Annotated in this window: 53 protein-coding genes, 2 tRNA genes, 1 pseudogene and 1 riboswitch (1 of these 57 running past the window's edge); of the genes and pseudogenes, 31 read left to right on the top strand and 25 right to left on the bottom strand. The window is 64.9% G+C overall.

Going from position 1 to position 57,671, the window contains the following annotated elements; translation table 11 throughout:
• The 7 genes from ABIA65_RS27000 to ABIA65_RS26970 all read left to right on the top strand — a co-directional run.
• On the top strand, nt 1-298 hold the 3' end of the coding sequence (locus ABIA65_RS27000; protein ID WP_241405625.1) for an ABC transporter substrate-binding protein. The gene continues 587 nt to the left of window position 1, outside the view; the window shows 298 of its 885 coding nt (coding positions 588-885); its start codon lies off the left edge, out of view; its stop codon occupies nt 296-298.
• Nucleotides 299-305: 7 nt separating this feature from the next.
• Entirely contained in the window at nt 306-1,226 is a 921-nt protein-coding gene (locus tag ABIA65_RS26995) for an amino acid ABC transporter permease (protein WP_241404941.1), read from the top strand.
• A 14-nt stretch (nt 1,227-1,240) separates the two neighbouring features.
• A complete protein-coding gene (locus ABIA65_RS26990; RefSeq protein ID WP_241405626.1) occupies nt 1,241-1,993 on the top strand; it encodes an amino acid ABC transporter ATP-binding protein in 753 nt (250 codons plus the stop codon).
• 11 nt (nt 1,994-2,004) lie between these two features.
• Nucleotides 2,005-3,171, top strand: coding sequence for a MacS family sensor histidine kinase (macS, locus tag ABIA65_RS26985; RefSeq protein ID WP_354525474.1), 1,167 nt, complete (start codon nt 2,005-2,007; stop codon nt 3,169-3,171).
• Nucleotides 3,158-3,814 (top strand): response regulator, encoded by a 657-nt coding sequence (locus tag ABIA65_RS26980; protein ID WP_241404943.1) that lies wholly within the window; start codon nt 3,158-3,160, stop codon nt 3,812-3,814. Before macS ends, ABIA65_RS26980 begins: the two co-directional genes overlap by 14 nt.
• A gap of 57 nt (nt 3,815-3,871) precedes the next feature.
• A complete protein-coding gene (locus ABIA65_RS26975; RefSeq protein WP_354525473.1) occupies nt 3,872-5,755 on the top strand; it encodes a DUF2339 domain-containing protein in 1,884 nt (627 codons plus the stop codon).
• Between the two features lie 95 nt (nt 5,756-5,850).
• The gene (locus tag ABIA65_RS26970; RefSeq protein WP_354525472.1) at nt 5,851-6,342 is read left to right on the top strand and encodes a Dps family protein; all 492 of its coding nucleotides are present in this window, start codon (nt 5,851-5,853) and stop codon (nt 6,340-6,342) included.
• Here the strand turns inward: ABIA65_RS26970 and ABIA65_RS26965 are convergent.
• On the bottom strand, nt 6,339-7,628 hold the full coding sequence (locus tag ABIA65_RS26965; protein WP_371747038.1) for an adenylate/guanylate cyclase domain-containing protein: 1,290 nt from the start codon (nt 7,626-7,628) through the stop codon (nt 6,339-6,341). The genes ABIA65_RS26970 and ABIA65_RS26965 overlap by 4 nt on opposite strands.
• 1,017 nt (nt 7,629-8,645) lie before the next feature.
• On the opposite strand from ABIA65_RS26965, the gene ABIA65_RS26960 reads away from it, so the two are divergent.
• On the top strand, nt 8,646-10,730 hold the full coding sequence (locus ABIA65_RS26960) for a cellulase family glycosylhydrolase (RefSeq protein ID WP_354525471.1): 2,085 nt from the start codon (nt 8,646-8,648) through the stop codon (nt 10,728-10,730).
• Between the two features lie 417 nt (nt 10,731-11,147).
• Here the strand turns inward: ABIA65_RS26960 and ABIA65_RS26955 are convergent, their stop codons facing one another.
• Entirely contained in the window at nt 11,148-11,639 is a 492-nt protein-coding gene (locus ABIA65_RS26955; protein WP_354525470.1) for a hypothetical protein, read from the bottom strand.
• Nucleotides 11,640-11,676: 37 nt separating this feature from the next.
• Between ABIA65_RS26955 and ABIA65_RS26950 the strand changes: the two genes are divergently transcribed.
• Nucleotides 11,677-11,814 carry a hypothetical protein gene (locus tag ABIA65_RS26950; RefSeq protein WP_354525469.1) on the top strand — a complete coding sequence of 46 codons (138 nt, stop codon included), beginning with the start codon at nt 11,677-11,679 and terminating at the stop codon, nt 11,812-11,814.
• 64 nt (nt 11,815-11,878) lie between these two features.
• Here the strand turns inward: ABIA65_RS26950 and ABIA65_RS26945 are convergent, their stop codons facing one another.
• Nucleotides 11,879-12,070 (bottom strand): DUF732 domain-containing protein, encoded by a 192-nt coding sequence (locus ABIA65_RS26945; RefSeq protein ID WP_354525467.1) that lies wholly within the window; start codon nt 12,068-12,070, stop codon nt 11,879-11,881.
• Nucleotides 12,071-12,961: 891 nt separating this feature from the next.
• Nucleotides 12,962-13,072, top strand: a riboswitch (SAM riboswitch).
• Between the two features lie 122 nt (nt 13,073-13,194).
• Between ABIA65_RS26945 and ABIA65_RS26940 the strand changes: the two genes are divergently transcribed.
• On the top strand, nt 13,195-13,449 hold the full coding sequence (locus tag ABIA65_RS26940; protein ID WP_354525466.1) for a hypothetical protein: 255 nt from the start codon (nt 13,195-13,197) through the stop codon (nt 13,447-13,449).
• Nucleotides 13,450-13,681: 232 nt separating this feature from the next.
• A complete protein-coding gene (locus ABIA65_RS26935) occupies nt 13,682-13,957 on the top strand; it encodes a hypothetical protein (RefSeq protein ID WP_354525465.1) in 276 nt (91 codons plus the stop codon).
• A gap of 30 nt (nt 13,958-13,987) precedes the next feature.
• Here ABIA65_RS26935 and ABIA65_RS26930 read toward each other — a convergent pair whose 3' ends face one another.
• Complete coding sequence (locus tag ABIA65_RS26930) at nt 13,988-14,515, bottom strand: hypothetical protein (RefSeq protein WP_354525464.1); 528 nt, start codon at nt 14,513-14,515, stop codon at nt 13,988-13,990.
• 71 nt (nt 14,516-14,586) lie between these two features.
• Complete coding sequence (locus tag ABIA65_RS26925; protein ID WP_354525462.1) at nt 14,587-14,844, bottom strand: hypothetical protein; 258 nt, start codon at nt 14,842-14,844, stop codon at nt 14,587-14,589.
• 127 nt (nt 14,845-14,971) lie between these two features.
• Here ABIA65_RS26925 and ABIA65_RS26920 point away from each other — a divergent pair, with 127 nt between their 5' ends.
• The 4 genes from ABIA65_RS26920 (at nt 14,972) to ABIA65_RS26905 (ending at nt 20,576) form a co-directional block, all read left to right on the top strand.
• Nucleotides 14,972-15,580 carry a hypothetical protein gene (locus tag ABIA65_RS26920; RefSeq protein WP_354525461.1) on the top strand — a complete coding sequence of 203 codons (609 nt, stop codon included), beginning with the start codon at nt 14,972-14,974 and terminating at the stop codon, nt 15,578-15,580.
• A gap of 125 nt (nt 15,581-15,705) precedes the next feature.
• The gene (locus ABIA65_RS26915) at nt 15,706-16,605 is read left to right on the top strand and encodes a hypothetical protein (protein ID WP_354525459.1); all 900 of its coding nucleotides are present in this window, start codon (nt 15,706-15,708) and stop codon (nt 16,603-16,605) included.
• 421 nt (nt 16,606-17,026) lie between these two features.
• Nucleotides 17,027-19,861: a DUF4365 domain-containing protein gene (locus ABIA65_RS26910; RefSeq protein WP_354525457.1), complete on the top strand. Its 2,835-nt coding sequence runs from the start codon at nt 17,027-17,029 to the stop codon at nt 19,859-19,861.
• A gap of 118 nt (nt 19,862-19,979) precedes the next feature.
• Nucleotides 19,980-20,576, top strand: coding sequence for a recombinase family protein (locus ABIA65_RS26905; RefSeq protein WP_354525456.1), 597 nt, complete (start codon nt 19,980-19,982; stop codon nt 20,574-20,576).
• 97 nt (nt 20,577-20,673) lie between these two features.
• Here ABIA65_RS26905 and ABIA65_RS26900 read toward each other — a convergent pair whose 3' ends face one another.
• Together ABIA65_RS26900 and ABIA65_RS26895 are read right to left on the bottom strand one after the other, a co-directional pair.
• On the bottom strand, nt 20,674-22,026 hold the full coding sequence (locus ABIA65_RS26900) for a hypothetical protein (RefSeq protein WP_354525455.1): 1,353 nt from the start codon (nt 22,024-22,026) through the stop codon (nt 20,674-20,676).
• 270 nt (nt 22,027-22,296) lie between these two features.
• On the bottom strand, nt 22,297-25,710 hold the full coding sequence (locus tag ABIA65_RS26895) for a DEAD/DEAH box helicase (RefSeq protein ID WP_354525453.1): 3,414 nt from the start codon (nt 25,708-25,710) through the stop codon (nt 22,297-22,299).
• 372 nt (nt 25,711-26,082) lie between these two features.
• Here ABIA65_RS26895 and ABIA65_RS26890 point away from each other — a divergent pair, with 372 nt between their 5' ends.
• A complete protein-coding gene (locus ABIA65_RS26890) occupies nt 26,083-26,721 on the top strand; it encodes a GIY-YIG nuclease family protein (protein WP_354525452.1) in 639 nt (212 codons plus the stop codon).
• A 70-nt stretch (nt 26,722-26,791) separates the two neighbouring features.
• On the opposite strand, the gene ABIA65_RS26885 is transcribed toward ABIA65_RS26890, so the two are convergent.
• The 9 genes from ABIA65_RS26885 to ABIA65_RS26850 form a co-directional block, all read right to left on the bottom strand.
• The gene (locus ABIA65_RS26885) at nt 26,792-27,226 is read right to left on the bottom strand and encodes a hypothetical protein (RefSeq protein ID WP_354525451.1); all 435 of its coding nucleotides are present in this window, start codon (nt 27,224-27,226) and stop codon (nt 26,792-26,794) included.
• 127 nt (nt 27,227-27,353) lie between these two features.
• Nucleotides 27,354-27,740, bottom strand: coding sequence for a hypothetical protein (locus ABIA65_RS26880; protein WP_354525450.1), 387 nt, complete (start codon nt 27,738-27,740; stop codon nt 27,354-27,356).
• Between the two features lie 223 nt (nt 27,741-27,963).
• Nucleotides 27,964-28,776: an AAA family ATPase gene (locus tag ABIA65_RS33540; RefSeq protein WP_502919623.1), complete on the bottom strand. Its 813-nt coding sequence runs from the start codon at nt 28,774-28,776 to the stop codon at nt 27,964-27,966.
• Nucleotides 28,777-28,812: 36 nt separating this feature from the next.
• Nucleotides 28,813-29,559, bottom strand: a complete 747-nt coding sequence (locus ABIA65_RS33535; RefSeq protein WP_502919622.1) for an AAA family ATPase — start codon at nt 29,557-29,559, stop codon at nt 28,813-28,815.
• Nucleotides 29,556-29,966 carry a hypothetical protein gene (locus ABIA65_RS26870; protein WP_354525449.1) on the bottom strand — a complete coding sequence of 137 codons (411 nt, stop codon included), beginning with the start codon at nt 29,964-29,966 and terminating at the stop codon, nt 29,556-29,558. Before ABIA65_RS26870 ends, ABIA65_RS33535 begins: the two co-directional genes overlap by 4 nt.
• Nucleotides 29,966-30,094 (bottom strand): hypothetical protein, encoded by a 129-nt coding sequence (locus ABIA65_RS26865; RefSeq protein ID WP_354525447.1) that lies wholly within the window; start codon nt 30,092-30,094, stop codon nt 29,966-29,968. The genes ABIA65_RS26870 and ABIA65_RS26865 overlap by 1 nt, the downstream gene beginning before the upstream one ends.
• Nucleotides 30,091-30,360, bottom strand: coding sequence for a helix-turn-helix domain-containing protein (locus ABIA65_RS26860; protein ID WP_354525446.1), 270 nt, complete (start codon nt 30,358-30,360; stop codon nt 30,091-30,093). The genes ABIA65_RS26865 and ABIA65_RS26860 overlap by 4 nt, the downstream gene beginning before the upstream one ends.
• 100 nt (nt 30,361-30,460) lie before the next feature.
• The gene (locus ABIA65_RS26855) at nt 30,461-31,591 is read right to left on the bottom strand and encodes a tyrosine-type recombinase/integrase (RefSeq protein ID WP_354525445.1); all 1,131 of its coding nucleotides are present in this window, start codon (nt 31,589-31,591) and stop codon (nt 30,461-30,463) included.
• A gap of 262 nt (nt 31,592-31,853) precedes the next feature.
• A tRNA-Leu gene (locus ABIA65_RS26850) sits at nt 31,854-31,930 on the bottom strand.
• Nucleotides 31,931-32,025: 95 nt separating this feature from the next.
• Here ABIA65_RS26850 and ABIA65_RS26845 point away from each other — a divergent pair.
• From ABIA65_RS26845 to ABIA65_RS26820, 6 genes are all read left to right on the top strand, one after another.
• Nucleotides 32,026-32,637: a two-component system response regulator PdtaR gene (locus ABIA65_RS26845; protein WP_241404947.1), complete on the top strand. Its 612-nt coding sequence runs from the start codon at nt 32,026-32,028 to the stop codon at nt 32,635-32,637.
• Between the two features lie 177 nt (nt 32,638-32,814).
• Nucleotides 32,815-34,026, top strand: a complete 1,212-nt coding sequence (locus tag ABIA65_RS26840) for a branched-chain amino acid ABC transporter substrate-binding protein (RefSeq protein ID WP_241404948.1) — start codon at nt 32,815-32,817, stop codon at nt 34,024-34,026.
• A 92-nt stretch (nt 34,027-34,118) separates the two neighbouring features.
• A complete protein-coding gene (locus ABIA65_RS26835) occupies nt 34,119-35,156 on the top strand; it encodes a branched-chain amino acid ABC transporter permease (RefSeq protein ID WP_241404949.1) in 1,038 nt (345 codons plus the stop codon).
• Nucleotides 35,153-36,361 carry a branched-chain amino acid ABC transporter permease gene (locus ABIA65_RS26830; protein ID WP_354525444.1) on the top strand — a complete coding sequence of 403 codons (1,209 nt, stop codon included), beginning with the start codon at nt 35,153-35,155 and terminating at the stop codon, nt 36,359-36,361. The genes ABIA65_RS26835 and ABIA65_RS26830 overlap by 4 nt, the downstream gene beginning before the upstream one ends.
• The gene (locus tag ABIA65_RS26825) at nt 36,358-37,212 is read left to right on the top strand and encodes an ABC transporter ATP-binding protein (protein ID WP_241404951.1); all 855 of its coding nucleotides are present in this window, start codon (nt 36,358-36,360) and stop codon (nt 37,210-37,212) included. The genes ABIA65_RS26830 and ABIA65_RS26825 overlap by 4 nt, the downstream gene beginning before the upstream one ends.
• The gene (locus ABIA65_RS26820; RefSeq protein WP_354525443.1) at nt 37,196-37,963 is read left to right on the top strand and encodes an ABC transporter ATP-binding protein; all 768 of its coding nucleotides are present in this window, start codon (nt 37,196-37,198) and stop codon (nt 37,961-37,963) included. The genes ABIA65_RS26825 and ABIA65_RS26820 overlap by 17 nt, the downstream gene beginning before the upstream one ends.
• 81 nt (nt 37,964-38,044) lie before the next feature.
• On the opposite strand, the gene ABIA65_RS26815 is transcribed toward ABIA65_RS26820, so the two are convergent.
• The 5 genes from ABIA65_RS26815 to ABIA65_RS26795 are packed head-to-tail and all read right to left on the bottom strand — an operon-like array spanning nt 38,045 to nt 41,796.
• Complete coding sequence (locus ABIA65_RS26815) at nt 38,045-38,263, bottom strand: DUF167 domain-containing protein (protein WP_241404953.1); 219 nt, start codon at nt 38,261-38,263, stop codon at nt 38,045-38,047.
• A gap of 18 nt (nt 38,264-38,281) precedes the next feature.
• On the bottom strand, nt 38,282-39,484 hold the full coding sequence (locus tag ABIA65_RS26810; RefSeq protein WP_371747039.1) for a lipid-transfer protein: 1,203 nt from the start codon (nt 39,482-39,484) through the stop codon (nt 38,282-38,284).
• Entirely contained in the window at nt 39,481-39,930 is a 450-nt protein-coding gene (locus ABIA65_RS26805; protein ID WP_241404955.1) for a Zn-ribbon domain-containing OB-fold protein, read from the bottom strand. Before ABIA65_RS26805 ends, ABIA65_RS26810 begins: the two co-directional genes overlap by 4 nt.
• A gap of 49 nt (nt 39,931-39,979) precedes the next feature.
• Nucleotides 39,980-40,657, bottom strand: a complete 678-nt coding sequence (locus ABIA65_RS26800; RefSeq protein WP_241404956.1) for an alpha/beta fold hydrolase — start codon at nt 40,655-40,657, stop codon at nt 39,980-39,982.
• Nucleotides 40,654-41,796 (bottom strand): FAD-dependent monooxygenase, encoded by a 1,143-nt coding sequence (locus tag ABIA65_RS26795; RefSeq protein WP_354525442.1) that lies wholly within the window; start codon nt 41,794-41,796, stop codon nt 40,654-40,656. The genes ABIA65_RS26800 and ABIA65_RS26795 overlap by 4 nt, the downstream gene beginning before the upstream one ends.
• Nucleotides 41,797-41,866: 70 nt before the next feature.
• On the opposite strand from ABIA65_RS26795, the gene ABIA65_RS26790 reads away from it, so the two are divergent.
• From ABIA65_RS26790 to ABIA65_RS26780, 3 genes are all read left to right on the top strand, one after another.
• Complete coding sequence (locus ABIA65_RS26790; protein ID WP_354525441.1) at nt 41,867-42,742, top strand: LysR family transcriptional regulator; 876 nt, start codon at nt 41,867-41,869, stop codon at nt 42,740-42,742.
• 66 nt (nt 42,743-42,808) lie between these two features.
• A complete protein-coding gene (gene polA, locus ABIA65_RS26785) occupies nt 42,809-45,535 on the top strand; it encodes a DNA polymerase I (protein ID WP_354525440.1) in 2,727 nt (908 codons plus the stop codon).
• A gap of 69 nt (nt 45,536-45,604) precedes the next feature.
• A complete protein-coding gene (locus ABIA65_RS26780) occupies nt 45,605-46,411 on the top strand; it encodes an acyl-CoA thioesterase (protein WP_354525439.1) in 807 nt (268 codons plus the stop codon).
• On the opposite strand, the gene ABIA65_RS26775 is transcribed toward ABIA65_RS26780, so the two are convergent.
• On the bottom strand, nt 46,412-47,566 hold the full coding sequence (locus tag ABIA65_RS26775) for a PrsW family intramembrane metalloprotease (RefSeq protein ID WP_354525438.1): 1,155 nt from the start codon (nt 47,564-47,566) through the stop codon (nt 46,412-46,414). It abuts the gene before it with no gap.
• Nucleotides 47,567-47,759: 193 nt separating this feature from the next.
• Here ABIA65_RS26775 and rpsA point away from each other — a divergent pair, with 193 nt between their 5' ends.
• From rpsA to coaE, 3 genes are all read left to right on the top strand, one after another.
• Nucleotides 47,760-49,220, top strand: a complete 1,461-nt coding sequence (gene rpsA, locus ABIA65_RS26770) for a 30S ribosomal protein S1 (RefSeq protein WP_241404962.1) — start codon at nt 47,760-47,762, stop codon at nt 49,218-49,220.
• Between the two features lie 186 nt (nt 49,221-49,406).
• A complete protein-coding gene (aztD, locus tag ABIA65_RS26765) occupies nt 49,407-50,651 on the top strand; it encodes a zinc metallochaperone AztD (RefSeq protein ID WP_354525437.1) in 1,245 nt (414 codons plus the stop codon).
• A 30-nt stretch (nt 50,652-50,681) separates the two neighbouring features.
• Nucleotides 50,682-51,899 (top strand): dephospho-CoA kinase, encoded by a 1,218-nt coding sequence (gene coaE / locus ABIA65_RS26760; RefSeq protein WP_354525436.1) that lies wholly within the window; start codon nt 50,682-50,684, stop codon nt 51,897-51,899.
• A 4-nt stretch (nt 51,900-51,903) separates the two neighbouring features.
• On the opposite strand, the gene ABIA65_RS26755 is transcribed toward coaE, so the two are convergent.
• Entirely contained in the window at nt 51,904-52,506 is a 603-nt protein-coding gene (locus tag ABIA65_RS26755; RefSeq protein WP_241404965.1) for a hypothetical protein, read from the bottom strand.
• Between the two features lie 10 nt (nt 52,507-52,516).
• Entirely contained in the window at nt 52,517-53,023 is a 507-nt protein-coding gene (locus ABIA65_RS26750) for a ribonuclease FAU-1 family protein (RefSeq protein ID WP_354525642.1), read from the bottom strand.
• 105 nt (nt 53,024-53,128) lie between these two features.
• On the opposite strand from ABIA65_RS26750, the gene uvrB reads away from it, so the two are divergent.
• Together uvrB and ABIA65_RS26740 are read left to right on the top strand one after the other, a co-directional pair.
• On the top strand, nt 53,129-55,303 hold the full coding sequence (uvrB, locus tag ABIA65_RS26745; RefSeq protein WP_241404966.1) for an excinuclease ABC subunit UvrB: 2,175 nt from the start codon (nt 53,129-53,131) through the stop codon (nt 55,301-55,303).
• Between the two features lie 40 nt (nt 55,304-55,343).
• Nucleotides 55,344-56,753 (top strand): MFS transporter, encoded by a 1,410-nt coding sequence (locus tag ABIA65_RS26740; RefSeq protein ID WP_354525435.1) that lies wholly within the window; start codon nt 55,344-55,346, stop codon nt 56,751-56,753.
• Here ABIA65_RS26740 and ABIA65_RS26735 read toward each other — a convergent pair.
• Nucleotides 56,750-57,340, bottom strand: a pseudogene (locus tag ABIA65_RS26735) (MgtC/SapB family protein). The gene ABIA65_RS26740 and the pseudogene ABIA65_RS26735 overlap by 4 nt on opposite strands.
• Nucleotides 57,341-57,457: 117 nt before the next feature.
• Here ABIA65_RS26735 and ABIA65_RS26730 point away from each other — a divergent pair.
• Nucleotides 57,458-57,528 (top strand) — tRNA-Cys (locus ABIA65_RS26730).
• The last annotated feature ends 143 nt before the right edge of the window (nt 57,529-57,671 follow it).

The raw sequence follows: 57,671 nt of genomic DNA, 5'->3' as shown, positions 1-57,671 counted from the left end.
CGGCCAGGACGCCGCGGCCAATGCGGTGGTGCTCGGCCAGGCCGACGCGATGTCGGCCGACTCGCCGGTGACGGCCTACGCCATCAAGCAGAGCGACGGCAAGCTCGAGGCCGCGGGCGAGATCTTCGATTCCGCACCGTACGGCTGGCCGGTGAAGAAGGGTTCACCGTTGGCGCAGTCGCTGCAGCAGGCGCTGGAGCACCTGATCGAAACGGGTGATTACAAGACCATCGCCGCGAACTGGGGCCTCGAGAGCGGCATGATCGACAAGCCCGTCATCAACGGCGCGACCAGCTGATCGACGGATGAGAGTCGACGCCGCGTCGCCGCCCGAGAGTCCCACCCGGATCGACGCCGTGCCATTACGGCATCCGTGGCGGTGGGTGGCGGCCGGTGTCGTCCTTATTCTGGTCGCGCTCTTCCTGTGGGGCGCGGCCACCAACGGCGCCTATGGCTGGGCGGTGTACCGCAAGTACCTGTTCGACCAGCGGGTGTCCGAGGCGGCCTGGAACACCCTGCAGCTGACCGTCTTCGCGATGGTTTTGGCGATCGTCCTCGGCGTGATCCTGGCCGTGATGCGGCTGTCGCCCAATCCGGTGTTCCGGGCCGTGGCGTGGGTGTACCTGTGGATCTTCCGTGGCACGCCGGTGTACGTCCAGCTGGTGTTCTGGGGTCTGTTTCCGACGATCTACCAGAACATCCAGCTCGGTGTTCCGTTTGGGCCCACCTTCTTTCACATCAACCTGCAGGGCCTGTCGATCGCGTTCGTTCTCGCGGTGGTCGGTCTGGGGCTGAACGAGGCGGCCTACATGGCCGAGATCATCCGGGCGGGAATCAGTTCGGTGCCCGAGGGGCAGACGGAGGCCTCCACCGCGTTGGGCATGTCGTGGTGGATGACGATGCGGCGCACCGTGCTTCCGCAGGCGATGCGTGTCATCATCCCGCCCACCGGAAACGAGGTCATCAGCATGCTGAAGACCACGTCACTGGTCACCGCGGTGCCCTACACCCTCGAGCTCTACACGCGGACCCGTGACATCTCCGCCGTGATATTTCAACCGATCCCGCTGCTGATGGTGGCCGCAACCTGGTACCTGGCGATCACCAGCGTCCTGATGGTCGGTCAGTTCTATCTGGAGCGCTACTTCTCGCGCGGCGCCTCCCGCAAGCTCACCGCCAAGCAACTCGAGGCGCTGGCCAAGGCGCAGTTGGGAGAGAAGCTGTGACGGCCACGGCGCCCATGGTGCGTGCGCAGGAGGTCTGCAAGAACTTCGGCGCGCTGCAGGTTCTGAAGGGTGTGACGCTGGAGGTCGAGCGGGGCCAGGTGTTGGTTCTGGTCGGGCCCTCCGGATCGGGCAAGTCGACATTCCTGCGCTGCATCAACCACCTCGAACAGGTGAACGCCGGCCGGCTGTACGTCGACGGTGATCTGATCGGGTACCGCGAGCGTGGCGACAAGCTGCATGAGATGCCCACCCGCGATGCGGCCAGGCAGCGCCGCGACATCGGGATGGTCTTCCAGCACTTCAACCTCTTCCCGCACCGCACCGCACTGCAGAACATCATCGAGGCGCCACTGCACGTGAAGGGTGTGAAGAAGTCGGAGGCCATCGCGCGCGGTAAGGATCTGCTCGAACAGGTGGGGATGGCGGAGAAGGCAACCGCCTATCCGGCGCAACTGTCGGGCGGACAGCAGCAACGCGTCGCGATCGCGCGGGCGCTGGCGATGGATCCCAAGCTGATGCTGTTCGACGAGCCGACCTCGGCACTTGATCCCGAACTCGTGGGAGAGGTGCTGGGTGTGATGAAGAAGCTCGCGGGCGAGGGCATGACGATGATCGTGGTCACTCACGAGATGGGGTTCGCCCGAGAGGTCGCCGACCAGTTGGTGTTCATGGACGCCGGGGTGATCGTGGAACGTGGCAAGCCACGGGACGTGTTGAGCAATCCCCAACACGACCGGACGAAGGCCTTCCTGTCCAAGGTGATGTAGGAGCTGAGCGCGTGGGCGGTGAATACTCTCAGCGCACGCCGGCGTCTCCCGATCCCGTCACGCCACTGTGGCGTGCGGCGCAGATCTTCCGACTGCTGAGCTGTATCTACGCGCTCGTGTTCCAGATCGCGATCACCGATGATCTCGACCGTCCTGCGATCGCGTGGGGACTCTTCGGGGTGCTGATCGCGTGGAGTGCGGTGTGCGGATTGGCCTATCTGCAGGGTTTCGGACGGCGCCCGTCGTGGGTCGTCGCCGAACTCGTTGTGGTCGTCGCGTTGATGCTGTCGACGGAACTCGTGGCCTCCGATCGCTGGATCCAGGACAACCAGTCGTGGCCGACGACGTTGTGGGCCACCAACGCAACGATCTCGGCGGCCATCCTGCTCGGCCCGGTGGTGGGCATGGGAACGGGGCTGGTGGTGACCGCGGCGAGCGCGGTGCTCAAGGGATACCTGAGCCTGAACGTGGGTCGCAATGCCACCGTGGTCATCGAGCTGGCGGTCGGCCTCGCGATCGGGATGGCAGCGCTCACCGCACGCCGCGCGCACGCCGACCTCGAGCAGGCGGCACGGCTGGCGGCCTCGCTGGAGGAGCGTGAGCGGCTGTCTCGGGAGGTTCACGACGGTGCGATCCAGGTGCTCGCACTGGTGGCTCGGCGTGGCCGTGAGATCGGTGGTGCCACTGCGGAGTTGGCGGAACTGGCCGGTGAGCAGGAGCGGTCGTTACGGCGGTGGGTGAGTGCGAGTGGACCCCGCGTCAGGCCAGGGGTGGAGACGGATCTGGTGCCGATGCTTCGTAGCCGGGAATCGGATCGTGTCTCGACCAGCCTGCCCGGCACACCTGTCATGCTGGACTCGGCGGTCGCCGCCGAGGTGGAGGCCGCGGTGGACAATGCGTTGGACAACGTGGCCGCGCACGCCGGTCCGGGTGCGCACGCGTTCGTGCTTCTGGAGGACCTGGGCGACGAGGTGGTGATCAGCATTCGCGATGACGGCGTGGGGATTGCGCCGGGACGGCTCGAAGAGGCTGTGGAGGAGGGCCGCGCCGGCGTGTCGAAATCGATTGTGGGGCGGATTGAGTGGCTGGGTGGCGATACGCGCTTGGTGACTGGCCCCAGTGCCGGCACCGAGTGGGAACTGACCGTGCCGCGGGGGAGTGCTGATGGCCGACGGTGACGGTGCATTCACGGTAATGGTGGTCGACGACCACCCAATCTGGCGTGATGCGGTGGCCCGCGACCTCGAGGACGAGGGTTTCGACGTCGTCGCCACCGCCGATGGTGTCGGCGCGGCGCGACGACGGGCGGCGGCGGTCAAACCAGACGTGGTCGTGATGGACATGCGCCTGTCGGACGGGACTGGCGCGCAGGCGACCGCCGAGGTGTTGGCCGTGTCGGCGTCCACGCGTGTGCTGGTGCTTTCGGCGTCCGATGAGCGCGATGACGTCCTCGAGGCTGTGAAGGCCGGTGCCACCGGATATTTGGTCAAGAGTGCGTCCAAGGACGAACTCGCCGCGGCGGTCCGGGCCACGGGTGAGGGCCGCGCGGTTTTCACGCCGGGCCTGGCAGGACTGGTGCTGGGCGAGTACCGGCGGATGGCACGAAGCCCGGGCGAGGAGCCCGCGCCGACGCTTACCGAGCGCGAGACCGAGATCCTGCGCCATGTGGCAAAGGGGTTGACGGCCAAGCAGATCGGTGAGCGACTCTCCTTGAGTCATCGCACGGTGGAGAATCACGTGCAGGCGACGCTGCGCAAATTGCAACTGGCCAACCGCGTCGAGCTGGCGAGATACGCGATCGAGCATGGGCTCGATGAATGACCACATTCGGGTAGTAATACTCATCCGCCGGTGACCACCTGCTGACACGATGACGGCATGACCGAACCGGATCAGGCCATCATCGGCCGGCTTTCTGCGGACTTCGCCGTGATGGCGAGTTATATGGCGCGCGCCTCCGCCGACCTCCGCGAGCTGTCGCGCATCGTCGCCGAGCGGCCGAATGCCGTCGTGGCGCCCGTTGCTCCGGTCCCGCAGGCTCCCGCCGCGCAGACTCCAGTCCCGCAGGCTCCGGTCGCGCAGGCTCCCGCCGCGCAGGTCCCCGGGTACGGCCCGCAGTACCAGTGGCCGAACCCGGCCTGGGGGCCTGCGCCCGTCCCCGCCGCGCCTATGCCCGCACCCGCATCTGCGCCCGCCGCCGGACCCGCAAGGAAGCCGGGGTCGGAAGGCTGGATCAGCAAGGCCCTCGCCGTCGCGGGTGTCGCGGTGACGTTGGTCGGCGTGGTCCTGCTTGTCGTGCTCGCCGCGCAGGCCGGCATCCTCGCCCCCGGCATCCGAGTCGGGGCAGGCGCGGCGCTCTCCGTGGCCCTGGTGGGTATCGGCTGGCGTCTGAATCGACGACCCGGCGGACGGGTGGGCGCGATCGCGTTGGCGGCCACCGGTATTGCCGCGGCCTACATCGACGTCATCGCGGTGACCACCATCTACGGCTGGGTGCCCGCGGCGGCGGGCTTGGCACTCGCCGCGGTCGTCGCCGCAGCAGGACTCACCCTCGCCCGCCGATGGGACTCCGAGCATCTCGGGTTACTGGTCCTGGTGCCGCTCATCGGTCTCGCTCCGGCGGTGGCAGGCGGAATCACGTTGCTCGTGGTCGGTTTCATGCTGGCCCTGTCCGCCGCATCACTTCCCGTGCAACTGGGCCGGGATTGGATCGGACTGCATGCGGCTCGCATCGCGGCAGCCACCCTCCCGCTCCTGATCGCGCTGGTGTCGGTGAGTTCCGATGCCACTGAGGTGGCGTGGCTGGCCGGCGCCTGCGGTATCGCGACCATCCTGGCCCTCGTCGGTGCGCTTCTCCTGCTGCCGCACAGCCGCCATCCCATCGGTATGGCGCTATTGACCGCGGCGGGAACGCTTCCGGTACTGGCTCTTTCGCTCGCTGCCGATCGCGTGACCTCCGCCGTGATGGCGGCGGCACTGTCCGCCGCGATGCTCGGCATCGTCGTCGTCGGTGATCGACTGCCGGCCGTGACAGGCGCGGTCCGCCAGGTCTGGGGCGCGCTGGCTGCGGTCGCGGCGCTCATCGCCGTGACGGTGGCCTTCGACGGGCCGGTCGCCGCGCCCGTGCTGTTGGCCATGGCGGTCGTCGTAGCTGTGGTGGGCCGCCGCAGCGCCGCGGCACGGTGGTCGGCCATGGGGTTCGCCGCGATCGGCACTCTCTACTACCTCGACAACGCGTCGATCGCCACGCTGTTCACCGCGACCGCGCTGGACGCGCCGATCGCGGTGTCGACGCTCGTCTCCAGCATCCTGTTGGCAGCGTGTGCCGCGGTGGTCACGTGGTCATGGACGGCCCGTGGTGGCCTCGACGACGACGTCGTCCGCATCCTATGGGCCGGGGCCGCCGTCGCGGCGCTGTATGCCGTCACGATGTTCACCGTCACCGCCGGGGTGTTGCTCGGCGGCGAGGAGTACGGCTTCTTCGCCGGCCACGTCGCGGCGACGATCTGCTGGATCGGCGTCGCGGCGGCGGTCCTGTGGTACGCGATCAGGCTGCCGCGGGCCGAGCGCTCGTTGCCTGTCGGTGGCGGCATGGCCCTGGTCGCGGCGGCCGTGGCCAAGCTCTTCCTGTTCGACCTCGGCACGCTCGACGGAATCTTCCGCGTCATAGTGTTCATCGTCGTCGGTCTAGTGCTGCTCGGCATGGGAGCGGGCTACGCCCGCCTGCTGGCCCAGCAGGATCAGCAGGACCAAGCGGTGTGAGGGCGCTCACCGTGTGAACGTGAATGATCTTGTGTCCCTCCGTCGTTGAACCGGTTGAAGCCGTTGAACCCAGTGGACAACGGACGGAGAACGACATGACTGACAACCTGCGCCGCGCCGATGCCGATATCGCGGGCTTCCAGGCCTCGCCGACGTTGAGCTCCAACCTCCAGCGGGTGCTGGTGGACTTGATCGAACTGCACTTGCAGGGCAAGCAGGCGCACTGGAACGTGGTCGGAAGCAACTTCCGCGACCTTCACCTGCAACTTGACGAGCTGGTGGACTTCGCGCGCACCGGCAGTGACACCATCGCCGAGCGGCTGCGTGCACTCGACGCGATTCCGGACGGTCGTTCGGACACCGTTGCGGCCACGACGTCGCTACCCGGATTCCCGGAGTATGAGGTGAGCACCACCGAGGCGGTGGATCTGGTGACGTCGCGGGTGAACGCCGCGGTGGACACGCTGCGTGCCGTGCACGACGAGGTCGACGCCGAGGATCCGAGCACTGCGGACATCCTTCACCAGCTGATCGACGGTCTGGAGAAGCTCGCGTGGCTGCTTAAGTCGGAGAACCGCAAGATCTAGCCCTGACGTCGACCGGTCAGGTACCAGGTGTGCATCACGCCCTTGCCCTTGACGTCGACGTCGCCGCGCTCATCGAACGTGAAGTGTTCGCGTAGTCGCTCGTAGACGTCCTGAGGCACCTGTATCCGGCCCTCGACGTCGGTGGACTCCATGCGGGACGCCACGTTGACCGCGTCACCCCACACGTCGTAGAAGAACTTGCGCGCGCCGACGACACCGGCCACGACCGGCCCGGCGGCGAGACCGATGCGCAGCGGGACGGCGCGGCCCTGCGCGTCGGTCAGGCCGGACACCGTATCCGCCATGTCCAGCGCGAGCCGGGCCAGCGCAGCGAGGTGGTCGGGACGCTCCACGGGCACGCCACTGACCACCATGTAGGAGTCGCCGCTGGTCTTGACCTTCTCCAACCCGTGGCGGTCGACCAGTGCGTCGAACTCGGTGTAGAGATCGTCGAGGAAGCGGACGAGTTCGGTGGGACTGATATCGCTGGCCAGCTTTGTGTAGCCCGCGATATCGGCGAAGAGGATCGCCGCGTCCTGGTATTTGTCGGCGATGACGTCGCGGCCTGGCTGCTTCAGGCGCTCGGCGATGGTGACCGGCAGGATGTTGGCCAGCAGCGACTCGGAGCGCTGATACTCGATTTCCATCGCGCGCTGGGCGCGACTGATCTCTCGCAGCGCGTACCAGACCGTGGCTATGACGAGCACCCATGCCGCCACGGTGTTGAGCACGAAGCCAGTGCGGAACGCCCAGTCGGGCTGGGTTCCGGTGTTGCGCGGCACCTGTAGCTCCAGGATCACCACGGTGACCGCACCGAGGATTGCGAACCCGAGAGCCAGCGCGATGTGGTCCACCCCGAGGATCAGGATGACGATGGCCGCCGCGCCCACGTAATAGAAGTTCAGGCCGATCCCGGTGCCGATGTAGATCGACGACAGGGTGATCGATGTGTAGGCGACAACGATGAACACGACCGGCGGGACAAGCCGACCGAACCGGTACAGCTTGGGTATCAGCAGGAAGACCACCGTGGTGGCGAGGTTGGAGTAGGCGAGCCACAACCCCTCGCGTGAGACGAAGAACTGCTGGATGCCGAACACCAGGGTGATGACCGCCGCGATCCGCGTCGTCACGGCCAACACGCGCACCTCGCGGGCGGCGCTCTCGGCCTGGTGTCCGGTGCGTCCCCCCTCGGACCATCCGAACTCCGGGGAGGACACGCACGCCGGACGCCGCCGCGTCGGCGGCGTCCCATGTGGAGGCTCGCCAGCGTCCGTGATCGCCACTTCATGAGCGTAGCTCTCGGGGTAAACAGCGATTGCTAAATCTATTGGCAGTCCGATAAATGTCTGCTGCCTCCTGGAGCCCCGATCGCGGGTACCTAACGTGACTTATTGGCTGTAGCCATTCGGAGCTGATGTGTCGTAATGCGGGACGTCCGCATGCGGGGACGCATTGTGCCGGCACAACCCTATTGAAGTGCATGTTTGCCATACGTCACGGTCGGCTGACCGGCGCGGGCGCTATGCGTCTGGCCGAAGGTGCGATTTTGCCAATTCTGCACGACCGGGTCTGTTTTCCGCCGTGGAGGCACGTGGTCGACGGGCGGTCAGCAAATGCGGAACGGGAGTTCCGATCAATAGCTGTGCACGTTTGCTGTCCATTGAGTAAATTCAGGCGACCGCTTGGCGGCGATGATCGAATCTCACAGCACTGCATTGAGGAGCAACCGAGGTGACCGACCCGCGAAGGCCAGGCAGTCCTCTTCCGCAGAGACCGTTGGCCCCGTACCGCATCAGCCGGGAATTGGATTCGGGTTCGGACGAGTAGATCACCGCACGACACACCGGACCGCGGCGGGGGCCGCGGCTCCTCAAGAGGTCCGCAGTTGCGATGCAATGCGTTTGCTGCTGACCGATTGGTCGATTTCGAGGGGCGCTGTCGGGAGGAACTGGAACGCGTGCCAGCCCCAACCATTTCGGTGTCCTCAATTGCTGAAGCGACACGTTCCTGATCGGTTTTCCGGGGATGATCGCGGCCGGTGCGGCATTATGGGGTTTGAACTGTTGTTATGGCGATGGCATCGGATGTCTCGCCGGTCGCGGCGTGGTAGCTGAGTACCGTTGAAACTTCGCCACCATCGACCATTCACGGTGCGTTGAGCGGCGTGCTGAACATGGTCAAATCAAACCTTTTCCCTGTTTTGTTATTGATTAGACATATTTGCTGACAGAGCGGTAAATTCTGCGTACCGATCGACGACGGTGACGGTATTCAACAGTGCGAAACAGGGAGAAGTCTCAATGGCCAAGATGAGGGGGCGACTGCTCCGTCAGATCGCGACTCGCGGAGTGATCGCCGTATTGCCCGTGGCGATGGTGACCGCGTACGCCAGCGGTCTGTTCATCGAGCCGCCCAGACTCGTCGAGGCCGAGTATCAGACTGTCGCGGAGATCACGACGACACCGAACACGATCGGCGTTGCCACCTCGCCGCTCTATGGGCAGACCAAGGCGGAGATCGAGAAGCAACTCGACGACCTGCTCTCGATCGGCGTCACGACCATCCGCGTGTTCGTGCCGTGGGGTTTGGTCGAACCACTTGACAATGTCTACAACTGGTCGCATATCGACGACATCATGAGCGCCGCCGCGGCACGCAACATGGGCGTGATGGCCCAGGTGAATGCGACGCCAATCTGGGGCGGGGCCAATGGGCCCGGTTTCCCGATCGGTTCGGGAGCGCCCAACGTGGCTGCCTTCACCGACTTCATGGGAGTGCTCGCCACCAGGTACGGACCCACCGTCTCCGCGTACGAGATCTGGAACGAGCCGAACTACTACCAGTTCTTCAACCCGATCAGTCCCGAGGCCTACACCGAGCTGCTCAAGTCGGTGTACCCGGTCCTCAAGGCGTTGGACCCCACGGCAACCGTCGTTGCCGGCGCTGTTGGCGCCACCCAGACGTTCCCCGGACTCACGATGAGCCCGGTCGAGTTCGTGCAGCGGATGCTCGCCGCGGGGGCCTCGGACTTCTTCGACGCGCTGTCGGTCCATCCCTACGGTGACCAGATCCCGTTCTCGGGCTCGTGCCCCAGTTGCCCGCCGGGCATCCTGACGCCGCGTCAGCAGGTCGAGGCGATCATGGGAATGCTCGCGGGCAAGAAGGTGTGGATCACCGAGTACGGGCTCCCGACCGCGCCTGGCGGATTCACCGAAGCCCAGCAGGCCGCCTGGATCAAGGATCTCCTCGATACCTGGCAGACCTACGATCCCGCCCTGGTTGGGCCGATCTTCCTCTACACGATCCGTGACGCGCTCAACCCGCAGGACCCGGCCAGCTTGGAGAACTTCTACGGGCTCTGGAATGCGCTCGGCGTGGAGAAGGCCTCGGTCGACATGCTGCGGGACTGGATCATCGCGCATCCCCAGATTCCGGGACCGGGAAATCCCGGGACGGGGACGCCACCGAACCCGGTGGCTCAGATCATCGCCGCGATTCAGCAGGCCGTTCAAGCCGTCGTTCAAACGGTCGTGTCGGTGGTGCGAACCGTCGTCGAGACGGCCGTGAACTTGGTCCGGACGGTCATCCAGGCCGTGGTCAACACCGTCACCAGCCTGGTCGGAATCCTGCAGCCACCTGCGGCGGCAGCCACCACGTTGGTGAGCGATGTCGAGGCTCCGGACGCGGCCATGCGAACGGCGTCGCTCGTAGCCGAGTTCGAGGCCGCGGCGTCCAAGGTCGCGGTCGACGGCGAAGTAGTTGAGGGTGCTGTCACCGAGGGTGCGGAGGTCGTCCCCACCGATGAACTCACGCCCGCAGTCGAACTGGTAACCGAGGCGGTCGAGCCAGTGGTGGTCGAGCCAGTGGTGGTTGAGCCGGTCATCGTGGAGCCCGTTCTGGTCGAGCCGGTCGTGGTCGAGCCCGTGGTCGTCGATCCGGTTGTGGAGGCACCGGCGGAGACGCCGACTGAGGTCGAGGCATCGCCGGAGCCGGCAGCCGAGGCGTCGCCGGCCCCGTCGGAGTCGACACCGGCTGAATCGGATGACGACAGCGCGGCCAAGCCGTCGCCCGACTCGTCCAGCGACCCGGCTACGAAGCCGGCTGACTCGACCAAGCCGGACGCTGCCAAGCCGGACGCTGCCAAGCCGGACGCTGCCAAGCCGGACGCCACCAAGCCGTCGAAGAAGTCCGAGGACTCGACACCGGCGTCGACGAAGTCCGGGTCGGCCAGCGGGGCGAAGGCCGATGACAAGCCGGCCAGGTCAACCGACAAGGGCAGCGCCAAGCGGGAGACCGTGTCCGTGACTGTCGGGGCAGGCAAGTCCTCGGGCACCGCATCTGCGGGCTCGTCCGGGGACGCGTCCTCCGGTGGCTCGGACGACTGACTGAGGGGTAGGTACCGCCGCGATTCCCGACACGATTGGGGGTCGCGGCGGTACTGCGTGATGGGTGTCCGCTCATCGTCCGAATGGGGAAAGGCCTAGGCGGCAGCGTCATTCAGAGAATGCGTGGTGTCGTCGATGGGGTTTTGAACTGCCCCAGCCAGGCGGAAATGTCGGCCTGATCTGTCGATGCGTGGTGCCCTCGGTGAGATTCGAACTCACACTGTACGGGTTTTGAAATGGTCCATAGAGCGCTGTCCTGGCGTTTTGGGTCTTGATGGGTCTTGATGGCTTTTGATCATTCGGCGTGTTGACCTGGCCGATGCGTTGCACAGTTTGATGGCTTTTGATGCCCTTGTCTAGCTTCTGCGGGCTGTGTGCGGGCTGGCGGTGCGGTCGACGTGCCCACCCGTGTGCAGTTCAGCCCTGGTTTTGACTGGGCACATGTGGCGCGATCGGTGGCACCTCGGTCCAGGTCATCGGCACGGCGTCGGGCAGATCCGGGGTCCAGGTGATCTGTATCTCCCCGCCTCGGTCGCCGTGTGCCTGCATGACGGAAAACAGGCGTGCCTGGCCCGCCGCGATGTTCACCGGGCCGTCGCCATCGTCCTCGGAACGGCGAAACCGAACCTTGAAGTACGAACCAGTCAGCTTCACGTCTTGGGCGTCGATCGTGCCGACGTTGCGCAGCGTGTAATTGCGCATGGATGCGTTGGTCCGGGCCTCAATGCGCCAGCCGTGGTGTCGTCCCTTCTCAACAACCTCGGCGAGATCGGCGGTACGTGTCGCTGCGTCAGCTGACTGGACCGACGCGTTGGCAGATCGACGCGCGCAGACCACCGACCACACCGCGACGCCTGCCGACGCGATCGCAACGAGAAGCGCACACACGGACACACCCCAGTCACCCATGAGCGCACCATAGCCGTGCGGCCCGACGGTGGGACTTGTGTTCTGGTCGCCGAGCTTCTCGAACACTGAGGCACACCAGACCGGCCTCGGCGAGGAGACAGACGTGTCCCTGTTGGCGTGGTTCGTGGCCGGTGCTCTGGTGTGGGGTGCGCTGACGTATGTCGTGCCGCCATAACCGGCGCAGAGGTCCAGTCCAGGGCTTTGGTCAGAGGAGCCGGGGCCCCAACTTGGTGCTACTGCTACAGATTCGGGCAAAGCCACATCTTTGCGGTGCTCACCACGTAGCTGGCATCGTCGACTTTGAGGTTGTGCTGCTTGGCGAGTGTGGCCGCTAGGACGTCGTTGGAGTAGCCCGTGTTGCCTGCCACCTTGCAGATGCCATGGCCGAGTTGAAGCATGATGTCCTTGTTCGTGGCAGCCTTTGGAAACACCAGGAGGACATCCTGCAGGTAGCCCTGCTCGCCGGTCGGCCCCCCCCGTACGTGTCGCCGTTGCCGTTCTTACCCGCATCGAAGGGACCACCGCCCATGCATGCCTGCGTGCCTGCATCGGTATTCCAGTCGCAGCCTGGCGGCAGGGCGGCTGCCGACGGGGCCAGGACCACAAGGGAAGTCGCGAGAGCGCCAGCAACGGCTAGCAGGGTGCAGCGAAGGCTGACTGTCATGGGTAGTAACTCCGGTACGACTGGTAGATGCCGTTGTATTGGGGGCAGTAGTTGGCGATGGCGTAGCCGATGCCCTGTTGCAGTTGCCCGTAGTTCAGATTGGCTTTCGTCATCCACACCGACACCATGGCAGTGTCGCCACGGATGGCGCGTCTGGTTGGGCAGTATGCTCGTCGACATATGAATTGACGCGCTTTTCGACTTCACGCCAGCGGTTGCACTCGCGGGTGGGGCGACAGGCAACATGTTGGTTCGGCACGCGGCAGTCACGCACCGAATCGGCCATTGAAACGATCGGCCTGCCAAGGCATTCGGCGGTCACGAAGTCTGGCAAGACCGAAACGGTCGCCGCGTAGCGCGCACGCGGTGCCGGAGATCCTTCGTGCTCAGGAGGATGTTCCACTTCGGCCTATAGAGGAAGCCAAATTGTTGATGCGTCGGTACGTCGCCAGCCCTTCGGACCCAGCACTTCCGTCACCGTCGAGCCCGCTGACTAGGGATAATGCGGGATCGGTTTCGCGTCAGAAGTACCGCGTCAATTGTCATTAACCGACGTACCCCTGCATCCCAGTACGGTGCCTTTGGCGGGATCTACCACGAAAGCACTGCGGGCCGATGCCGGAATGCCTGGCACTCGGTCTCTGTTGTCGTAACCGAGCTTCACGAGATGCCGCATTCAGCTCCGGCTTACGGCACGCCAACCCGACGCTCGCGGTGGCCCGGATGACGAAGCGGCCCGGCTTCAACCGATTTCGAGTAAGTGCGCCGCTCTCACCGGGGAAGGCCGACTTCAAGGAGTAACCAGGGATGGACTACCTCACCGAGTCGGTGCACACCGGCACGATCGAGGTCGTCGATCACGATGAGGACGCCGAGGATGAGTGAGCCAATATGCCGTTCAGTGAGCAGGAACGCCGATTACGTGCCGAGTTGGCAGGTGAGTTGGGCTTCTACCCGGCGACTCTCGACCCCGCCGACATCGAGCGTCACCGCCGATTGAACGCCGCGTTGGATGCCGCACCGACGATGGAGCGGATCGCGGCCAAGTACGCGCATCTGCGCGAGGAGCGTCGGCGGGCCGAGATCGAACAGCGTGGACAGCGGCAGATTGCCGACTTGTACGAGGACGGTCTACCGCGCGGATAACATCCAGCTGCTTGCCCGTTTTCGCGCTCGCGACCTCGTATACCTGACTGGATAAGGAGCTGCGTCGAATAGAGCTGAGGTTTGACACCTGGGTCGGGCCACGGAGCGGCGAGACCGGCCACGTTAGGTCAATCCTCCGACAGTCTTCTGGTCAAGCATCGACCAGCAGACCACTCAGGACGCACTACGCGGCAAGAAGCGCCTGCGCCGAACATCGTGGCAAGCTCGATGAATGGCGAGCTTCCCGAACGACACCGCTGAGAACGTCCGCACCGTCACGAACGTCATGGCCTCCTTCGTCGTCGGTGACGACGACAAGAGGTCATGGGCCTCGGTCGAACGCATCATGGCCGAGCCACACGGCGTATACCGCTTACTGCAAGGCTTTATCGCCCTCACCGGCCTGCTCCTCCAGGAGATGGAATTCAGGGTGGACCCGCCGGTAAGCCCCGAAGCGATGCTTCAGAAGATCGTTGACGAGACCTACCAGTATCCAGACGAGGGCTGAAGTTTCGCGTGAGATCGCTCGTCTCACCGACTAGGCGGGATCTGGTTCGATAGTGATCTCTTCTGCGCTGAGGATCACTGCGGCAGCCTCTTGCACCCGCTGCCGGATCGACTTGTCCAGTGCTCGTTTCTCGACCTCATTGAGCGTCTGGCGGTCCAAGTTGCTGCCCGGCGTTGCCGACTCCAGCTTTGCCAGCAGGTTGTTGTTGATCGCCATCAGCACCGCGACATCTGACTCCATTAAGCTCGCCTCGGCGTGCTTCTTGCGGGCCTCGCAGAACTTCGTCCAGAGTGACAGCACCGTTCGGAAAGTGCCGTACATCGTCGGCACACTTCCCGTGATCCCCGCGCCCCAGATCAGGATGTCGATGGGCGAACCGAAGCTGACGCGGCCAACCCGGAGCGACTCGACGAGGTACTGGCACGAGACCAGCACGTTCGGCGATACCAGGCTTCCCCGCGAGAACTGGCCCTTACCTTTGGGATCAACCTCGCTCACGAGAGCACCGACGAACATCAAGCTCTCGATCATCGGGAACAGATAGCCGAAGTCGTTCAACCCCGGCGACTGCTCCGGCGATCTCAGCCTGATTCGGACGCTGACGACATCGGTCCCGACGGACGTGTTAGTCATGGCTGCTTGAGCCTCTGGCCGATGATCCTGAGTTGCTCATCGACAGTGCCCATCGCGTCGATCAATTCCAGGTGAGAAGCCAGCATTTGCGCGACCAGTTCGTGCAGCCGCTGCAACCCCTCTTCTGGCGTCTGAGACTTCGTCTCAGCCTCGACATGCCGCTTGAGGTAGTCCACGAACGTCACGCAGTTGGTCAGCGCCTCGGGAACTTTGACGGTGCGTAGCACCTCAGCTAGGTGTTGGTCGACGGCCATCGCGCTTCTCCTTCTGTTGGGTGGACACACCGAAGGTAGGAGATGGACGGCGTCGATCCTGGGATATTCGCCGTTACTCGCCGTCGCAGTCTCGGAGAACGAGTAGCGTCCCGGCTAAGTTAGCCGAGTGAATCTCGTGCAGTGGCTCCCGCTCGTCGGCGGTCTCGGAATCGGGTCTGTGATCGGCAACTACATCGGTGGAGGCCGGGCACGCCGTGAAGTACGCGGTGCAGTGCTCAAGGCCATTGAGGCGACCGAGTTGACCAGATGGGCACCGACCATCTACCGAGAGTTCCGCACCGCATACCGCGAGGTGGAGACCACCGCACTCATCGCTCGTATCCCCAGAGCAGCCGTCCGTCATTACCTGGTCCTCGCCGAAGCAGGACGACAACTCAGCGACGAGTCCTGGGAGGAGCGCGGCGGTGACGAGGACTTCGGCGCTGGTGGTATCGATGGGTACTTTGCCGACGTCATTCAAGAGGCAGCCGAGATGATCACTCGGCTCGCTTGGCGTCCGTGGTTGACCAGACTGACGCTGGCCAAGGACTTGAAGAGCTTGCGAGACCAGGCCCAGAGGTTCGCAGCCGAAGAGAGCGTCATCAAGTCGGCACTCGCGAAAGGTCAACGCACCCATGGCCTACTGCCGGGTCCGCTGGGCGAGATCCCAGGGATCAAGCTGGAACCACCGCAGTTCCCTGAGGCGCACCTCAACGAACTGCCCGACGCAACCTGACCAGGCCCCACGGACGATGACCCGTTCACGGTGAATCCTCGCCGTGGTGTCAGCGCTTTCGGTTTGGCGGCAACTACCGGCTGTGCTACCTCGGGAAAACTGGTGTCGACAGCTACCTTTACGTCGTGGACGGCACCAACCTCCCCATCGACCCACGCGGAGTCTTACTGATCTCCCCGGACTCAGCGAGTCTGAACAGCTTGAGAATGACCCCCGTGGCCGTCTTGTCGGTCGACGATCATGTGCGGTACCGGGAGGCGTACCGCCGCGTCTTCAACATCATTCTCGGCGGAACACTCGCCTACTTCGAAGTATCCGCTGAGGCATTGCACGCCAAGGTGGCAGAAGCAAACCAAGCCTTCGCCGAACGCCGGTTTCAGCCGCAGACACACCCCGAGGAAGCTGTGCGCCTAGTCTCTGAAATCCGCGCCGCCGTCCTGTCTCTGGCATCCGCTGTCTATTTCCACCAGGAGCAGACGTACCAACTCGCGAGCGATCTTCATGCCAACGACGAGACCGTTCTCGCCTCGATCAAGAAGGTGTTCAAGGACGTTTTCGACACTAACCGGAGCTACCGCCTTCTCTATAGCCTTCGGAACGTGATGACTCACTACACGATGGAGGCCGTGACGGTGTCTGGGCGCGCACTTCAGGTCGCTGACGACCGCATAGAGGCGCGCTTCAACTTGAGAATTGATCGTGGAGTAGCCGCTCGGTCGAAGAAGATCAACAAGGTCGTGAAGGCTGAGCTCGAGCAGATGCAGGACGATCCCGACGTCCTTGAGTTGCTCGACGAGCTTCACTCGCCGCTGTATCGCGCGGATCAGCGCGCAGCCGCACTCCTTTACCCGGATATGCGTCAAACCTGCGAGACCATCGTGGAGTTCGATAATTTCTTCAAGGGTGCGCCGGGGATTCGGGCGCTGGTAAGTGACTGGAATCCCGGCGTGCGAGGGCAGCGAGCGTCGTGGACCGCGTGGGCACCGCAAGTGTTCGCGTTCGCTTATCGCCAGTTGACTCCGTAGCAGTCGGAAGCATCTGGGCACGCCAGTCTTGGTAATCCGTGGGACCAGTGCAGCTGTCTCGAAAACGACGAGTTCCGAGCGTCTCGAAAGACTTTCGCACAACTTGGTGGGTATCACGCGAAAGTACACACCACACCCCCCATATGCGCCTCCCTAACTGCGGACGGCGCGGGCCGGCCCTGCAGGCGAACAGGCACGGTTACGGGAAGTCGTCGAGAACGACGATAGCTGCGGCTACCATTCGCTAATGCCGTCGCGGATGGGTCCGAACGCAACTAATCCGATCGACTGGTCAGCACCGGTGCGGACAGTCCAGATCGTGTCTCTGGCTTCCCCACCGCAAGCCCGCTCGGTCGCCCCAGCATCGTTCGCGGGAACATAACGTGACCGATGTGTGCCTAGCGACAGAAGGAATCTCAGGATGAGAGCAAGCCAGTCAGGCTTGACGGGCGCGGAAGGGCAAGCTGCCGTCGAGCAGCAGTTCACACGAATCCGCTGGGGTGTCGCCCGTAATCCGATGGAGCATGACCTCGGAACCGATCTGTGGTTGCAGTCACGCGATCCGCGTCGATTCGACATGGGTGCGCTAGTTGGCGCACAAGTGAAGTCCGGTGACTCCTGGTTTAGATCTCCAGAACGTGATGACGCGGGGAAGGTGATCGGGTGGTGGTTTGCCGACAGCGATGGCGCTCACCTCAAGCACTGGAAGGACCACAACGTGCCACACATTCTTGTGTTGCACGATCTCAAGACCAGCACGTCGTACTGGGTGCCCATCACGTCCGACCGCATCGTATCGACTGGTAAGGGATCAAAGATCCTCGTTCCCGCCTCCAATACGATTGATGAAGACCACCTCAATGACTTGCTGGAGGTGGCCACGGGGCATCGCAAACCGGCACAGTGGGAAGGAAGCGCCTTTGAGGGCGGAGAGCCAATCCTGCGACCCGATCGTCTCCGGCATGCCCTGCTTACCCCACGCTTGATTGCACCGCACCCAAATCTAGCCGTCGACAGCTACCAGCCAGATGAGGCAATCGCGCTCCTGGTCAAAATGCGCCTTCGCGAACTTCGACCATCGAAGTCGCCCTACTGGGAAACGAAAGCCCCTGATCTAGAGGGATGCCGAGCCTCAAAGGATTGGGAATGGAGGTTCTACGCTGCTCTGTACAGCTTCCTCGTCGAGGGGGGCGACCTCGGAGCTATCCGTGAGTTGATCGATGCAGACGACGCACTCCCACACCAGCAAGCCGCCGCCGCCGCCGTCGTCGCGGCGCTCCTGGTCGAAATGAACCGCCCCAGTGATGCTTTGGAGGTCCTTGATCGACTCATTGAGGCCGACGCGTGCGAACCAACAGATCACGCGTGGCTGATGCTCCATCGTGCGCGATGCATGGCCGAATTGGGTGATCTAGAGCAGGCCCTGGAATCGGCTGTAGAGGTCCAGTCTCTGCGCACCATCGCTCCCCATGACCCAACCGCGATGGCAATAGTCGGAGCCGCCGCTGATTTGATCTTCGGCATCAGTTCCCAGGCGTCGCGCAACGTTGCAGACGCAGTCACAGGGCGCGACACCTTGGCAGCTTGGTGGCGCACCCAAGAGGTTGCTTGGGCGCTGCAGGAGAAGGCACGTGAGGATTTCAAGAACTGGGCAGAAGACAAGACCATCAGATGGGGGAAATCTGACCAGACGTGGCTCCATCTTCGAGCGGCGACGTTGATCTCTGGCTTTACCGCCGACCACACCGCGTGGAGGGCCGCGACTTCGATGCTCGCTCAGCGGGTCATCACCACGGCCACCGAAAACACCGACGCAGTGGTGTCGGCGCTGACGCAGATGCTCCATTGCGGTGACAACGAAGCCATCAAGTTGTCACTCGGCCGCCTCCTTCGAGCCGGACCAGTACAGGCGGTCCAACAAGCGGCTAGCGCAATCATCCTCGATGACGCGACGCGGACGTCGCTGCTTGCCGGCATCACGGCGATCACCAAGGCAGCTGACGTTCTCTTACCCGAGCATGCAGTACGCCACGCACAATGGGCCATCGAGGTGCTTAATGACCCCGCAGTCCTAGCAGACCGCCTTGCGCCAACTTTCTCGATACCCGACATCGTGCTCGACATGCTCGCAGCCTTGGTTCCAGTCCTATCGACCAGCGACCTCCGAGTCGTGGTTGATCACCTGGTTACCTTGCCCGCCCAAGAAGACCAGGCCATAGCCCACGGCTATGCCAAGGTAGTCAGAGCGGTACCGGTTGCCGAATGGTCGGATGCGAACAAGGAGCGGTTGGCACGACGCACGTCCGACAACTTCGAACTAAGCGAACAAATAGAAGTGGTTCTCGCTGCGTCCGACGAAACGCGCAGAAGAGGTCTGGAAGAGCAGATCGCACAGGGAGACTTGGCGGCACTACAAGCCTTCGGAGATGTTTGCGACCTTAACGCCGATACTGTCACCGCTCTCGTCGAGAGCCTGAACCAGAGCATCGAGACCGAGGTCGCTGAACTGCAACGGGGGCAAGGTGCTGTAAGACGGACCAGTTTCGGTGGAACGCTCATCGTCGTCAACTGCTGGCACCCCGAACAAGCGAGTTGGGACCAGATAGTCAATTTGCTTAGCCAATCGGCTACCTACACTCGGCATCTGGTTAGGCCACTAGAGAATCTCCGTCGACTGGGCGACGCAGTGCCAAGCGATGTTTCAGATCGGCTCGCACCAATCCTCCGGCAGATTATGGCCAGGACGACACAACCAGCGGATGCGTTCTTTGGAAGTCCTGATGCACGCGGTGACGCGGCTGCCGCGTTGGAAGCGATACAACCCTCGTCAATAACTGAGACCGAGTTGTGGAATCTGATGAACGGGACCACGAACCAGCGCGTTGGAGCGGCGTTAATCGTGGCAAGCAGAAGACGACCAGAGAATCTGAATGTTCTTGCCGCGATTGCTCGCGACCCTGACCCGTGGGTGCGCGCAGTAGTGGCTAACCAAGTCGCGGACTGGATTTGCGACGGCGTTGCCACGGATTCCGCCAGTGCCCTGCTGGAGCGCATTCTTGCCGAGGACCGTGGCACAGTTGTCGCCCGAATGGTTGCCGCACGTCTGGATGGGGCGGCACGAACAACCGCGACTGACCAGATCGCGGCGCAGCTTGAGGATCATCCGTCGGCAGAAGTTCGGTCTGAGGTAGCAGCCCATAGGTCCAAGCCAATGGTTCCAACGGCCCAGCCGAATAAGCAGGGGCATGTCTCGTAACAGACCACATCTGCGACACCACCACCACCGCTGAGTCTGGCGAGCAGACACCCAAGTCGAGGTGTCTCGAAAGTTGGTCTCAGAAATATATGTCTCGATAGTGGCGTTGGGACTATTTATGAGTCACCGCGACGCATCGTCCGCACCCACCGGCACCCGGATCGGCTACACCAGGGTCAGCACTGTCACCCAGACTTTGGATCAGCAGAACGAGGCTCTTGCGGCTGCTGGTGTGACCAAAGTGTTCTCGGATGTGATGTCTGGGGCCCGCGACGATCGGCCTGGCCTCGCCGAGTTGCTGGCCTACGTACGCGACGGTGACACTGTCGTGGTCTGGAAGCTCGACCGGCTGGGTCGCAACATGTTCCACATCCTGCAGATGGTCAAGGACCTGACCGACCGTGGCGTCACCCTGGTTTCGGTCACCGACGGCATCGATTCGTCGACCTCAGCTGGTCGCATGATGATCGGCGTCCTGGGGTCGCTGGCAGAGTACGAAAGCGAGCTGATCAAGGAGCGCACCGCGCTGAAGCGGGCCGCATCTCGCGCCAACGGGACCAAGTTCGGACGGCCCCGCAAGGTTGACGACGCCGAGCACATCGCCACTGCCAAGCGGATGAAGGACGATGGACACACCACCAAGGACATCACCAAGTACCTCGGGGTGAGTCGGGCGACGCTATATCGCTACCTTGCCGACGTCGATGCGGCTTAGCGCGTCACGACGGCGTCGGAACACGCCCGCCCGGTGGGCGCAATTAATGGGTAACGGCGTCGCCCGTCGGGGAGTGAACGCCGGGCTTGCCGCATGCCTACGGGTTTCGCTCATACTGGTCTGCGAAAGATAGGACTCTCGGATCGAGTTGGGACAACGACGGCGTGTGATAGCGCCGCGTGAAGCCTGGCCCGGTCTGAAGTGCGTACAGCCCGCGCCGCCCGTTGAATCGCTTGATCAGCTCACGGACCGTCGCAGTATCTTCGGCCACCTCGGCGGCGGGGAACATGACCGCGTCGATCTCGTCTTGTAGCGGACCAAATGCGGGCATGAGGTCTTTGATCATGTCGAGCACGCTCGGGTTCTCGGTCATGGCTTCGAGTTCAGTCCGTTTGTAGGCCTTCTTCATCACGCCGGATGACTTCGACATCCAGTAGCGACTCATCCCGAGTTCGATTGTCGGGTCGCCGTGCAGCCTGGCGGTCATCGCCACTGTGAAGGCGTCCATATTGACGTGCAGCATTACGTGGCGAAGCTCGATGAGCCAGCGATATGCGAACGAGTCGGAGTAGATGTCGTTGAACAGCTTCTTGACTGCGAGGTGCTCGTCTGAGCCGTCACCAAATTTGTGCTTGACCTGGTAGAGGGTCTGCTCCTGATGGCTGTGCAGCGCACTAGTTAAGGCGATCAACGCCGACCGGATACGTCGGATTCGTTTGTGTGCCTCCTCCATGTTCGACAATGAAAACGTCTGGTCCTGGATCTCACGGAGGACGCTGCACACAACGTCGATGAACGAGTCGCTCATGTCGGAGACATAGCTGAATAGGTTCTGGTCGAGCTGCCGCTTCAGCCGGTCGTACGCTTCGGCGTATCGGTTGTGCTCGTCCTCGGCGAACTCACATACCTGCGTGAAGATGATGTCCGCCTCAACGGTTGGGTCCTGATAGCCGAGGATCGCACCGTACGGGTGCGCACGTGCGTACTCGTCGTCAGCTTCGTCTTCGGCAATCCGGTTAGCTGCAGCATCTTGGGCCTGTCTGAATGTGGCCTTTACCGCATCGACGCGGGCAGCGATGGCCTCGGCGGTCGGAGCCTCATTGTCCAGCCACGACTGCGCATCGTTGCGCACGCCCTGCAAAGCCCCGAGTAGTGATGCTTGTGCGGCGTCACGCGTGACCCGCTCGTCGAGGGCCGCCGCCATCATCACCTGTGCGAAGGTCTTCGCGACCTCTAGCAGGATAAGTGCGGCGGCACTGTTCGGCTTGGGAGGTCGCTCGGTCAGTGCCTGCTGCCACAGATCGCCGGCGGCTTCGCAGAAGTCGATGGCCTTTTGGCCAGGCAGAGCCGGGAGGTCGGCCATGTACTTGTCGAGCCACTCAATCCAACGTGTGAGGTCGTTTTCGGCCTCTACGTCGGCTGTGCCGCTATCGACCTTGTCGTCCGCCATTCAGCCTCCGGCATCGTCGCTTGCCCGGCGCCGTGACGGGCACCCAAGATCTTGGCAGACGGGTGCGACGGTCTCCGTCAATTTTGTCGGCGGCCCGCTCGGACAACGGAGTTGGGCTATTTGGCGCTTAGGTATACCAGCACGGACCTGGTGTACCGGTGGTCGTCGCCGAAGGTGCTCCCAGGTGGCTACCCTAGCTGGCTTCGAGCTGACTGCTGATGATGCGCCAACAGAGTCGGGCGATTGAGAGCCTGAGCGTCCGCTGTCGAATTACCTGGTTCGCCGTCCCGCTCCGCCGCGAGGTGGATTCCAGTCCCAACCTTTCACCGCGTCGAGTCGTACGAAGCGCTCGGGTGGCAGGGAGCCTTTGACCCGCTTTGCGCGCTGTTGGGCGACCCATGCTCCGAGCCGGTAGCCGTCGGTGACGCAAGTGGCTGGGACCCGCGCGTGGTCGTGCTGTGCGACGTACACCTCCAGGTGTCGGAATCCCTCCTCCCAAGCCGCAGCATGGGGCTCCCACATCCAACCCAGCAGTTTGTCTAGTTGCTCCTGCCGATCGGCAGGCAAGGTTCCGTTGTCGTAGTTGGTTCGTTGTTGCCCAATCCACGCGCCAAGTCGGTACCCGTCGTCAGTTACGTAACTCTGTGGCGGGAGCGAGGCGTGGCGCGTCAGGTAGTCGACCAGATAGTTGTAGCCGTCGTCCCACCTACTTCCCCGGCGGTCCCAGTCCCACCCAGAAAGGGCGGCAAGGCGCTTCGCGCGGTGCGCCGCAAGTCGTCCCTTCTTGAAATCGAGCCTCTGAGTCATCGCCCAGGTCCCGAGCGGAAACTCCTCAATCACATACGCGCGTTCAACTTTGGCATGACCGTACTCATTCATGAAGTCAAGTAGATGCTGGAAGCCGCTTTCCCACTTCACATCATGGGAGTAGTCGTCCCACCCAGGGAGGAGCTGTAGCCGATGTTGGCGTTCGGGACTGAGCGTATTGAACTTGGCCCGCTGGTTGGCGTACCAGGTTCGCAACTTGAAGCCGCCTACCTCGTGGCCGACCGGCACTCGGACATGTCCCGCCTTCTGAGCAAAGTCCTGAAGATGCCGGTATCCCTGCTCCCACTTGGTCTCTCGTGCATGCCAGGACCAGTCGCCCGGCAGCGCCTGCAGCCGTTCGATCCGATCGGCTTCGAGTCTGTTCTTTCGAAACCGGATGCGCTGGGTATTGACCCAGGAGCCCAGTGGAAAGCCGTCGATCGACACGTAAGTCTGGGGAACTCGTGAGTTCCCTTCTGCTGTGGTGTAGTCCTGCAAATGTTGGAACCCCCGCTCCCAGAGGTCGTCGATTGGCGTCCAGGTCCACTCCTTGATGCTCTGAAGTCGCTGTCGTCGCGTCTCATCGAGCTTCCCCACGTGGTAACTCTGCCGCTGCATTGTCACCCACTGCCCTAGGCGGTAGCCCTCGAAGGTTTCAGTCGTGGTGAAGTTGGCATGGCCCTTCCTGTCGATGTACTCCAGGAGTTGGTTGAAGCCCTCTTCCCATCGCTCACCGTGTCTATCCCAACTCCACCCCGGAAGCTGCCCGAGGAGATCCCGACGCTCGGGGGCAAGTCTGTCCACTCGGTAGAGAGTTCGTTGATGAGACACCCAGCTGTGAAGCTGGTATCCGTCCACGTAAGTGCCACGCACTACTAATGCGTGACCGTGCTGGTCGACGAACTTCTGCAGCAGTCCATACCAGAACTCCCAGGAGGCGCTTGTCTTCTCAACCAGACGCACATCGAAGGCTGCGGTGAAATCAGAGCCCACCGAGGCCGGTACGTCGAGGTGAATCTTGCCCGGTATGCGGGTTCGACCCCCTTTCCTGCCAAGTTGTCGACGGAACGTGTCAATCTGCTCGCCCAGTACTTCGTCGTGAGCGCGGATCGCCTTAATGACGTCCCAGACGGTGGCAAAGGATGAATCCTGTAGCGCGGTATCGGCATCGGTCTGCGTGTCAATGAAAACTGGGATGACGATGGTGCCGACGGTCTTGTCGTCGGCCAGCCGGATCGCACGTCCAACGGCTTGGACGATGTCCACCTCGCTGCGTCGGGGGTCGATGAACGCCACCCCGTCGAGAGTAGGGACGTCGACGCCTTCGGACAGGCAGCGGGCGTTGGTTAGCAGGCCGCGCTCGCCGTCGTCGAGCTGGCGCAGTCGCTGCAGCCGAACGTGCCGTTCTCCTGCTGTCATCTCCCCGGATGCGTAGCTTGTCCACACGGCACCTTTCGGGCGTTGCCGAACAGGCACCCAGTCGACGACATCGGGAAACTCGGCGGCGAATGTTCGAGCGCGCGCGACACGGGAGTGGAAGCTGATCACCCGGCGGAGGTTGTACTTGCGGATCGCCTTCGTGAGTCCAATTTGGCTCGCCAGCGTTCGCGCATCGGTGGTCTTGCCGTCCCGCGAGACCACGGTCCCGCTCTCCGCCCACTCCCGGTAGGCGTCGTTGTCTACCCCCACGATGACGACCTGATAGTCGGTGAGCAGCTTGCGGTCGATCGCTTCACCGAAAGTCAGCCGGTGCAACACCTCACCGAACTTGGCGGGATCGTTCATTGTGGCGACTTCCAGGTCAGCGTCCTGCGCCGCCTTGAGCACCCGTCCGGTGTAATAGCGCGGTGTAGCCGTCATGAACAGGCGTCGTCGCGCCTTGATCGCATCCTGGTCAAGGATCGTCGCGAATTCGGAGGACACCGGTCCAGCGACCCGGTGGGCTTCATCAGCGACCACCAGGTCGAACGCGGGCACACGCCCGAGAGCGAACGCGGCGGCAATCTGCGGAGACGATTGGTACGTCGAGAAAACGACACGCGGACCCGACCGTCGACGCAGGAATGCCGCTATCTCGGTAGGTTCGGTGCTGACGGGCAGCCCCAACTCGCTCGTGTGGGCGACCGCTTCGTCTACGTTCTGAGCGACAGTCTGGTCGGAGCAGACCGGCAGAGCCTCGAACGACGTCTTGGCATTGGCCCGCCACACCTGCATCGTCTGCTTCAACAGCGATAGCGAGGGCACCAACACCAAGGTCCTCTCGGCGGTGAGCTTCTCTTTGACGAACAGCGACGTCAGTGTTTTCCCCGTTCCACACGCCATGATCAGCTGTCCGCGATCCAAGGTGGTGAATCCCTTGACGACGGCGCGAATTGCTTCGCGCTGATGTTGTCGGGGTTTGGCGAGCTTTCGCGGGGCGGCGGGGCGCATGTCGAGCGGGTTGGCACGCCAGTCAACTTCGGAGGTCAGCAGGTCACTGAGCCCCACGAAGGCGACGTGCTTCTCCTGGTCGATGATCGTTCGGCGGGCCACATGGTGCAGTTTGTCGGTCGTGGCGATCAGTAGCCGGTAGGAGAACACCGCCCGCGACGATTCTGCGAGGAACTTGTCTACATCTTTTTTTGTGACTGAATTGGCAGCGTCATATGCCTTCGCCTGGATTGCCCAGGTTCGGCCATCGTGGTCTTCGGCAACGAGGTCGATGCCAGCGTCAGCGCCCCAGCGGCCCGGCCAATCGCTCCACAACCACACCCGACGCAGCGTGGACTTGTAGGTCGGGTCATTGGCCAAGAACCACTTGCAGACATGCTCGAACTGCTTGCCCCGCACCGCCGGGTTGGTGTCGAGTCGGGCCAGGAGCTCGAGAAAATCCCCCATGACGTCGCAGACTAGATGAGTTCTACAACGCCTGACCGCGTTGCCCGCGAATCCGCACGAACGTCCCGGGGCCGGCTGCCTTGCGCGGGGGCCGATTCCAAGGCCGCCAAGAGAAACGTGCAGTCGGCAGCCGACAGTCGGCCATTTGACACCAACGTGGGTGTCTCCGTTTGTAGGCTGCGCGGTGTGGAAGCGATCCCTCTACGAGGCCTCGTCAGCGACCTTGACCCTAAGTCGTGCAAGCTCCATTGCGCCGTCTGGAACGGCGAAAATCAGCCGATCGATGTCCTGACCCGTTCGTGGGAAGAGTGGGTTACGTGGAGCCGGTGGCGACCATCCAATGACGCATTCAACCGACAGCTCATCTTCTCGATGGCACGCGAACGAGACGACCCATCACGCTGGCTTTTCGGGGGCGTCTTCGAGGTCGTGGGCAGGCGCGAAGTCCCGAACTCTCATGCGTACGACTTGGCGCTTCGAGACGACCTCCTGGGTCCCTACATCAAACGTCTGTGGTTGAACTTCAAGCCACCGGGCCGGGCGATTCGGCTCAACATGGAGACGCACCTCGACCACATCGAGGTTGGGTCAATTCTCGAACAGCCCTACGCCGGAGAGCCATTCCCTGGACATGACAGCATCAACCACACCCTTGGTGTGCTTGAGGTCGCGGTTCGACAGGACTGGCATGATTGGCGCGGCGCATTGCAGCACATGAAGGGTGTGTACGTCATCCACGACTTGCAGACCGGGATGCCCTACGTCGGCTCGGCCTACGGCGACACGGGCATCTGGTCGCGCCTATGCCAGTACGTCGACTCCTTACACGGTGGCAACGTCGCGCTTAGAGAGCTGGTCGGCCAGAAGGGTCCGGAGTACGCGCAGACCAATCTGCGGTTCGCATTGTTGGAGTTCTGGTCGATGCGCGCCTCCGACGAGCATGTTCTGGCCCGAGAGTCCTACTGGAAGGACGTATTGATGTCCCGGCAGTTCGGCCTCAACAAGAACTAGGTCAACCTACGCACTCCCGTTGTGGGATCAAGCCGCAACCACTCAACGGGTGCAGCGAATGCGGACGTGACTATTGATGGGCTTCCAACCGACGCCGCAGACGGCCCATCGGTGACTTGTCACCGTCTTCCCGCTCGTCCGGAGCGTTGCGGCGGACAGCATTCTGCGGGCACACAGTCACAAGCTCGATGGCCTCATCGAGTGGATGCTCCGGCCAGACGATCTTGTTGCACCGCTCGATCACCACAGTGGCCCCAAGAGACTCCAGCAGCTCGGCGCGCCTCTTTGCCGTCGATCGCGAGCGATAGACCTGCCGCGTGGACGGCCACACAAACTGGGCAGTGCCGACCAACCTGATGTAGTCGCCCTCCGGCTTCCAGCCCGGCGGTGCCCAGCCAGGCACCGGAACCCGATGGTCGGGTTCTTCGTCGCCGGGGTAGTTCACCACCTTGGTCGAGCCCTCGGGGAACGCGATCACGCGCACGCGGTAGAGATGGTCAGTCACAAGGTGTCCTTTCGTTGGAGTGTCGGTGGTCGTCGGATTGCAAGTGCCAGCTGAATGCTGTGGTGCGCGAGCAGGTATGCGGCGGCACTGCCGTAGAACAGGGAGAGGGCGGTGGTCCAGGACATACTCAGACCTCCTGCTGTGCGGTGCATGCGGTGGCAGCGGCCAGGAGGCGCTGCCGGAGACCGACCACCTGCCGGGGGCAGTGATGGGCCTGGATCGCCTTGCGAATCGCGGTAATACCAGCACCGTGCCGCACCTGGCTACCGGTGACATCGTCGCCAGAGCATCCGCACCAGAGCGTCGTGCCGGTACCGGCACGGTAGATCGAGACAATGCCGACCGGGCGGTCGTCGTTGGGGTTGACCCAGCTGTCCTGATACGCCAGGGCGTAAGCCTGGCGTACCGACGTAGCGGCCACAGCGAACGTGGTGCCGTTGTAATCAGCGGTCTTGACAGAGAATCCTCCCCGGCGAGGGAAGAGGTCATACGCCTTGATCGGGTTGTTGCTCATCAGTTTGTCGTCCTCACAGTGGATGCGGCCAAGCGATTGGGTTGTAGTCAGCCAGGGGGTAAATGCGCTCCCTTGCCCAGGAATTGGAACCAAGGGAGCAGCGCAACGGAGCGGGGCCGCGTACCCCGCTCCATTCGCCCTCTTGCCCTCTTTGCTGGTAGAAGAGTTTTTAGAGTGCTCCCTTGAGTGCTCCCTTGGGATCAAGGGAGCAAGGGAGCGGCACTCACGCGGACGCCTCGGCAGTGCTCCCTTGGTCCTGATCTCGGTCACTCCGCGGCAGAACTCGTTGATCACCTGGAAGACGTGCAAACCAAGCACCGGATGAACCCTTGACCGACCGGACCCCGATCGACTTCTTGGCCCGCTTGATCTTGTCGCTGCTGAATCCCGCTTCCTCGGCGGCGGTGAACATCTCGGCGGACCACCTGGGTCCCTCGGCCAGATACGTGGCCAGCCAGCCGGTAGCGCTGTCGTCTTCGCTGGACCTCTTGCCGGTCGAATACGCGGCGGCGATATGTTCCTGGGCGGTCTGGTCGCTGTCTCCGACAAAGGCCAATAGCGGCACCATGCCGTCGTGGTCCTCAGTGGGGCTGAAGTACTGGATACCTTGCACGGTGAACCGTGACGCCATGACCGCCTTGGCGGTGTTGGCCTTGTCAGGTCCGATCACCAGATTGCCGTCGTCGTCGCGCTGGGCGAACAGGGTCATGCGCGCCTTCTTGCGCAGTTCTCCCGTGGCCCCGTACTTATCGCGAGCATTGGCGCTGGCCACCCGGTTGGTATGGGTCAACAGGAACACGGCGGCGTCGGTGGTGATCGCCAACTCACGCCACGGGTGCAGGGCCTGACGTGCCGCCTGAGGGTTGCGCACATCGAACTTGGCGGGCACGGTGTCCAGCCACGCGTCCACGACGACCAGGGCCGGTGCAGGATCGGCCTCGGTGATCAAGTGCAGATCGCGCGGGAACTCCGGTGCGCCGCTGCCGTCCTCGTCGGCACAGATCACGCGCACCCGGGCCAGGTCGGCCCCGGCCACCTCCATCCGAGGCCGGACCGTGGTCGACCAGTCATCTTAGGTCACCACGACGAAGACGTGTCCGGGATCGCGTGCGGGAACTCCGAACTCCAGCAAGGGCTTACCCGTGGTGATCGCTGCGGCCAGGTAGACCCAGAACAGCGACTTTCCCAGACCCTCATCGCCGACCAGGAGGCTGACCGCACCCCGAGGCAGCCGGTTCTTGGCCAGCCAGCGCGGCTGTTCTGCGGCCCTCAGGTCGGCGGCATTCCACAGTTTGGGCCTGTCGTCATCAGTCCGGCCTGCCTGCTCGCGTGCCCGCTTGGCCTGCTCCTCCATGAAGCGCAGTGCGGCAGCGGGGTCGTCGGTCATCATCTTGGCCGATTGGCGCGCGATGTCCTGAACCTTGTTCTGGGTGAACCGCCGACGCAGCCAGTCGCAGCAATACTGGGCGGTCTCCTCGACGTCCACGGCCCGTGGGAGTTGGACCATGGGGAACTCGGTTTGCATCACCAGCGCGGTCGGCGGGGTGCCGTCCTTGGCATACCTCTGCATGAAGTCGAACATGGCCCACGTGACAAGGTCCTCGAAAACCTCGGCCTGGACGCCGGTTTCGGCCACCAACGCCATTGCCTCAGCCGTAGTCATCAGCGCCAGCAGCCGGTGCTCGATCGTGACCGATGCGTTGCTACTCGCAGGCTGGCGGGGACCGGCGGGGGTATCGTGGTGAACAGTCTGGCTGGCGTTGGACTTCTGGGCCGTCTCGGTGTCGCTACCGGGGCGGCCCACTGCATTCTCGGTCACGGTCCGGTCACCTCCGCACCTCCGAGGACCGACCACATCACACGGACGCTGATCGTCTGCGTGGTCGGACCAGTGGCCACCGCGTAGACACCGGGGCACGGCACGCCAGGATCTGACGGCAGCTTGCCGTGCCAGCTCCTGGGCTTCTCCTGGTCTGGATCGGGGTGCCAGATGTGTTCGGTGATGAATCCCGGCTGAATCTCCGCCCGGGACTTGATACGTCGACCGTCCGAATACCGCTGCGGGTCACCGAACTGCATCGCCAGTTCTTCAACCTCGCACAGAGCGGCGTCTAAATAACCGATGTCGTGGCCGTCGTCGTCACACACCGCGACGGTGCTGTGTGCCCACTCCGTGCGCTCCTCGAAGAGCGTCAGCGCGTACTTGAGTGCATCATCCGCGCGCATCAGCTCGCCACCGTTTCGTCGTGGTGCTCGGCGTTGTCGCCGGTACCGGTGCGGTCGTCGAGGTCCGCCAGGCCGAGGTCCTCGATGACGTCGCGGTAAGCCTGATCGGTGTTGGGGCGGGCGATCATTCGGCACCGCCGCGCACACTTGCGGCTCGTTGCGCGGCCATCCACGCGTCGAGGTCGGCCCGGTCGTAGAAGACCTTAGACCCGAATCGGTACGACACGGGGCCGATACCCGCATGGCGGTAGTACCGCAGGGTCGCATCGGCCAGACCTGTGTACCTGGCGGCCTCCGCCGTGGTCATTCGATCGGGCGGGTCAGCAAGGGCGTGGAGTGCGCGGCAATGCGGGCACAGCAGGGCGGGGGAGACGGTTACAACGTCGGCACTCATTCGAGGCCACCTCCAAACACAACAACACCAACGTGCGTGAGTGTGTGTGTTTGCCAGGCGCTCGGGGCCGGACGTTTACGACGGTAACACGACTGCAGCGCTATGCGTCAACAGGCGCAACGTTGGCCGGGTTGCGTGTCGCGGAATCCATTGCGGCAGCAAGGTTATCGAAGTCGTCGGGCAGCATGTGGCTGTACACATTCATTGTGGTTGTGGCGTTGCGATGCCCTAGAAGCTTCTGAACGGTGACGACCGAGGCCCCCTCGGACAGCGCGAGCGAACCGGCGGTATGCCGCAACGTGTGTGGAGTGACCCCTCCAACGCCCAGCTTGGCCACGGCCTTGTCGAACCGCACGCGGAACCACCCGACCGTCATCGCTGTGCCGTCGGGGCCAGGGAACAGAAACTCGGACGGATCTCGGCCAGCGACGGCCTGGCGCAGCTCCTCGACGCACGCCGTTGTCAGGATCGGCACCGACCGCTTCTGGTGAGTCTTGGTGTCGCCCTCGATGCGGCCCTGACCGCGCACGCCTGTGATCGACTTGCCCACCATTACCCGGCGCTTCTGTAGGTCGACGTCGCCCACCCGCAGCGCAGCAGCCTCGCCAAATCGCAGACCGGAGTAAGAGAGGAACCGCACCATAGCGGCCAGCGAGGTCAGCGAATGGCGCAAGTCGCTGCGCTGTCGGACCGGTGCGCTGGCGGTCTCCTCGGCTAGGCGGTGCACCTGGTCGTGAGTGAGGGCCAGATCCTTGCTCTGGGGCTTGCTCGGCAGCTCGATGTGATCGGCGGGATTGACCGCGATGTACTTGGACCGCAGCGCATACCCCGTCACTTGACTGACCACCTGGTGAGTCTGGATTACCCGGGCGGGGGACAGGCCTGCGGTCTCGTCGCTCTTCTTCTTGTGTTGTCGTGCCACCGGATCGGTGGCCAGGAACGTCAGCCAGTCCTGTAGGCGCTCGTGGGTGATGTCGCGCAGACGCTCATCGCGCCACTTGGGCAGGATCACCACGTCGAGGAGGCCTCTATATCCCGCGATGGTCTTGGGTGCGCGGTTGGCCGCTTGCTTGGTCTTCAGCCAGGACTCGGCGACGGTGCCGAACGTGACCGCCGACCGCTGGGGGTCGGCATAGGTGCCGGTCTCGACGTCAGCGACGACACCGCGCAGGTGCCGATCGGCGTCGGCCTTCTTGCTGAAGCTCTTGGACCGCTCGGCACCGCCGGCCACCCACCGGGCTTGCCAGCGCTGACCCTGACCGTGGCGGCCAGTGCATACCAATGTGCCCGGGGTGCCGTGCTTGAGGTCGGTACACCAAACGCCTGACCCGGAACAGTATCGGTGGGGTAGAGGACGGCTTCATTGTTGCGGGCTGGCCGGTGCCACCGGTCCTCCACTCCTGCACGTGCTCCACGTCGGACCGCCATGCGCGCATTCTAGATCCTGCGGGCTGGCCGGGTGGTGCGGAAACCTATTCTTGACCTGGTGTTTCTGGTGCCCTCGGTGAGATTCGAACTCACACTGTACGGGTTTTGAATCCGTTTCCTCTGCCAGTTGGGATACGAGGGCTCAGCTGGTGCGGACTCCTACCTTAGAGGATGCCCGAGGAGGCCCGTCACGCCCCCGAGGTCGCTGATCTGGCCAAGTCACGGAACAATGGCGGGATGACCGGGTCACCGTCGGACGCCGACAAGCCGCGCCGTGTTCTCATCGCCGAGGATGAGGCGCTCATTCGCCTCGACCTCGCGGAGATGTTGCGCGAGGAGGGATACGACGTCGTGGGCGAGGCGGGGGATGGTCAGGAGGCCGTCGATCTCGCGGAGAGCCTGCGGCCCGACCTGGTGATCATGGACGTCAAGATGCCCCGACGCGACGGTATCGACGCGGCCGCCGAGATCGCCAGCAAGCGCATCGCCCCCATCGTGGTGCTGACGGCGTTCTCGCAGCGCGAGTTGGTCGAGCGTGCCCGAGACGCCGGCGCGATGGCGTATCTGGTGAAGCCGTTCTCGATCACCGATCTGATTCCGGCGATCGAGTTGGCCTTGAGTCGGTTCGGTGAGATCAGTGCGCTCGAACAGGAAGTCGCGACGCTGTCGGACCGCCTCGAGACACGCAAGTTGGTCGAGCGGGCCAAGGGTGTGCTCCAGCAGAAGCAGGGGATGACCGAACCCGAGTCGTTCAAGTGGATTCAGCGGGCCGCGATGGACCGCCGCACGACGATGAAGCGGGTCGCCGAAGTGGTCCTCGAGACGTTGGATCCAGCGCCCGACGCGTAACGACTGCGTTTCATGACACGGCGTTTCGGCCGTTCGTTCGATATTTGCGCGCGTCGCATTCCTCAACAGCACGCACTGGGGCCATGGGTTGGTTATGTTGCTACCCGAAGCACCAGCGCCTCGGCCGATCCGGTCGTGGTGACGGTGGGGATGACAACTCTGACTCGGAGGTGAGACGTGCGCAGTCGCGTGGCACGTAGTGCATTTGCTCTCGGGAGCGCGGGCTTGGTCGTGTTGGCTGCCGCCGGCTGCAACCAGTCCTCTCCGGAGGAGAGCGCGTCGCAGTCCAACCTGAGGATCGTCGAGCAGGTCCAGATCGACGAGAACGGCGCCGAGGTGAAGCCGGCGGAGGGAACCACTCCCGCCGACCCCAGGGGCGACGGGAAGGCGACATGCCCACCACTGTCCATCGCGATGGCTGGCGCTCTCAACGGGCCGGACGCCGCTCTGGGCATCAACATCGTCAACGGTGTGCAGTTGGCCATCGACCAGCACAATGAGGCGAACCCGGGCTGCCAGGTGCAGTTGAAGAAGTTCGACACCGAGGGTGACCCGCAGAAGGCGACGGCGATCGCCCCTCAGATCGTCGACGACCAGTACACGATCGGTCTCGTTGGCCCGGCGTTCTCGGGTGAGACCAAGGCCACCGGCACCGTCTTCGACCAGGCCGGCCTGGTGGCGGCGACGGCGTCGGCGACCAACCCCACGCTGAGTGAGAACGGCTGGCGGACCTTCTTCCGCGGCCTGGCCAACGACGCCGTGCAGGGCCCGTCAGTTGCCAACTATCTGAAGAACACGCTGGGTCTGAAGAAGATCTGCGTGGTCGACGACAGCACCGACTACGGCCTCGGTCTGGCCACCGCGGTGCGCGAGACACTCGGCCCGGTGGCCGACTCGACGTGCAACATCTCGGTCAAGAAGGGCGACAAGGACTTCTCCGCCGCGGTGACGCAGGTCAAGGGAGCCAACCCGGACGCGCTGTTCTTCGGCGGCTACTACGCGGAGGCGGCGCCACTGGTCCAGCAGTTGAGGGACGGCGGCGTGACGGCAACGTTCGTCAGCGCCGACGGCTCCAAGGATCAGCAGTTCGTCGATCAGGCAGGCGAGTCCGCGAAGGACGCCCTGCTGTCCTGCCCGTGCGGTCCGGCCTCCGGGACGTTCGCCGAGGAGTACAAGAAGAAGTTCAACGTCGAGCCCGGCACCTACAGCACTGAGGGATACGACCTCGGCACGATTCTGGTGAAGGGCATCGACTCCGGTGCGATCACCCGACCGGCGCTGCTCGACTTCGTCCGCAACTACAACGGTCAGGGCGTGGCCCGCAACTACCAGTGGACACCCACCGGGGAACTCACGACCAACCTGATCTGGATGTTCAAGGTTCAGTAGAGATTCGACGACGAGACGCGTCCGGGACACCTCAGTCCCGGACGCGTTCTTGTTGAAGTAGCCGCGTACTCGTCGCAAGGAGCCGCCCCAGGATGCCGACCGATTGCATGGGTCAGTACGTCTGCACCGCAGCCAACATCAACTTCAATGTCGATAACCTGCTGAACGGCTTCTGGCAGTTCACGATCGACGGGTTGGCGTGGGGAGCCATCTACGCCCTTGTCGCGGTCGGATACACGCTGGTCTTCGGTGTGCTGCGGCTGATCAACTTCGCGCACTCCGAGATCTTCATGCTCGGAATGTTCGGTGCGTATTTCTGCCTCGATGTCATCCTGGGTTTCACCCCCAGCGGCAATGCCTACAACAAGGGCATCGCACTGACCGTCCTGTACCTCGGCATCGCCATGCTCTTTGCGATGCTGGTGTCCGGTTCTGCGGCAGTGGGTCTCGAGTTCGTCGCCTACCGACCCCTGCGAAGACGCAACGCACGTCCACTGACCTTCCTGATCACCGCCATCGGAATGTCGTTCGTGCTGCAGGAGTTCGTGCACTTCATCCTGCCGCACCTGATCGACGGGTACGGCGGGTCGAACGCTCAACAGCCAATCGTCCTGGTGCAGCCCAAGACCCAGTTCACGATCTTCGGCGCCTCGGTGTCCAACGTCACGATCGTGATCGTCGTCGCCGCGCTCGTGCTGGCGCTGCTCACCGACATGGCGCTCAACCGCACCAAGTTCGGCCGCGGGATCCGCGCCGTCGCACAGGATCCGACGACCGCGACGCTGATGGGTGTGTCCCGTGAGCGAATCATCATGACCACCTTCCTGATCGGTGGTCTGCTCGCAGGCGCTGCCGCATTGCTCTACACGTTGAAGGTGCCGCAGGGGATCATCTACTCCGGCGGCTTCCTGCTGGGCATCAAGGCCTTCTCGGCTGCCGTGCTTGGCGGCATCGGCAACCTGCGTGGCGCGCTGCTCGGCGGGTTGCTACTCGGCATCATGGAGAACTACGGGCAGGCGGTGTTCGGCACCCAGTGGCGCGACGTCGTCGCCTTCGTCCTGCTGGTCCTGGTGCTATTGATCCGACCGACCGGCATACTCGGCGAGAGTCTCGGGAAGGCGAGAGCATGAGCCGGCACAGCGAGAAGGGCTCGGAATCATCGAGCGGCCTGACCAGGAACCTCCTCGCGCCGGGTGACGGCCTGAGGCAGTGGTGGGCGGGCCTGAGCCGGGTGCAGAAGTGGGGCTTCGGCGTCATCGGCTTCGGCCTGCTGGCGCTGCTGCCGCTCTACACCCCTGGATTCCTGGACACGCCCGGTATCAGCTTCGGCGGAACGATGGCCCAGTTCTCGATGATCGCCATCATCGCGATCGGATTGAACGTCGTGGTCGGCCAGACGGGGCTGCTGGACCTCGGCTACGTCGGCTTCTATGCCGTTGGCGCCTACACCGTCGCGCTGCTCACCAGCCCGGACAGCCCGTGGAACATCATGGGGCTGGGCGGGTTCTTCAGCTCCGACTGGGCGTGGCTGTCATGCGTGCCGTTGGCGATGGCGGTCACCGCCCTCGCCGGGCTCATCCTGGGTACGCCGACATTGCGTCTACGCGGCGACTACCTGGCCATCGTGACGCTCGGGTTCGGCGAGATCATCCGACTGCTCGCCGACAACCTGTCCGACATCACCAACGGTCCCCGCGGCCTCAACCAGATCGCGTACCCGCGCCTGGGGGAGAAGGAGGGCCTGCCCGAGGGTGTGTTCTCCAACGGGAACTCGGCCGGTGACGCCAATTACGGCACGTGGTGGTTCTGGCTGGGGCTGGTCCTGATGGTCGGGATTCTGCTGCTGGTCGGCAACCTGGAACGCAGCCGCGTCGGACGTGCCTGGGTGGCGATCCGCGAGGACGAGGACGCCGCAGAGGTGATGGGCGTCAACACGTTCCGGTTCAAATTGTGGGCATTCGTGATCGGTGCGGCCATCGGCGGACTGTCCGGTGCGCTCTACGCCGGGCAGGTGCAGTACGTCGCACCGCCGACGTTCAACATCATCAACTCGATGCTGTTCCTGTGCGCGGTGGTGCTCGGTGGGCAGGGCAACAAGCTGGGGGTCATCTTCGGTGCGTTCATCATCGTCTACCTGCCGAACCGCCTACTGGGAGTGGAGTTCCTCGGGGTCAACCTGGGCGACCTGAAGTACCTGTTCTTCGGGCTGGCGCTCGTGGTGCTGATGATCTTCCGTCCGCAGGGCCTGTTCCCTGTGCGGCAGCAGTTGTTGGCCTACGGCAAGTCCGCGAAGAACCTGTTGCGCAACGCCGACGAGTCGAAGGCGGCAGCATGACCGACTCACCGATCGAAGAGCCGTTGATCGACGAGGAACTCGCCGCACTGCACCGCGACGTCCAGGTGGCCGAGGGTGAGAAGCTCTTGGAGACACACGATCTGACGGTGAAGTTCGGTGGGCTGACCGCTCTGGACGCTGTCACGTTCGACATCAAGCGCGGCGAGATCCTCGGATTGATCGGCCCGAACGGTGCGGGCAAGACTACGTGCTTCAACGCGATCACCGGCGTGTATCGGCCCACGTCGGGCACCGTGACCTTCGACGGCGCACCGCTGGGCAAGATCAAGCGACACAAGATCACTCGCCGTGGCATCGCCAGAACATTCCAGAACATCCGCCTGTGGGGCGAGATGACGGCGTTGGAGAACGTCGTCGTGGGCACCGACGCCCGGCACAAGACCTCGGTACCCGGCGCACTGGTCCGCACGCCGCGACACCGGCGCGAGGAGCGCGACGCCATCGAGCGCGCCGCGGCGCTGCTCCAGTTCGTGGGTATCGCGCACCGTGGCGAGGAGAAGGCCAAGAACCTGCCCTACGGGGACCAGCGGCGCCTGGAGATCGCCCGGGCACTGGCCACCGAGCCGAAGCTGTTGTGCCTCGACGAGCCCGCCGCGGGCTTCAACCCGAGCGAGAAGTCCGCGCTCATCGAGTTGATCCAGGCCATCCGCGACGACGGATACACGGTGTTGCTCATCGAGCACGACATGCGGCTGGTCATGGGCGTCACCGACCGCATCGTGGTGTTGGAGTTCGGCCGCAAGATCGCCGATGGGCTGCCCGCCGACATCCGCGAGAATCCCGCGGTGATCGCCGCCTACCTGGGAGTGCCCGATGACGAACTCGCCTGAGACACTCGGGGCCGTCGAGCTGGACCCGCGGCCCGTTGTGCTGGAGGTGCGCAATGCGGTCGTGCACTACGGCAGAATCCAGGCGCTGCACGGGGTCTCGCTGATCGTCCACGAGGGCGAACTGGTCACGCTGCTCGGCTCAAACGGTGCGGGCAAGACCACGATGATGCGGGCGATCTCCGGGTTGCGCCCACTGACGTCGGGCTCGGTGTGGTTCCACGGGCAGGACATCTCCAAGGTCAAGGCGCACCGCCGGGTCACCGACGGCTTGATCCAGGCACCCGAGGGGCGTGGCATCTTCCCGGGCATGACGGTGGTCGAGAATATCGAGATGGGTTGCTACGGACGCAAGTTCGCGAACCGAAACGAGCACCGCGAACGGATCGACTGGGTCTTCGAGACCTTCCCGCGGCTCGCGGAGCGGCGCAGTCAGGTCGGCGGCACGCTGTCCGGTGGTGAGCAGCAGATGCTGGCGATCGGACGAGCGTTGATGGCCCGGCCGCGGGTGCTGCTGCTGGATGAGCCGTCGATGGGCTTGGCGCCCATGGTGATCTCACAGATCTTCAAGATCATCTCCGAGATCAACTCGCAGGGCACCACGGTCCTGCTGGTCGAACAGAACGCCCAGCAGGCGCTGACTCGGTCCGACCGCGCCTACATCCTCGAGACCGGCCGCGTCACCCGCGAGGGCGTCGCGCGAGAACTGTTGAAGGATGACAGCATTCGCGCCGCCTATCTCGGCGTCGCCTAGCAACTACCGGGCGTCGAACGTGAAGTAGATGGTCAATTCGCGCGCGAGAATCGACATCTAGTTCACGTTCGGCCGCGTAGGTTAGGTGACCCGGAAGCGCTTCACCCGCGCCGTGGCACCGGACACCAACTCCACCCGGCTGCGCGGAACCCCCAGATGCGCGGCAAGCAGTTTGGTGACGGCGTCGTTGGCCTTACCGTCCACGGCGCGCTCCGGCACATAGATGGTCAACTCGCCGTCGTCGCCGACCTCGACCAGCGGACCCTTGCGGCTGCCGGGTTTGACGCGGACGGTGATCATCCAGAGCCGAACGTGGAACTAGCGCGCGACGATCACCGATGACCCGTGGCCGAAGAGTCCCTGGTTGGCGGTGACGCCGACCGTGGCACCCTCGACCTGACGGCCGGTGGCCTGACCCTTCAACTGCCACGTGAGTTCGCAGACCTGTGCGATCGCCTGCGCCGGGATCGCCTCGCCGAAGCAGGCCAGGCCGCCCGACGGGTTCACCGGCACACGTCCGCCGATCGTGGTTGCGCCACTGCGTAGCAGCTGCTCGGCCTCACCCCTCGCACAGAGGCCGAGATGCTCGTACCAGTCCAGTTCCAGTGCCGTCGAAAGGTCGTACACCTCGGCGAGGCTGACGTCCTCGGGTCCGATACCGGCCTCCGCGTAGGCGGCGTCCAGGATCTGGTCCTTGAAGACCCGCTCCGGTCCCGGCACCACCGCGGTGGAGTCGGTGGCGATATCGGGCAACTCGGGCAGATGCTGCGGGTAGCGCGGCGTCACCGTGCTGACCGCGCGCACCGACGGCACGCCCTCCAGCGAGCCCAGGTGCTTACGGGCGAAGTCGGCGCTGGCCACGATCAACGCGGCCGCCCCGTCGGAGGTGGCGCAGATGTCGAGCTGCCGCAACGGGTCGGAGACCACCGGGCTGGCCAGCACGTCCGCGATCGCGGATTCCTTGCGGTAGCGGGCATTCGGGTTCTGCAGGCCGTGGCGAGAGTTCTTGACCTTCACCTGGGCGAAGTCCTCGGCCGTCGCGCCGTACAGATCCATCCGGCGGCGGGCCAGCAGTGCGAAGTAGACGGGGTTCATCGCGCCGATGAGATGAAAGCGCTGCCAGTCCGGATCGTTCTTGCGCTCCCCGCCCACGGGCGCGAACGCCCCCTTCGGGGTTGTGTCGGCACCGATCACCAGGGCGACGTCGCAGAATCCGGCGAGGATCTGGGCGCGGGCGCTCTGCAGTGCCTGCGATCCGCTCGCGCAGGCGGCGTAGCTCGAGCTGACCGGGACGCCGTTCCAGCCCAACTTCTGGGCGAACGTCGACCCGGCGATGAAGCCGGGATACCCGTTGCGGATGGTGTCGGCGCCGGCCACGTACTGAATCTGGCGCCAGTCCAGGCCGGCCTCGGACAGCGCGGTGCGGGCGGCGACGACGCCGTACTCGGTGAAGTCGCGGCCCCACTTGCCCCAGGGGTGCATGCCGGCGCCAAGGATGTAGAGGGGTTCTGGCGCACTCATGCGATCCTCCATGCGTAGACGCTCCGCACGAAGCCGTCCTCGTCGGTGTAGAGCGGCATTGTCGTCAGTTCCATCTCCATACCGACCTTGAGGTCGGCGGCGAGGGTGCCGTCGACGACCTTGCCCAGGATGATCAGGCCTTCCTCGGCCAGCTCCACCGCGGCGATGGCGAACGGCTCGAAGGGATCCTTGGCCGGATAGGGCGACGGCGGGGGATACCGGTTCTCGGTATAGCTCCACACCCTGCCGCGCCGCGACAGCGGGACCTGGTCGAGTTCGTCGCCGTCACACGCCGGGTTGGGGCAGTTATTGGCCCGCGGCGGGAAGACGTAGGTCGCGCACTGAGTGCACTTCCCGGCGATGAGGTGGGTGTCTCCGGCGTCGTCGGTGGCGAACCACCCGTCGATGGCCGGTAGTTGCGACGCGGCGTCAGTAGCTCCTGGCACGAGTGCAGACTACGCGATCAAGGCGCCCGAACTGAAACGTGTTGCAGTTTCATCGGGCGGCCACGTCGAGCAGGATCCGTACCAGGTCGTCCGGGTTGTCCAGCATCAGGTTGTGCCTACCGTCCAGTTCGTGGCAGGTCCAGCGGGGATCGTCACGGACCCGGTCGTAGGACTGGCGTAACGGGGATTCACCCGGCCAGTCCAGCGCGTACACGAAGTCACGCCGCCGAAACCGGTTCAGGTCCCCGGCGAGGCGCAGCGGCTGCATGACGGTCGCCAGTGGATGTGACGTCGCGCGGTCGTCGAAGAACGGCATCGGCGGCACACCGAAGCCGGTGTCGTCCACCTCGGTGTACCACTGTCGTTCCTCGTCGTTGACCACGTCCCAGCACGATTCCCCGTCGTACGGGACGATGGCGTCGAGGAACACCAGGGAGTCCACCCGCTCAGCGATGCGATCGGCGACCCCGGTGATCACCATGCCGCCGTAACTGTGTCCGACGAGGACGAGATCATCGCCAGCCGCCGCGTCGCAGGCGATCGCGGCGAGCACGTCGGTGATGTGCGTGTCGAGGTTGACCCCGCCCGGCAGCAGGTGCGCTCGTTCGGCCACGCCGGTCTGGGTGATCGCGAGAACGTGGTGCCCGGCCACGCGCAACGACGCCGCGAGATCGTCGAAGCACCATCCGCCGTGGCACATTCCGGGGACGAGCACGAATGTGGTCACGATCGAGTGCTCCCTGCGGTGTCGTTGCGGTACTTGGTGGTGACACGCGCGAGATCCTCTGGCTCGTGCGAGGCCCCGGCACCGTGCATCTCGCGGTTGGCCCTCACGACGTCGGAGGTCTCGGCGCGGCGCTGCTGCTCGTAGGTCCGCAGTCCGGCGACACCGTGTGCGGACAGCTCATCGGCCAGCACCCGGGCATCCACGATGGCCTGCGATCCACCGTTGGCGCCGACCGGATACATCGGGTGGGCGGCGTCGCCGAGGAGGGTGACCCGACCGCGGCCCCAGTGCGGCAACGCGTCCTTGTCGACCATCGGATAGCTGAATATCTGGTCGGTGTGGCCGATCAACTCGGTCGGGTCGAGCCAGTCGAGTGACCAGTCGGAGAGGTGGCCGACGACGTCGCCCGCGGTCGCGGGCGCGTTCCACTCGGCGCGGCCGGCCAGCGGTCCCGGCGCGGAGGTGGGCACCTGCACCACCCAATTCACCAGGCCGTCGCCGATGGGATAGGTGATGACGTCAACTCCGTTGGCACACTTGATGATCGCCATGGTGTGACCGTCGAGGAAGGGTGGCATCCGGCTCGCGCCGCGGTACATCGTGATCCCCGACGACATCAGAGGGTCCGCTTCGGGGTGCAGTGCGGCCCGCACTACCGATCCGATCCCATCGGCGCCGACGAGTACGGCACCGGAGACTGGTCCGGCCACGGTGTCGACGCGGACGTGGTCGACGGTCTGGGTGAAACCGCTGACGGCGGCGCCGGTCTGCACGGCACCTGCGCCGAGGCGGTCACGCACCGCGTCGAGCAGCAGCATCTGCAGTCGTCCGCGGTGCACTGACAGTTGCGGATACGCGTCGCCGGCGGCAAGGCCGCGGGGTTCCCGGAACAGCAGGTCGCCACCCGCCGAGTAGAAGCAGATGGAGGACGGCGCGACCGCGGCCTCGGTGAGCGCGTCGCCGAGGCCGAGCGTGCTGAGTTCGCGAACGGCATGCGGCAGCAGGTTGATGCCGACACCCATCGCGCGCAGCACGCGGGCACTCTCCAGTATCCGGGCATCGACTCCGCGGGCATGCAACGTGAGCGCTGCGGTGAGGCCGCCGATGCCTGCACCGGCGATCAAGACTTCGGATTCCATGTCTCCAGCGTTGCTGCCCACGCGTTATAAGTCCAAGACGATCCAGGTACACAAACTATTGTAATTGGTTATGGAACTGCGTCAGTTGGAGTACTTCGTCGCGGTAGTCGAAGAGGCGAACTTCACCCGCGCCGCGGCCCGAGTCCACGTCGCCCAGCCGGCCGTGAGCGCTCAGATCGCACGCTTGGAGCGCGAACTCGGTCACCGACTGCTGGACCGCACGCGCCGCGAGACTCGATTGACGGCCGCGGGCAGGGCGATGCTCCCGTACGCCCGTGCGGCACTGAGCGCTGTTTCGGCCGCCCGCGCCGCTGTCGACGACCTGTCGCAGCTGATAACCGGAAGTGTCACGCTCGGCACCGTCACGTCGCACAACGTCGACCTCCCGACGCTCCTGGCCGACTATCACCGGGCGCACCCGGGTGTGGAGATGAGGTTGTGCACCGACGACTCGGACACCCTTATCGAGGGCCTGCGCCGTGGCGACCTCGACGCGGCGATCATCTCCGTCGTCACTGACGAGGTGCCACCGGGACTTGCCGTCGAGGTGGTGACCGACGAGGCGATCGACGCTGCAGTCGGTCCGGGTGATCCATGGTGGGGCCGCGACGAGGTCACAGTCGCCGCGCTGGCCGAACGCAGACTCGTTGCGTTGCCCCGGGGCACGGGAATCAGGACCACGTTCGACGCGGCATGCGCCGCCGCGGGCGTGACGGCCCACGTCGCCTTCGAGGCGAGTTCTCCGCCTGATCTCGCGGCGTTGGCCGAGCGTGGGCTAGGGGTGGCGATACTGCCGGAGTCGGTGTCACGGACGCGTGCCGACCTGTTCGCGATCGCCATCACTCCAGCCCTCCGTGGGCGGCTGGTGTTCGCCTGGCGGACGGCGGGCCCGATGAGCCCGGCGGCGCGCGTCCTCGTCGACATGGCCCGCGACCTGCTCCGGTGAGCGTCGTCAACACAGGGGAGTGCTGCACCCTCGGCGGTGTCGGGACGGGTGCATAAGGTTAGGGCCGTGAGCCCCGCCAAGACCGCGTCGCAGAACGCCGCCCCCAACTCTGTCGACAACAAGCCCACGCTGATGCTGCTCGACGGGAACTCGCTGGCCTTCCGCGCGTTCTACGCACTGCCCGCGGAGAACTTCAAGACCCAGGGCGGGCTGACCACCAACGCGGTGTACGGCTTCACGGCCATGCTGATCAACCTGCTGCGCGACGAGCAGCCCACCCACATCGCGGCTGCCTTCGACGTGTCGCGGCAGACGTTCCGCAAGGAGAAGTACCCCGAGTACAAGGAGGGCCGGTCTGCCACGCCCGATGAGTTCCGCGGGCAGATCGACATCACCAAGGAGGTGCTGGGGGCGCTTGGCATCACCGCGATGGCCGAGGCGGGCTTCGAGGCCGATGACCTCATCGCGACGCTGGCCACCCAGGCTGAGCAGGAGGGCTACCGCGTTCTGGTGGTCACCGGCGACCGCGACGCGCTGCAACTCGTCAGTGACGACGTCACCGTGCTGTATCCGCGCAAGGGCGTAAGTGAGCTGACCCGGTTCACCCCCGAGGCCGTCGTCGAGAAGTACGGACTGACACCGCGGCAGTACCCGGACTTCGCCGCGCTGCGTGGCGACCCGAGCGACAACCTGCCCGGCATCCCGGGGGTGGGGGAGAAGACGGCCGCGAAGTGGATCGTCGAGTACGGCTCGCTGCAGGCGCTCGTCGACCAGGTCGACACCGTCAAGGGCAAGGTCGGAGAGTCCTTGCGCGCCAACCTGTCCCACGTCATCCTGAATCGTGAGCTGACCGACCTGGTCAAGGATGTGCCGCTGGCCCAGACCCCTGACACGCTGCGTATGCAGCCGTGGAACCGGGATCGGATCCACCAGCTCTTCGACGACCTGGAGTTCCGCGTCCTGCGTGATCGTCTCTTCGAGACGCTGGCCTCGGCCGATCCCGAGGTCGAACTCGGCTTCGACGTCCGCGGCGGCGTCCTGGAGCCCGGGCAGCTCGCGGCCTGGCTCTCGGAGCACAGCCTCGGCAACCGGTTCGGGCTCGCCGTGGTCGGCACCCATGTGGCCTTCGACGGCGACGCCACCGCGCTGGCCATCGTGTCGGCCGACGGTGAGGGGTGCTACCTCGACACCACCTCTCTCAACCCCGACGACGAGGCGGCGCTGGCATCCTGGCTGTCCGATCCGGGCCCGCCCAAGGCACTGCACGAGGCCAAGCTCGCCATGCACGACCTCGCAGGCCGGGGCTGGAACCTCCGCGGCGTCACCTCCGACACCGCGTTGGCGGCCTACCTGGTGCGGCCGGGACAGCGCAGCTTCGCGCTCGACGACCTCGCGGTCCGCTATCTGCGGCGTGAGTTGCGTGCGGAGAACCCTGAGCAGCAACAACTCTCGTTGCTCGATGACGCCGACGGCGTCGACGACCAGGCCGTGCAGACGCTGCTGCTGCGGGCGTCGGCCGTGGCGGACCTCGCCGATGCGCTGGACGAGGAGTTGGCCCGCATCGACTCCTCGGCACTGCTCGGGCAGATGGAACTGCCGGTGCAGCGCGTGCTGGCCGAGTTGGAGCACACGGGTATCGCCGTCGACCTGAAACTGCTCGGCGAGCTACAGAGCCAGTTCGCCGAACAGATCCGCGACGCCGCCGAGGCCGCGTACTCGGTGATCGGCAAGCAGATCAACCTCGGCTCGCCCAAGCAGCTGCAGGTGGTGCTGTTCGACGAGCTCCAGATGCCCAAGACCAAGAAGACCAAGACCGGCTACACCACCGATGCCGATGCGCTGCAAGGGCTCTTCGACAAGACCGAGCACCCGTTCCTGCAGCATCTGCTGGCCCACCGGGACGCCACCCGGCTGAAGGTCACCGTGGACGGCTTGCTGAACTCGGTGGCCTCCGACGGGCGGATCCACACCACGTTCAATCAGACGATCGCGGCCACCGGTCGCCTCTCGTCCACCGAGCCCAACCTGCAGAACATCCCGATCCGCACCGAGGCCGGCAGGCAGATCCGCAACGGCTTCGTGGTGGGTGAGGGCTACGCGGAGCTGATGACCGCGGACTACAGCCAGATCGAGATGCGGATCATGGCCCACCTGTCCGGCGACGAGGGCCTGATCGAGGCGTTCAACACCGGCGAGGACCTGCATTCGTTCGTCGCCTCGCGTGCCTTCGGTGTGCCGATCGACGAGGTCACCGCCGAGCTGCGCCGCCGCGTCAAGGCCATGTCCTACGGCCTGGCGTACGGGCTGAGCGCGTACGGCCTGGCATCGCAGCTGAAGATCTCCACCGAAGAGGCCAAGGTGCAGATGGATGCCTACTTCTCCCGGTTCGGCGGCGTGCGCGACTACCTGCAATCGGTCGTCGAGCAGGCGCGCAAGGACGGCTACACCTCCACGGTGCTGGGCCGCCGGCGGTATCTGCCCGAACTGGACAGCAGCAACCGCAATGTGCGCGAGGCCGCCGAACGCGCCGCCCTCAACGCGCCGATCCAGGGCAGTGCCGCCGACATCATCAAGGTCGCGATGATCAACGTCGACGCCGCGATCAAGGACGCCGGCCTGACGTCACGCACGCTTCTGCAGGTGCACGATGAGCTGCTGTTCGAGGTCGCCGACGGCGAACGGGACGCGCTGGAGGCGATCGTCCGCGACAAGATGGGCGGCGCCTACCCGCTGTCGGTGCCCCTCGAGGTGTCGGTCGGATACGGGCGCAGCTGGGACGCCGCCGCGCACTGACCGGAATCACTCACTCCTGGCAGGCCACCGTGGCCGATGGTCTGTGCCATCGGCGGGAAGGACGACGACGTGCCCGATCACCCCTTCGATGAGGCCCTCGAGCTCACACCCACGGAGCCGGGCCGGGCGACGGGGCGGACCAGGTCTGCGTGGGCCAACATGGTCGGCCCGTTCGGCGGGCTGACCGCGGCATTGCTGCTGCGTGCCGCCGAGAACCAGCCCGACCGGATCGGGGAGCCGGTCGCGCTCACGGTCAACTTCACCGCACCCGTGGCGGATGGCGACTTCGACATCGTGTGCAAGGTCGTGCGGACCAACCGGACCAATCAGCACTGGCTCATGGAGCTGTGGCAGGACGGCGCGATCAAGACCAACGCCACCGCGGTCTTCGGCGTTCGGCGCGACACCTGGTCCGACACCGAACTCGAGCCACTGACGGTGACTGGGCCGGACGGGCTCACCTCGACCGGTCTGCCCGATGCGATCGTGTGGGCGCGCAACTACGAGACACGCTTTGTCGAGGGGGCGATCCCCGATTCCGACGCGGGCCCGTCGCCGTCGTCCACGACCACGCTGTGGGCGCGTGATCGGCAGGGGCGAGGGTGGGACCACGCGTCGCTCGCGGCGATCAGTGACATCTTCTACCCCCGCGTGTTCCTGCGCCGGGGAGCTTTCTTGCCGGCCGGCACCATCTCGCTGACGACCTACTTCCACGCCGACGCAGACGACCTCGCCGCGCTGAACGGAGACTTCGTGCTGGGCCGCGCCACGGCCAACAGGTTCTCCCGCGGCTTCTTCGACCAATCAGCGCAGGTCTGGAGCAGGGGTGGTGAACTCCTGTCCACCAGCCACCAGCTGGTCTACTTCAAGGACTGACTAGGTGACGCGGTAGCTGGCCAGCCACTGCAGGGTCGGTGCGGCCGCACGCGCCTCGTGCACGGCGTAGGCCTCCTCGTTGAGCAGCGCCTGCACGCGGGCGTCGCCGAAGCCGCGGTCGATCCGGTCACGCACGAACGCCAGCTCGACGACCTGGCTCGCGAACCGTTTGACGCCCTTGACTGCGGGTTTTCCGCCGTGGCGTCTTGCCTCATGGATGGCGAGCTTGCGGTTGCGGATCGAGCCCAGCCAGCTCGCCTCGTTCTCGGTGATCAGTCCCGCCGCCACCATGCCGGGCAGTTTCTCGGCCACGATGCGCTGCTCCCTGCGCCGACTCCCGACGCCCAGGATGATGGCCAGCACGAAGATCGGCACCATCCACAGCAGGTAGACGCCGAAGTAGGCCTCGGGCCCGACCACCGACGACCCGTTCCACAGCCCGTGCATGGTCACCGCGCCGGCATAGCCGAGCGCAATGCAACCCATCTTGGCCAGCGGGTTGCGTCGCTGCAGCGCGAAGTACACGCCGATGCCGAACATGGTGGTGAACAGGGGGTGCGCGAACGGCGCCATGATGAGGCGCATCGCGGCGGTGAGCAGCGACTCGCCCAGCGAGCCGCCGCTGGAGATGTAGAGGATGTCCTCGAGCCACGCGAAGCCCGCCGCGGTGATGCCGGCGTAGACCAGGCAGTCGGTCAGCGAGTTCATCTCGTTGCGTCGGCGGCCGGTCATCATGATCAGCAGGAACAGGCCCTTGGCGGCCTCCTCGACGATGGGCGCGCCGACCGCCACGGACATGAAGCTGACGCTCGCGGTCTCGACGGCACCCCCGCTGACCAGGGATTCGAACCACAGACTCAGCACTATCGACAGGATCACCGCGACCGTCGCGCCCCACAGGAACGCCAGCACCAGCAGTCGCGGCGGCTCCGGCTCCCACCTGTCCAGCCACAGGTAGGCGAGGATGACGCCGGCCATCGCCACGCTGGACAACACGAAGCCGATGGCCGTTCCGACGGGGTTGACGGCGGTGAGCCCGATGACGATCAAACCCGCGATGAGGCCGAGCAGGATGATGGTGCCGATCGGAGCCCCAACCTTGCGGATCCGCCTCGGCAGAACCCGGGCTATCGGGGGCGTCACAGGGTTGTGCACCTCAGCAGGGTAGCGGGGGGTGGGCGACCGGGTTTGTCCAGCGTGTACCCAGTCGAGTAGTCTCTACGGGTACTCGCTGTGCGATATCGCGAGCGCGAAGTTCCACAATAGGCGTCCGCATCGCTTTCGCGGTAGCCAATGAAACAACATCCATCAGTCCCTACGAGCAAACCTGTCCGGAGCAACCCACCAAATGCCAAGTCCCTCCGTCACCTCGCCGCAAGTAGCCGTCAACGACATCGGCTCGGCCGAGGATTTTCTCGCCGCCATCGACAAGACCATCAAGTACTTCAACGATGGCGACATCGTCGAAGGGACGATTGTCAAGGTTGACCGCGACGAAGTCCTACTCGACATCGGTTACAAGACCGAAGGCGTCATCCCCTCCCGTGAGCTCTCCATCAAGCACGACGTCGACCCCTCAGAGGTTGTGTCCGTCGGCGATGAGATCGAGGCTCTCGTCCTCACCAAGGAGGACAAGGAAGGCCGCCTGATCCTGTCCAAGAAGCGCGCTCAGTACGAGCGGGCCTGGGGCACGATCGAAGAGCTCAAGGAGAAGGACGAGGCCGTCAAGGGCACCGTCATCGAGGTCGTCAAGGGCGGCCTGATCCTCGACATCGGCCTGCGCGGCTTCCTGCCCGCGTCGTTGGTGGAGATGCGTCGCGTCCGCGATCTGCAGCCGTACATCGGCAAGGAGATCGAGGCCAAGATCATCGAGCTCGACAAGAACCGCAACAACGTGGTGCTGAGCCGCCGCGCCTGGCTGGAGCAGACCCAGTCCGAGGTGCGCAGCGAGTTCCTCAACCAGCTGCAGAAGGGCGCCGTCCGCAAGGGCGTCGTGTCCTCGATCGTCAACTTCGGCGCGTTCGTCGATCTCGGCGGCGTCGACGGCCTGGTGCACGTCTCCGAGCTGTCCTGGAAGCACATCGACCACCCGTCCGAGGTCGTCAACGTGGGCGACGAGGTCACCGTCGAGGTGCTCGACGTCGACATGGACCGCGAGCGGGTTTCGTTGTCGCTCAAGGCCACTCAGGAAGATCCGTGGCGCCACTTCGCCCGCACCCACGCGATCGGTCAGATCGTGCCGGGCAAGGTCACCAAGCTGGTGCCGTTCGGTGCGTTCGTCCGCGTCGAGGAGGGCATCGAGGGCCTGGTGCACATCTCGGAGCTGTCCGAGCGTCACGTCGAGGTCCCGGACCAGGTGGTCCAGGTCGGCGACGACGCGATGGTCAAGGTCATCGACATCGACCTGGAGCGTCGTCGGATCTCGCTGAGCCTCAAGCAGGCCAACGAGGACTACACCGAGGAGTTCGACCCCTCGAAGTACGGCATGGCCGACAGCTACGACGAGCAGGGGAACTACATCTTCCCCGAGGGCTTCGACGCCGACACCAACGAGTGGCTCGAGGGCTTCGAGAAGCAGCGTGACGAGTGGGAGGCCCGGTACGCCGAGGCCGAGCGCCGCCACAAGATGCACACCGCGCAGATGGAGAAGTTCGCCGCTGCCGATGCGGAGGCCGCCAGCAGGCCGGCCACCGCGAACGGCTCGTCGACCTCGTCGTCGTCCAGCTCGGTCGAGTCCTCCAGCGGAGGCACGCTGGCCAGCGATGCGCAGCTCGCTGCGCTGCGGGAGAAGCTCGCAGGCAACGCGTAACAACTCACACGACGGACGCCCCGGCTCAGTTCGAGCCGGGGCGTTTGTCGTTTCCGGAGACGGCCGAACGTGAAGAAGGTTTCGACTCCGGGCCGATTTCTCGACATCTTCTTCACGTTCGCCGCGGTGTCACGTGCGCATATGGCTTCTTGACAATGATTTTCATTAGTTGGTTGACTCGCCGCTGTGAAGACGACGACCACTAAGACGACGCGACTGATCGCCCTCCTGTCCGCATCGGTGCTCGGCGCGGGCTGCGCGACCGCCAAGAACACCGACGAGGCCTCACCGACCGCCCCGACGACCTCCACGCCAACGGCGCCCACCGAACAGGCATCCGCCTCACCGCGGCTAGCCCTGAGCTACGACGGCGGCGTGCTCGTCGTCGACGCCAACACGCTCGAGCAGGTCGCTGACATCCCCGTGGAGGGCTTCACGCGGCTGAACTCGGCGGGTAACGGCCGGCACGTCCTGGTGTCGCAGTCGGGCGACTTCGCGGTGCTGGACATGGGCACCTGGACCGATGCGCACGGCGATCATGGCCACCACTACACCGCGAGCCCGAAGATGACCGACATTCGCCTCGGCGGTGCAGAACCCGGACACGTCGTCTCCCACGACGGCATGCTGACCCTCTTCAGTGACGGCACCGGCGCGGTCGACGTCATCGATGCCAAGGCGCTGCGCGACGGTGCGGTCAAGGCCCAGTCGACCACCACCCGTGAACCGCACCACGGTGTCGCGGTGGCCCGGGCCGACGGCTCCACAGTGATCAGTGTCGGCGATGCGGACACCCGGTCTGGCGTCGTGATCCTGGACGCGGCCGGTAACGAGATAGCGGCCAACGACGACTGCCCCGGCCTGCACGGCGAGGCGGCGGCAGCGGCGGGTGTGCTGACGTTCGGCTGCGAGAACGGGATACTCATGGTGCGCGGCAACGACATTCGCAAGATCGCCAGCCCTGATCCCTACGGCCGGATCGGCAACCAGTCCGGTAGCGAGGACTCCCCGGTGGTCCTCGGCGACTACAAGACCGACCGCGACGCGGAGACCGAGCGGCCACGCAGCTTCACCCTCACGGATACCGCCGACGGCACGATCAGGATCGTGCCGATCGACGCGAGCTACAGCTTTCGGTCACTGGACCGCGGACCGCGCGGGGAGGCCGTGATCCTGGGTACTGACGGCGCCCTGCACGTCTTCGATCCCGCAACGGCACAGCGTGTCTCGCGCGTCGCGGTGATCGACGCGTGGACCGAACCCGACGAGTGGCAGGCCCCGATGCCCAACCTGCACGTACAGGACGGCATCGCCTACGTCAGCGACCCACAGGCGCGCAGACTCGTCGCCGTGGACCTCGCGGACGGCTCAACGGTGGCCGAGACGTCGCTGGATGAACCGACCATCGAACTCACGGGCGTCGAGGGCTGAACCCGTCACGCGCCCTGACAGAATGTTGCGGTGCTTCGTATTGGGTTGACCGGCGGTATCGGCGCCGGAAAGTCGACGGTGTCCGCCACGTTCAGTGAACTCGGCGCCATAGTCGTCGACGGTGACGTGATCTCGCGTGAAGTCGTCGCGCCGGGCACCGAGGGCCTCGCCAAGCTGGTGGAGGCCTTCGGTGTCGACATCCTGCTGCCCGACGGTGCCCTGAACAGGCCGGCGCTGGCGACCATCGCGTTCAGTGACGACGAGAAGCGCCAGACACTCAACGGCATCGTGCACCCGTTGGTGGGGCGGCGCCGTGAGGAACTGATATCCGCCGCGCCGCCGGATGCGGTGATCGTCGAGGACATCCCGCTGCTCGTCGAGTCGCAGATGGCGCCGATGTTCCCGCTGGTGATCATCGTGCACGCCGACGAGGACGTCCGCGTCGCGCGGCTCATCGAGCACCGGGGCTTCAGCGAGGCCGACGCCCGTGCCCGGATCGCCGCGCAGGCGACGGTCGAGCAGCGCAAGGTGGTGGCTGACGTGTGGTTGGAGAACCACGGCGGCCCAGACGAACTCAGGCAGCAAGCCGTCGCACTGTGGAACGACCGCGTGCTGCCGTTCGCGCGCAACGTCGCCGCGCAGATCCCGGCTGCTGCCGTGGAGCCACGGCTGGTGCCCGCCGATCCGACTTGGCCCGAGCAGGCCGAACGCATCGTCAGCCGGCTCAACACCGCCTGTGGTCACCGCGCCGTGCGGATCGACCACATCGGGTCGACGTCCGTCCCCGGGCTGGCCGCCAAGGACGTGATCGACGTGCAGGTCACGGTCGCCTCACTCGCCGTCGCCGACGAGTTGGTCGAGGCTCTGACAACAGCGGGCTACCCGCGGGTCGCATCGATCACCGGCGACGTGATGAAGGCCGACGCGCGCAGCACCGTCGCCGAGTTCGACCACTCAGGCGACGAAGCCCTGTGGCGCAAGCGGTTTCACGCTTCGGCAGACCCGGGCCGCGCGACGAACGTGCACATCCGTGTCGACGGCTGGCCGAATCAGCAGTTCGCGCTGTTGTTTCCGGACTGGTTGCGCGCCGACGCCGACGCGCGTGCCGAGTATCTGGAGCTGAAGCAACGGGTGGCCGCCTCCGAGCACGGCACGATCGACGACTACGCCGACGCGAAGGAACCGTGGCTGCACGGTGCGTACGACCGCGCCTGGGCGTGGGCGGACGCCACCGGCTGGCGACCGTAGCGGGTCAGGCGACCGGCGGGGGTTCTACCGGAGCGTTCGGGTCGGCCGGCGCTGCGGGCTCCAGCGGTGGCGGCGCGTCGATCGGCTCGGTGTTGCCGGTCGGGAAGTTGGTCACGGTGCCGCAGCTGAGCACGCCGTAGCCGGGATCGTTGCGTTGCGGGGTGAACCGGGGCGCCACGAACTGGTCGGCCTGCGCCACGATTTGGTCATCGACCAGGATCTCGCAGTGCAGGCTGGCTGAGTACGGCCACTGAATCGACACCTGCATGCCGGCGAGCTGGGGATTGGACACCACGCCGGTGGCCTCGAATGTGCGTCCCGGCACCATCGTGGGATCGGCGGTGTTGAACTCGCTGTCGGAGAGCTTGTAGGTGATCGAGGCGCCGCGCGACACACCGTCGACGCGGGCGCGGTAGACCACGTTGTGCGGTCCCTCGCCGAACTCGGGCATGCCCGCCGCGGGGGGAGCGTCTGCGGGAACCGGCTGCTCAGCCGTACCCGGCTCGAGCGCAGGATCGGCCAACGCGACAGGTGCGGTCAACTGGGCACCAACAATCAACGTCGCCAGCGCGGCAACGGGCAGCCAACCGGGCTTGATCACGGTCACGTTTCAGACATTACAAGGTGCGCCAGGTGAGATCCATTTCGTAGTCGGCCAGCCACATGCCGAGGTCATAGCCGTGGCGGGCCAGGCCGTCCACCGCGGCGACGGCCGTCTGGATGGCCTGCTCGGCGGTTTCGGGGCTGATCAGCTCGTGGCGAACAGCCTGCAGAAGCTCGTCGACGTCGGTGAGTTCGACACCTCGTCCGGTGCGCACGACGACGTCCAGATAGTGGTCGTCGGCCTGCCAGGTGCGCTCGCCCGGGACGTACCGCCCGACGTCGAGGTAGTAATCCTGGTCGCGCTCGTGGCCGGGATTGAAGTGGAACACCGAGGCCCGCAGGTTCAGCGATGGCAGCAGCCATGACTCGAGGTAGTGAAACTGGGCGCGACCGGGTGTCGGCCGCGCCATGTACAGGCCCCAGGGCTGCACGACGTACTCGTCGACGTCGCGGACGATGCCCTTCGGGTCGGTGTTCGTCCGCCCGGCGATGTCGAAGGACTCCCGTTTGGGGGGGTGAATGTGGCCGCTCACGGCGTCAGGTTAAGGGCTCGGTGGCCTATGTGTGCCGTCTCGGTGCCCGTCCGCGGAATGAATGTGTCGGTCATGACGCTTAACCTGGTGACCATGGCTTTCGCGACTGAACACCCCGTGCTGGCGCATTCGGAGTACCGACCTGCCGCCGAAGCCGTTGATGGCATCGTGCGCGCAGGTGGCCACTTCGAGGTGGTCAGCCCGTACGACCCCGCGGGTGATCAGCCCGCCGCCATCGAGGACCTGGAGCGTCGCATCCGGGCGGGGGAGCGTGACGTGGTGCTGCTGGGCGCCACCGGCACCGGTAAGTCGGCGACCACGGCGTGGCTCATCGAGCGGTTGCAGCGGCCCACGCTGGTCATGGCACCCAACAAGACGCTTGCCGCGCAGCTGGCGAATGAGCTGCGGGAGATGTTGCCCAACAACGCCGTCGAGTACTTCGTCTCGTACTACGACTACTACCAGCCCGAGGCCTACATCGCGCAGACCGACACCTACATCGAGAAGGACAGCTCGATCAACGATGACGTCGAGCGCCTCCGGCACTCGGCCACCTCGAGCCTGCTGTCTCGCCGCGACGTGGTCGTGGTGGCGTCGGTGTCCTGCATCTATGGCCTGGGCACGCCGCAGTCCTATCTGGACCGCTCGGTCGAACTACAGGTGGGGCAGGAGGTGCCCCGCGACGCGCTGCTTCGACTGCTGGTCGACGTCCAGTACAACCGCAACGACATGGCGTTCACCCGTGGATCGTTCCGAGTCCGCGGCGACACCGTCGAGATCATCCCGTCGTACGAGGAACTCGCGGTGCGAATCGAGTTCTTCGGCGATGAGATCGAGGCGCTCTACTACATGCACCCGCTGACCGGTGACATCGTCCGCAAGGTCGACTCGCTGCGGGTTTTCCCCGCGACGCACTATGTGGCCGGCCCCGACCGGATGGCGCACGCGATCTCGAGCATCGAGGCCGAGCTGGAGGCACGCCTGGCCGAACTGGAGGGCCAGGGCAAGCTCCTGGAGGCGCAGCGTCTGCGGATGCGGACCAACTACGACCTCGAGATGATGAAGCAGGTCGGCTTCTGCTCGGGTATCGAGAACTACTCCCGCCACATCGATGGCCGAGGTGCGGGCACAGCTCCCGCGACGCTCATCGACTACTTCCCCGAGGACTTCCTGCTCGTCATCGACGAGTCACATGTCACGGTGCCGCAGATCGGTGGTATGTACGAGGGCGATATGTCGCGGAAGCGCAACCTCGTCGACTTCGGCTTCCGGCTGCCCTCAGCGGTCGACAACCGGCCACTGACCTGGGAGGAATTCGCCGACCGCATCGGCCAGACCGTCTACCTCTCGGCCACCCCGGGCACGTACGAACTCAGCCAGACCGGCGGTGAGTTCGTCGAGCAGGTGATCCGGCCCACCGGTCTGGTCGACCCGCAGGTCATCGTCAAACCCACCAAGGGGCAGATCGACGACCTCATCGGCGAGATCCGCAAGCGCACCGAGCGTGACGAGCGGGTGCTGGTCACCACGCTGACCAAGAAGATGGCCGAGGACCTGACCGACTATCTGCTGGAGACCGGCATCCGGGTGCGCTACCTGCACTCCGAGGTCGACACCCTGCGGCGGGTCGAGCTGCTGCGCCAGCTCAGGCTGGGGGAGTACGACGTGCTGATCGGCATCAACCTGCTGCGGGAGGGCCTGGACCTGCCCGAGGTGTCGCTGGTGTCGATCCTCGACGCCGACAAGGAGGGCTTCCTGCGCTCCGCACGAAGTCTCATCCAGACCATCGGCCGCGCCGCCCGAAACGTGTCCGGTGAGGTGCACCTGTACGCCGATAAGATCACCGACTCGATGCGCCAGGCGATCGATGAGACCGATCGCCGCCGGGAGAAGCAGGTCGCCTACAACGAGGCGCACGGCGTGAAACCCGAGCCGTTGCGCAAGCAGATCAATGACATCCTCGACAAGGTCTACCGCGAGGCGGACGACACCGACGCCACCATCGAGGTGGGGGGTTCCGGGCGCAACGCGTCGCGTGGCCGGCGGGCCCAGGGTGAGCCGGGCCGGGCGGTCAGCGCCGGCATCGTGGAGGGACGTGACACCAAGTCGATGCCGCGAGCCGAACTCGCGGATCTGATCAAGGATCTCACCGACCAGATGATGACTGCGGCGCGCGATCTGCAGTTCGAACTCGCGGCCCGGATTCGTGACGAGATCCAAGACCTCAAGAAGGAATTGCGCGGTATGGACGCCGCGGGCCTGAAATAGGCTTGACCTCAACCGTGGTTGAGTTCATACCGTGGCCAGCGTGAAGCAGACGAATACGGTGCAAGTCGGGACGTGGCGCGAGCTGCTCGGCCCCAAGAATCTCGGCGCGTCAACGGTGTTGGCCGGCGGCGTCGCGCTGTATGCGACCAACGAGTTCCTCACCATCAGCCTGCTGCCCAGCACGGTCGCCGACATCGGCGGCGAGCGCCTGTACGCCTGGGTCACGACGGTGTACCTGGTGGCGTCGGTGGTGGCCGCGACGACCGTCAGCGTGATGCTGGCGCGGCTCGGGCCGCGGGTGGCCTATCTGTCGGCGCTGAGCGTCTTCGGGCTGGGCAGTGTCGCGTGCGCGATGGCGCCGAGCATGGAACTCCTGCTAGCGGGGCGCGTGGTGCAGGGCGCGGCCGGTGGATTGTTGGCCGGGCTCGGATACGCCGTCATCCACTCGGCCCTCACGCCACTGCTGTGGACCAAGGCCTCGGCCCTAGTGTCGGCGATGTGGGGTGTCGGCACGTTCGTGGGCCCCGCGGCTGGTGGCCTGTTCGCTCAGTTCGGTTCCTGGCGTTGGGCTTTCGGGATGCTCGCCGTACTGACGGTGGCGATGGCGGTGCTGGTTCCCTACGCGCTGCCGGCCAGGCGGGCCGACGAGGCGGAATCGAGTGAGCGAATCCCGCTCTGGTCGTTGCTTCTGCTTGGCTCTGCGGCGCTGGCCGTCAGTGTCGCCGGCATCCCTCGCACCATCGGGGTCACCGTGGCGTTCCTCGTTGCGGGAGCCGCACTGGTCGCCGCCTTCCTGGTCGTCGACCGCAGGGTGACCGCATCGGTGCTGCCCGCCTCCGCGTTTCGACCGGGGCCGCTGAAGTGGATGTACCTCACGCTGGGGCTACTCATGGCAGCGACCATGGCCAACATGTACGTGCCGCTGTTCGGTCAGCGGTTGGCTCATATGGTGCCGGTGGCGGCCGGGTTCCTCGGCGTTGCGCTGGCCGTGGGATGGACGACCAGCGAGATCATCAGTGCGTCCCTGACCCGGACGCGCGCCATCGTGGCGGTGGTGACGGCGGCGCCACTGGTGATGGCTGCGGGACTGACCCTCGCCGCGGTCAGTCAGGTCGACGATGCGTCGGGTCTGGTCATCGCCGTGTGGGTGATCGCGCTGACGATCACCGGCGTGGGTGTGGGCATCGCCTGGCCGCACCTGTCGGCCTGGGCGATGGGCAGCGCCGAGGACCCTGGCGAGGGTCGCACCGCGGCGGCGGCGATCAACACCGTCCAGTTGATCTGCGGCGCCTTCGGGGCGGGCCTGGCGGGAGTTGTGGTCAACCTGAACGGCCACGGTGACGCGACCGCCGCGCGCTGGCTGTTCGGGGTGTTCGCCGTGTTGGCGGCGATGGGAGTGGTGGCCTCCTACCTGGCCAGCCGCGGCCGCACCGTCGTCGCTCGGGCCTAGTCCGGGTCGTCGTCGAGTTGGCGGATCGAGGCGACTCTGTCGATCCCGGCGACGCATGCAGAATTCCGTTGCCCGACAAGGTCAGTAGGACCCCGCCGGTGGGGTCGGCCGACAGCTCGCTCAACTGCCAGTTGCGGCGGTCGCACGCCTGCAACAGGGCCGTCATGACGGCGCGGTGGACGGCGTAGGCCAGCAGCAGGCCTGCGCCCGCGGCCATTCCGATCGCAGCCGATTCCCACACCGCCGCCGAGGCGGTCAGGCCGTGCACCGACCCGCGGCGGAAGATGATGATGCCGGCGCCGAGAAAGCCGATGCCCGTGACGATCTGGGCCGCGACGCGGGACGGGTCGACGACGACGAGACCCGGTTCCAGCACGTCCTGGAATCCGTACTTGCTGACCAGAAGGATCAACGCGGCAGCGGTGCCGACGATGGTCTGGGTGCGCAGTCCGGCGCTCTTGCCCTGGGTCTAGCGTTCGAGGCCGATGAGCGCGGTGAGCCCGAACGCGACGAACAACTCGACGATTTGACGGGTGCCCTGACCCGGGCCGCCGAAGAACGGGGGGGTCGGCAAGCCACTGCAGCATGCGGACCAAGTTGGCGTGACCATGCCATCGCGTGGTGGAGGCTCTGGTGCCGGATAGCGATCATGCCGATTCAAAGACTGGGCCGACGGCACGCCCGCTGGCATCGTTCTCCTCAGTGCGGGTGTGGCTGAGTGGCTAGGCACCGGCCTGCAAAGCCGTTCACACGGGTTCGAATCCCGTCATCCGCTCGCACGAACACACAGGTGGGGCGGTTCTCAGCCGATGCTGAGAACCGCCCCCCCCGGTTGGTTTTTCGAGGCGCCGGGTTTGCCGGGACGGATGGGTGAGGTTACAGGGGTGGGGGCGTGGACACCGCAGAGGATCACGCGGG

Source organism: Mycolicibacterium sp. 624 (assembly GCF_040548615.1).
GTDB lineage: Bacteria > Actinomycetota > Actinomycetes > Mycobacteriales > Mycobacteriaceae > Mycobacterium.
Note: the sequence above shows the minus strand (reverse complement) of the source record. Positions and strands in the feature narration are given on the sequence as shown.

Bases quoted from the DNA above. Each gene is read 5' to 3' on its own strand.
- ABIA65_RS26995 (WP_241404941.1), top strand. From the start codon at position 306: ATGAGAGTCGACGCCGCGTCGCCGCCCGAGAGTCCCACCCGGATCGAC.
- rpsA (WP_241404962.1), top strand. From the start codon at position 47,760: ATGCCAAGTCCCTCCGTCACCTCGCCGCAAGTAGCCGTCAACGACATC.
- ABIA65_RS26820 (WP_354525443.1), top strand. From the start codon at position 37,196: ATGACGAACTCGCCTGAGACACTCGGGGCCGTCGAGCTGGACCCGCGG.
- uvrB (WP_241404966.1), top strand. From the start codon at position 53,129: ATGGCTTTCGCGACTGAACACCCCGTGCTGGCGCATTCGGAGTACCGA.
- ABIA65_RS26895 (WP_354525453.1), bottom strand. From the start codon at position 25,710: ATGGGGGATTTTCTCGAGCTCCTGGCCCGACTCGACACCAACCCGGCG.
- ABIA65_RS26815 (WP_241404953.1), bottom strand. From the start codon at position 38,263: ATGATCACCGTCCGCGTCAAACCCGGCAGCCGCAAGGGTCCGCTGGTC.
- ABIA65_RS26830 (WP_354525444.1), top strand. From the start codon at position 35,153: ATGAGCCGGCACAGCGAGAAGGGCTCGGAATCATCGAGCGGCCTGACC.
- ABIA65_RS26810 (WP_371747039.1), bottom strand. From the start codon at position 39,484: ATGAGTGCGCCAGAACCCCTCTACATCCTTGGCGCCGGCATGCACCCC.
- ABIA65_RS26865 (WP_354525447.1), bottom strand. From the start codon at position 30,094: ATGATCGCCCGCCCCAACACCGATCAGGCTTACCGCGACGTCATCGAG.
- ABIA65_RS26835 (WP_241404949.1), top strand. From the start codon at position 34,119: ATGCCGACCGATTGCATGGGTCAGTACGTCTGCACCGCAGCCAACATC.
- ABIA65_RS26845 (WP_241404947.1), top strand. From the start codon at position 32,026: ATGACCGGGTCACCGTCGGACGCCGACAAGCCGCGCCGTGTTCTCATC.
- ABIA65_RS26900 (WP_354525455.1), bottom strand. From the start codon at position 22,026: ATGGCGGACGACAAGGTCGATAGCGGCACAGCCGACGTAGAGGCCGAA.
- ABIA65_RS26980 (WP_241404943.1), top strand. From the start codon at position 3,158: ATGGCCGACGGTGACGGTGCATTCACGGTAATGGTGGTCGACGACCAC.
- ABIA65_RS26910 (WP_354525457.1), top strand. From the start codon at position 17,027: ATGAGAGCAAGCCAGTCAGGCTTGACGGGCGCGGAAGGGCAAGCTGCC.
- ABIA65_RS26825 (WP_241404951.1), top strand. From the start codon at position 36,358: ATGACCGACTCACCGATCGAAGAGCCGTTGATCGACGAGGAACTCGCC.
- ABIA65_RS26970 (WP_354525472.1), top strand. From the start codon at position 5,851: ATGACTGACAACCTGCGCCGCGCCGATGCCGATATCGCGGGCTTCCAG.
- ABIA65_RS26990 (WP_241405626.1), top strand. From the start codon at position 1,241: ATGGTGCGTGCGCAGGAGGTCTGCAAGAACTTCGGCGCGCTGCAGGTT.
- ABIA65_RS26940 (WP_354525466.1), top strand. From the start codon at position 13,195: ATGCCGTTCAGTGAGCAGGAACGCCGATTACGTGCCGAGTTGGCAGGT.
- ABIA65_RS26975 (WP_354525473.1), top strand. From the start codon at position 3,872: ATGACCGAACCGGATCAGGCCATCATCGGCCGGCTTTCTGCGGACTTC.
- ABIA65_RS26795 (WP_354525442.1), bottom strand. From the start codon at position 41,796: ATGGAATCCGAAGTCTTGATCGCCGGTGCAGGCATCGGCGGCCTCACC.
- ABIA65_RS26960 (WP_354525471.1), top strand. From the start codon at position 8,646: ATGGCCAAGATGAGGGGGCGACTGCTCCGTCAGATCGCGACTCGCGGA.
- ABIA65_RS26860 (WP_354525446.1), bottom strand. From the start codon at position 30,360: ATGAGTGCCGACGTTGTAACCGTCTCCCCCGCCCTGCTGTGCCCGCAT.
- ABIA65_RS26790 (WP_354525441.1), top strand. From the start codon at position 41,867: ATGGAACTGCGTCAGTTGGAGTACTTCGTCGCGGTAGTCGAAGAGGCG.
- ABIA65_RS26870 (WP_354525449.1), bottom strand. From the start codon at position 29,966: ATGCGCGCGGATGATGCACTCAAGTACGCGCTGACGCTCTTCGAGGAG.
- ABIA65_RS26925 (WP_354525462.1), bottom strand. From the start codon at position 14,844: ATGGCCGTCGACCAACACCTAGCTGAGGTGCTACGCACCGTCAAAGTT.
- ABIA65_RS26880 (WP_354525450.1), bottom strand. From the start codon at position 27,740: ATGAGCAACAACCCGATCAAGGCGTATGACCTCTTCCCTCGCCGGGGA.
- ABIA65_RS26955 (WP_354525470.1), bottom strand. From the start codon at position 11,639: ATGGGTGACTGGGGTGTGTCCGTGTGTGCGCTTCTCGTTGCGATCGCG.
- ABIA65_RS26905 (WP_354525456.1), top strand. From the start codon at position 19,980: ATGAGTCACCGCGACGCATCGTCCGCACCCACCGGCACCCGGATCGGC.
- ABIA65_RS26890 (WP_354525452.1), top strand. From the start codon at position 26,083: ATGGCACGCGAACGAGACGACCCATCACGCTGGCTTTTCGGGGGCGTC.
- ABIA65_RS26935 (WP_354525465.1), top strand. From the start codon at position 13,682: ATGGCGAGCTTCCCGAACGACACCGCTGAGAACGTCCGCACCGTCACG.